The following is a 57671-nucleotide window of genomic DNA, read 5'->3' on the forward strand; positions in this document are numbered from 1 at the left end:
GCGCGCAGGAACAGCGCGGCGACCTCGGCGTCTTCGGCCCCCGGGTCCTCTGGCGCCACGAACAGGCCCTTGGCGACGCCGATCCGGCGGGTCGTCTCGACCCTGGGCCGCAAGGACGTCAGCCGCGCGGCGGGCCGGCCGTTGCGCGCGATGATCACCTCCTCGACCTCGCCCGTCTCGACCGCCTCGACCAGCTTGGACAGCTGGCTCTTGGCGTCGTGCATGTTGACCGTCGGCATCGCCACCTCACTTAGCTAATCATAGCTAACATATTTCCAGGGTGCGGGGAAGGAACTGGCGCGTCCTACCAGACGGACGTCGCGGGATCCTTCGCGGCTCTGCTATCCAGGGGCGGCAGGAGTGAGTCCGCGCCGGAGAGAGGTCGTCAGAACCACCGCTTGCGCGCTGATACCGGTAACACTAAGGTCGCCGGCAACTTTAAGGTTCGACAAGAACCAAAGGGCATCAACGGGCCGACCGGGCCCAACGGGGAGGACACCTGTGGCTTCAGTTTCCAACGCCGGCCCAAGCGCCGGCATGAGCGCCGATGGCGCGAAGGTCAACATGGCCTTCGTGGCGGCGATCGTCGCCGTCGCCACGATCGGCGGCTTCATGTTCGGCTACGACAGCGGTGTCATCAACGGCACCCAGGAAGGCCTGAACAAGACCTTCAACCTGACCGAATTCGGCACTGGCCTGAACGTGGCCGCCATCCTGATCGGCTGCGCTTTTGGCGCTTTCGCGGCGGGCCGCCTGGCCGACGTTTGGGGCCGCCGCACCGTGATGATCATCTCGGCCCTGCTGTTCGTTATCAGCGCCCTGGGCACCGGCGCGGCCCACACCTCGACCATCTTCGTCATCTTCCGCCTGATCGGCGGCCTGGGCGTCGGCGCGGCCAGCGTGCTCTGCCCCGTCTACATCTCGGAAGTCACGCCCGCGAACATCCGCGGCCGCCTGTCGTCCGTGCAGCAGATCATGATCATCACCGGCCTGACCGGCGCGTTCCTGGCCAACTACGTGCTGGCCCACACCGCCGGCAGCTCCACCGCCGAGTTCTGGCTGGGCCTGCCCGCCTGGCGCTGGATGTTCTGGATGCAGGTGATCCCGGCCGGCGTGTTCTTCTTCGCCCTGCTGACCATTCCGGAAAGCCCGCGCTACCTGGTCGCCAAGGGCAAGGACGCCCAGGCCGAAGCCATCCTGTCGCGCCTGTTCGGCGCCGGCACGGGCGCGGCCAAGGTCGCCGAGATCCGCGCCTCGCTGAACGCCGACCACAAGCCGAAGTTCTCCGACCTGCTGGACCCGGTGACCAAGAAGATCCGCCCGATCCTGTGGGCTGGCCTGATCCTGGCGATCTTCCAGCAGTTCGTCGGCATCAACATCGTCTTCTACTACGGCTCGGTGCTGTGGCAGTCGGTGGGCTTCACCGAGGACGACAGCCTGAAGATCAACATCCTGTCGGGCGCGCTGTCGATCGTGGCCTGTCTGGCCGCCATCGCCCTGATCGACCGCATCGGCCGCAAGCCGCTGCTGCTGATCGGCTCGGCCGGCATGGCCGTGACCCTGGGCGTCCTGACCTGGTGCTTCTCGACCGCCACCACGGTCAACGGCGCCCTACACCTGGACGGTAGCGTCGGCCCGATCGCCCTGGTCGCCGCCAATCTGTACGTGATCTTCTTCAACCTATCCTGGGGCCCGGTCATGTGGGTCATGCTGGGCGAGATGTTCCCCAACCAGATGCGCGGCTCGGCCCTGGCCGTCGCCGGCTTCGCCCAGTGGATCGCCAACTTCGCGATCTCGTTCAGCTTCCCCGCCATGGCCAAGATCAGCCTGTCGATGACCTATGGCTTCTACGCCGCCAGCGCCGTGGTCTCGTTCTTCCTGGTCCAGAAGCTGATCCACGAAACCCGTGGCAAGGAACTGGAAGCGATGGAGGGCTGATCATCCTCCCCCTAGCGGGGGAGGTGTCGGCTCGAAGAGACGACGGAGGGGGAAGAGGCAGGGTCAGCAGCACTTCCCCCTCCGGCCTTCGGCCACCTCCCCCGTTTGGGGGAGGATCAAGAGACCGCCCGGGGAGCCGCTTCCCGGGCGTTTTTTTGTGCGGATTTCCCGGTCGGCGACGTTGTTACCTCCCCAGTTCGGTCGCCTGGAAAAACGTCATAAAAATCAACCGGAACAGGAAATGACACCGGTGGACAGAGTCGCGCGCTTGCCGCTAAGTGGGCGCCAACGGACGTAAGCCTATGCGTCGGGAGGAACACCCATGGTCGATATCAATCGTCGCGGCGCGCTGGGCGCGCTGCTGACCGGCGCCGGCGTGGCGGCTGTTCCCGCCGCCAGCGAAGCGAGCGGCCAGATGGGCCTCCTGCCGGCCAAGGACACCAACGGCCCGACCTGGACCAAGGGCGTCGAGGGCCAGCGCAAGGCCGACCTGGGCGACGGCACGTTCCTCAATCCCATCCTGGCCGGCGATCACCCCGACCCGTCGATCCTGAAGGACGGCGCCGACTACTACATGACCCACAGCTCGTTCGACGCGTATCCGGGCCTGCTGATCTGGCACAGCAAGGACCTGGTGAACTGGACGCCGGTCACCACGACGCTGAAGACCAATGTCGGCTCGATCTGGGCCCCCGAACTCTGCAAGCACAAGGGCCGCTACTACATCTACCTGCCGGCCAAGCAGCCGAACAACAACACCAGCTACGTGATCTGGGCCGACAGGATCGAAGGTCCGTGGTCCGAGCCGATCGATCTCAAGCTTCCCCGCTACATCGACCCCGGCCACGTCGTCGACGAGACCGGCGAGCGCTGGCTGTTCCTGTCGGGCGGCGACCGCATCAAGCTGGCCCCCGACGGCCTGTCGACCGTCGGCCAGCCCGAGCACGTCTACAATCCCTGGCGCTATCCCGACACCTGGGACGTCGAGGGCTTCTCGCCCGAAGGCCCCAAGGTCATGCGCAAGGGCGAGTACTTCTACCTGGTCACCGCCGTCGGCGGCACGGCTGGCCCGCCGACCGGCCACATGGTCATCGTGGCCCGCGCCAAGTCACTGGCCGGCCCGTGGGAGGATCACCCCCGCAACCCGGTCGTCCGCACCGTCGACAACAGCGAGAAATGGTGGTCGCGCGGCCACGCCACCCTGGTCGAGGGCCCGACGCCGGGCGACTGGTGGACCGTCTATCACGGCTACGAGAACGGCTATTACACCCTGGGCCGCCAGACGCTGCTGGCCCCGGTGACCTGGACCGCCGACGGCTGGTTTGAGGTGGGCGGCGGCGATCTGTCGAAGCCGATCAAGAAGCCGAAAGGCGGCGAGCCCGGCCCGCACGGCATGGCCCTGTCGGACGACTTCACGAGCGACAAGTACGGCGTGCAGTGGAACTTCTTCGATCCCAAGCCGGGCGAGCATGAACGCCTGTCGCGGGCCAACGGCGTCCTGACCCTGAAGGGCGCGGGCGAGGCCCCGTCCAGCGGCGCGCCGCTGATCTTCGTCAACGGCGACCAGGCCTATGAGATCGAATGCGAGATCGAGGTCGATCCCGAGACCCGCGCCGGCCTGATCCTGTTCTACGACCGCCAGCTCTACGCGGGCCTGGGCTTCGACCAGAAGAACTTCGTCACCCACCAGTACGGCATCGAGCGCGGCCGCCCCGCCAATCCGCACGGGGCCAAGCTGCTGATGAAGCTGATCAACACCCGCCACATCGTCAGCTTCCACACCAGCGGAGACGGCGGGAAGACCTGGAAGCGGTTCGACCGCGGCATGGAAGTCTCGGGCTACCACCACAATGTCCGCGGCGGCTTCCTGATGCTGAAGCCGGGGATCTACGCGGCCGGCAAGGGCTCGGCGCGGTTCCGGAATTTCAAGTACCGGGCGCTGGCCTGACGCCCCAACCACCGATCTCCCCGGCGAAAGCCGGGGCCTAGATCGAACCCACGAGCGCTCGACAGGCGGACAGGACATTGGCGCGAACACCCCAGCCTCTCAGGATGAATCTGGGTCCCGGCTTTCGCCGGGAAGACGGGATATTTCAGATGCTTAAACTGATCTTCGCCACCGCCGCCCTCCTCCTCCCCCTCGCCGCCCACGCCCAGGAGCCGCTCTTCAAGGCCCCGAAGATCGTCCTCGTCGGCGACTCCACCACCGCGGTGAACAGCGGCTGGGGCGGCGCGTTCTGCGCCAAGCACGTCAGCTCCAACGTCGCCTGCGTGAACCTGGGGCGCGGCGGGCGCTCGACCCGGACCTATCGCGAGGAGGGCTCGTGGGCCCTGGCGCTGAAGGAGATGAGCTCGGGCGGCTTCGCCCAGACCTATGTCCTGATCCAGCTGGGCCACAACGACCAGCCGGGCCGACCCGAGCGCTCGACGGACCTGGCCACCGAGTTCCCGGTCAATATCCGGCGCTTCGTCGACGAGGCCCGGGCGGCCGGGGCTATTCCGGTGCTGGTCACCCCGCTGATCCGCCGCCAGTTCAAGGACGGCCGCGTCCATGACGACCTCGCCCCCTGGGCCGAGGCGATCCGTAAGGTGGCCGCCGAGACCGGGACGCCGCTGGTGGACCTGCACCAGCTGTCCAAGGACGCCGTCCAGGCGATGGGCCCGGTCGCGGCGATGCGGCTCGGCGAGCGCCCACCGCCCGCCGAGGTCGCGGCCGCCGCCGGGTCCGGCACCACCACCGGCGCGATGTTCTACGAGCCTGCCATCCCCGGCGCCGTGGTCCCGCCGCGCCCGCCGGCCGCTCCGCCTTCGCCTTCGCCGCCCAGCGCGATGGGTGAATTCAAGCCGGTGTTCGACTACACCCACATCGGCCCCGAAGGCGCGGACGTCTTCTCGGCCATGGTCGCCAAGGCCCTGGCCCAGGCGGTTCCGGAGCTGGGGCGGCAGCTGCTGCCCTAGGCCCTCCGGCTGGCCTCCAGGAACGCCTTCAGTCCTTTCAGCAGCTCCTCGCGTTCGGCGTCGTTGGCGGCGCCCTTCAGGGCCTCGCCCAACCTCAGCTGGAAGTCGGCGCGCTGGTTGTGCCAGTCCAGCGCCCCGGGCGCCTTGGCCGGCAGGCGCGGCCGCGCCTCGCCCGCCCGGATCGCCGCGCCGTCGCCCAGCACGAAGCTCTCGTCCAGCGCCGGAATGACCAGCCGCTCGGCGGCGAAGCCGGCCGCCGCCAGCCGGGTGCTCAGCCCCAGGGCCGCGTCCGGCTCGCCGTGAGCGATGAACACCGAACCCGACACCGGCCGTCGCGCCTTGGCCCAGTCCACCAGTTCCGAGGCGTCCGCGTGGCCGGAATAGGCCTCCAACTGGCGGATGCGGGCCCGCACCCGGATCTCGTCGCCGCGGATCGAGACGCGCGGCGCCCCGTCGGCCAGCAGACGACCCAGCGTGCCGGTCGCCTGATAGCCGCACAGCAGCACCGTCGCTTCCTGGCGCCACAGCAGGCGCTTGAGGTGCTTGCGCACCCGGCCCGCGTCGCACATGCCGCTGGCCGCCAGGATCACGTGCCAGCCGTTCAGCCGCTCCAGCCCGTCGCTTTCGGCCGGTGAGTCCAGGAATCGCAGGCGCTCGGAGGGCCGCAGCGACTCGAACGGGTTGGACTGGGTGCGCGGGTTCCAGCCGCGCGCCTGGAAGACCTTGGTCGCCTCGATGGCCAGCGGCGAGTCGAGGAAGATGTCGCCGGCCGGGACCTCGCCCGCCGCCATCAGATCCAGCAGGTCGACCAGCAGTTCCTGGCTGCGCTCGACGGCGAAGGCGGGGATCAGCAGCGGTCCGCCGGCGGCATGGGCGGCGCGGACCTCGTCGGCCAGCTGCAGCCGGCGCGCGGCGCTGTCGACGCCGACCCGCTCGCGGTCGCCATAGGTCGACTCGATGATCAGGTGGTCGACGCCGGCCGGCGCGTCGGGATCGTCGAGGAACGGACTGTTTCCGGGCCCCAGGTCACCGGAGAACAGCAGGCGCTGGGTCTGGCCCGGCGGGCCGACATCGACCGCGATCGAGGCCGAGCCCAGCATGTGGCCGGCCGGCCACCAAGTGGCGGTGATGTCCCGCGCGATCTGGACCGGCTCGCCCAGCTTGACCTTGCTAAACTGGGCGGCGACGCGCTTGCCGTCCTGCTCGGTGTAGATCGGCTCGACCGGCGGCAGGCCGCGGCGCTGGTTGCGGCGATTGAGGCTCTCGACCTCGTTCTCCTGGATGCCGCCCGCGTCGACCAGCATCACCGCGCCCAGGTCGCGCGTCGCCGCCGTGGCGTGGATCGGCCCCTCGAACCCAGCCAGCATCAGCTTGGGCAGCAGGCCCGAGTGGTCGATGTGGGCGTGGGTCAGCAGGACGGCGTCGACCCTGGCCGCGTCGAACGGGAAGGGCTGGTAGTTCAGGGCCTTCAGGGTCTTGGAGCCCTGGAACATGCCGCAGTCGATCAGCACCGTGGCATGCTCGGTGACGAGCCGGGCGCAGAAGCCGGTGACGCAGCCGGCGGCGCCGTGAAAGGTCAAGGTCGGGGTCATCCGCGGGTGGTCCTCGAACGGAAGGGAACACGATCCAACACTTGCGAAAGGCCGCGCCGCCCTGATCTAGGTCAAGCCCATGCGGCGATCGCCGCATAGTCTGCGTCTTCCGTGCAAATCGAGCGCCCCGCCGTGACCGAAGTCCCCCTGCCCACCCAGGCCCCCGACAACCGCGCCCAGCTGACCTCGCCGTCCTACCGGCTGGCGGCCCTCGACCAGGACTTCCTGCTGGGCGAGTCGATGCGCGGGGTGCGCTTCCTGCTGGAGTTCGCCAAGGCCGACGAGGTGCTGCGCCGCTGGGGCGTGCGCTCGACGGTCGTGGTGTTCGGCAGCGCCCGCGTGCGCGAGGACGGGCCGGGCGAACAGGCGCGATGGTACGAGCAGGCCCGCCGCTTCGGCGCGCTGGTCTCCGAGCGCGGCGGCGCCAAGCTGGAGAACGGCGACCACGTCCGCGACAACGTCATCGCCACCGGCGGCGGTCCTGGCGTGATGGAGGCGGCCAATCGCGGCGCCTATGAGGCCGGCGCGCCGACCATCGGCTTCAACATCACCTTGCCGCGCGAGCAGACGCCCAATCCGTACTGCACGCCGGACCTGACCTTCCGCTTCCACTACTTCGCCATGCGCAAGATGCACCTGGCGATGCGGGCCAACGCCCTGGTGGTGTTCCCCGGCGGCTTCGGCACCTTCGACGAGCTGTTCGAGATCCTGACCTTGCGCCAGACCGACAAAGCCCCGCCGATCCCGATCGTGCTGTTCGACGAGGCCTACTGGCGCTCGATCATCAATTTCGAGGCCTTGGTCGAGCACGGCATGATCGCCGCCGCCGACCTCGACCTGCTGCGCTTCGCCGACGACGCCGAGGACGTCTGGGCCGAGCTGGTGCGCGGCGGCCTGAAACTGCCGGAACCGCCCGTCGACAGCGAACGCGGCGCTGACTGATCGCCGGCGTCCGTCGCAACAATAGTCGCTGCAGCTCGTTCACACCCGGGGCGCCGGCCCAAGACGCGGCTTACCCGACCCGACACGCTCGCGCGGGGTTCTCAAGGGAAAACGAACATGAAGATCCTGATGGTCCTGACCTCGCACGACCGCCTGGGCGACACGGGGAAGAAGACCGGCTTCTGGCTCGAGGAATTCGCCGCGCCCTACTATGTCTTCCATGACGCCGGCGCGGAGATCACCCTGGCCTCGCCGGCCGGCGGCCAGCCGCCGCTGGACCCCAAGAGCGACCAGCCCGAGTTCCAGACCGGGCTGACCCAGCGCTTCAAGGGCGATCCGGCCGCCCAGGCCGACCTGGCTCAGACCAAGCCGCTGGCTTCGGTCGACGCCGCCGACTTCGACGGCCTCTTCTATCCCGGCGGCCACGGCCCGCTGTGGGACTTGGCCGAGTCCAAGGATTCCATCGCCCTGATCGAGGCCTTCGAACGGGCCGGCAAGCCCATCGCCTTCGTCTGCCACGCCCCCGGCGTCCTGCGCCACGTCACGACGGCCGAGGGTCAGCCCCTCGTCGCCGGGCGGCGCGTGACCGGCTTCACCAACGGCGAAGAGGACGCCGTCGAACTGACCGCGATCGTCCCCTTCCTGGTCGAGGACGAGTTGAAGGCCAAGGGCGGTCTTTACGAGAAGGGTCCTGACTGGGGACCGTTCGTGATCGCCGACGGCCGCCTGATCACCGGCCAGAACCCGGCCAGCTCGGAAGCCGCCGCCCAAGCGCTGGTCGAGGCGCTGAGCTGATCGCAGCGCGCGACGCGACTCCAGACCGGTGGGCGTCCACGCCCGCCGGTCTCGTCACTCGGCTGAATTCCCCACCGATCCGTCGACCACCGCCACCATGGTCGGGGTGATCAGCTGGGCCGCGTTCACGCGGTCGCCGCCGGGGGCCAGGATCTCCAGGTGCACGTGCTCGGTGATGCCGGGATAGTGGTCCTGCAGGCTCTCGACCACGCCGATCGTCTGGCCCAGGTGGACGCTGGCGCCGACCTCGACCTGGGGCGAGACGTAGAAGGCGCGGGCGGCGTAGCCCAGGGCCGGATTGGTGATCTCGACGAACTTCAGGCTGGTGTCGCCGGCATAAGCGTAGCCGATCTTGGTGACGTAGCCCGACATCGGCGCCCGCACGGCCTGGCCGGCGGCGGCCACGTAGTCGACGCCCTCGTGGGCGCGGCTGCCGCCGTCGCGGCGCGCGCCGAAGAAGCCGTCGCCGAATACGTCGTGGCCGCGCGGAACCGCGCCGGTCGGATTGGCGAAGTCGGGGGAGCCGTCGCCGTCGATATCGGCGCCCTTCCAGACCAGCGCCATGACCGGTTCGGGCTTGGGTTGGGGCGGGGCGATCCTGGCCAGCAGCCTGATGATCGGCGGCGGGCTGGCGTGGCGCGAGACGGGGCGCTCCATCGCCGCCACCACCATCGGCGCGAAGACGGCCGCCAGGCCCAGGGCGCACCGCAGGGCGGCGGAGCTGACGGTCTTCTCGCGCGATGGGTTCATGGGTGACTTTCTGTCGTGGAAGGGCGCTGGGAAGGGCGCTGGCCGCGTCTCGCGGCCTGGCAGATATGTTTGGTCAGCAGCCCCCGCGCCATGCGACCGGACGTCGCGACACACCCATGCTTAAGCTATGATTTTATTGGCCAATTTGGAACACAAAGCGGCCTCTAAGCCTGCCCCTCGACAGCCGCTTGCCTTCAGGTCAGCAGGTGCCGCACCGTCGAGCGCAGCACGCCGATCAGGGCCTCGCGGTCCAGATCCGGGTGGTTGACCCCACGCATCAGCAGGCCGTCGAAGATCAGGCCGATCACCTCGCAGCGGGCCTGGAACTCGGCATCAGTCCATTCGGGCTGGCGGTCACGCTCCATCATGGTCTTGGCCAGGGCCCGTTCCTGCTCGTCGGCGGCGCGGACGATGGCGGCGACTTTGGGATTGCGGGCCGCCTCGGCCACCACCTCCAGCGCCAGGGCCGCGCGACGCGGGTCGAAGCACTTCTCGATCGCCTCGGGCAGGTGCTCGTCGATGTTGTCCCGCAAGGTGCCCGGCTGGCTTTCCATCTCGTCGAACTTGTCGCGCATCTCGGCGAGGTCCTGAGCGACGATGGCGCCGATGATCGCTTCCTTGTTCTCGAAATAGCGGTAAATCTGCCCGACGCTGAGGCCCGCGGCCTTGGCGATGTCGGCCATGCTGGCGCCGTGGAAGCCGGACTGGCGCACGCGTTCGCACGCGGCGTCCAGGATCTGCTGACGGCGAGATTCCGGCGATGGGCGGCTCGAATGTATCTCGTCAGCCATTGATTTTACCGGTCGGCATTACATTTCCGTTAGGTCAGTCAAAGCTTCGGCAGGGGAGGTTGACTTGCTTCAAGTCCGCTCCTATGTCCAGCCCGCTTGAGAATGAACGTTCATTCTCAGATTGTTCATCACGTCGGTTTCGTCAAGAGCAATAGCTCGCGAAGCCGCCGCATCCGGGGTTAAACATGCACTTCCAACGCTCGGCCGCCATCGGGGCCGTGGGTCTCGCCGCCATCGCCCTCACCCTCTCCGCCTGCGGGCAGAAAGGCGGCGGCATGGGCATGGGCGGCCCGACCGAGATCGGCTACGTCGTCGCCCAGACCCAGCCCGTGGGCCTGACCACCGAACTGGCCGGCCGCACCTCGGCCTATCTGGTCTCGGAAGTGCGCCCGCAGGTCGGCGGCGTCATCAAGGCCCGCCTGTTCCAGGAAGGCTCGATCGTCCACGCCGGCCAGTCGCTGTACCAGATCGACCCGGCCACCTATCAGGCCAGCGTCAACAGCGCCGCCGCCGCCCTCGCCCAGGCCCAGGCCCAGGCGACCGCCGCCAAGCTGAAGGCCGACCGCTACAAGGGCCTGGTCGCGACCGGCGCCGTCTCCAAGCAGGATAACGACGACGCCCAGGCCGCCGCCGCCCAGACCGCCGCGGCCGTCGCCGTGCAGAAGGCCGCCCTGGACAGCGCCCGCATCAACCTGAACTGGACCAAGGTCGCCGCGCCGATCACCGGCCGCATCGGCAAGAGCTCGGTCACCCCCGGCGCCCTGGTCACCGCCAGCCAGGCCACCGCCCTGGCCACGGTGCAGGACCTGTCGAAGATCTATGTCGACCTGACCCAGACCTCGGCCGAGCTGCTCAAGCTCCAGCAGCAGTTCGCCTCGGGCAAGATCGGCCGTTCCGGCTCGGCCCAGGTAACCCTGAAGCTGGAAGACGGCTCGACCTATTCGGTCCCCGGCCGCCTGGAATTCTCGGACATCTCGGTGGATCCGGGCACCGGCTCGGTGACGCTGCGCGCGATCTTCGACAATCCGAACGGCACGCTGCTGCCGGGCATGTACGTCCGCGCCGTGCTGAGCCAGGGCGTCGCGTCCAGCGGCATCCTGATCCCGCAAAGCGCCGTCCAGCGCGATCCCAAGGGCGCCGCCATGGTCACGGTCATCAACGCCAAGGGCGCCGCCGAGCCCCGTCCCGTCACCCTGGGTCAGACCCAGGGCGACAAGTGGCTGGTCACCAGCGGCCTGGCCGCCGGCGACAAGGTCGTCACCGAAGGCCTGCTGAAGCTGCGCCCCGGCGCGCCGATCAAGCCCGTTCCGGCCGGCTCCGCCGCCCCCGCCGCTCAAGCCCAGCGCTAAGGCCAGCCTCAGATGCTTTCCCGATTTTTCATCGACAGGCCCATCTTCGCGTGGGTCATCGCCATCGTGATCATGCTGGCCGGGGCGCTCGCCATCCGGACCCTGCCGATCGCGCAATATCCTGAAATCGCCCTGCCCCAGGTGGCGATCTCCGCCAACTATCCGGGCGCCTCGGCCAAGACCGTCGAGGACAGCGTCACCCAGGTCATCGAACAGAAGATGAAGGGCCTGGACGGCCTGGACTACATGTCCTCGACCAGCGACAGCTCGGGCGCGGCTACGGTCACCCTGACCTTCAAGGCCGGCACCGACATCGACATCGCCCAGGTGCAGGTCCAGAACAAGCTGCAGACCGCCACCGCGCTGCTGCCGCAGGAAGTGCAGCAGCAGGGCCTGACGGTCGCCAAGTCGGCGCGTAACTTCATGATGGTCGTGGGTCTCTATTCCGAGGATCCGAAGACCACCAACACCGACCTGGCCGACTACCTGGCCTCGAACATCCAGGACACGCTGAGCCGCGTCGACGGCGTCGGCGACATCCAGCTGTTCGGCGCCCAGTACGCCATGCGCATCTGGCTGGACCCGCAGAAGCTGACCAGCTTCAGCCTGACGCCTGCCGATGTCTCGACCGCGATCAAGGCCCAGAACGCCCAGGTCTCGGCCGGCCAGCTGGGCGGCGCGCCGAACCTGCCGGGCACGGGCCTGAACGCCACGATCACGGCCCAGTCGCGCCTGCAGACGCCGGAGCAGTTCCGCCAGATCATCGTCAAGAACACCCCCGGCGGCGCCACCGTGCGCCTGGGCGACGTGGCCCGCGTGGAGCTGGGCGCCGAGAACTACATCTCGCTCGCCAAGTACAATGGCCACCCCGCCGCCGGCATGGCCATCAAGCTGGCCCCCGGGGCCAACGCGCTGGACACCGCCGCCGCCGTCAAGGCCAAGATGGCCCAGCTCGAGAAGTCGTTCCCGGCCAACTACAAGTACGTCGTCCCCTATGACTCGACGCCGTTCGTGAAGCTGTCGATCGAGGAAGTGGTCAAGACGCTGATCGAAGCCATCGTGCTGGTGTTCATCGTCATGTTCCTGTTCCTGCAGGACTGGCGCGCGACCCTGATCCCGACCATCGCCGTGCCGGTCGTGCTGTTGGGCACCTTCGGGGTGCTGGCGGCCTTCGGCTACTCGATCAACACCCTGACCATGTTCGGCCTGGTGCTGGCCATCGGCCTGCTGGTCGACGACGCCATCGTCGTGGTCGAGAACGTCGAGCGCGTGATGTCCGAAGAGGGCCTGTCCCCCGTCGAGGCCACTCGCAAGTCGATGAACGAGATCACCGGCGCCCTGATCGGCATCGCCCTGGTGCTGGCCGCGGTGTTCGTGCCGATGGCCTTCTTCGGCGGCTCGCAAGGCGTGATCTATCGCCAGTTCTCGATCACCATCGTCTCGGCCATGGGCCTGTCGGTGCTGGTCGCCCTGATCCTGACGCCGGCCCTGTGCGCTACCCTGCTCAAGCCCGTCGAGGCCGGCCACAAGGAGCATAAGACCGGCTTCTTCGGCTGGTTCAACCGCAGCTTCAACGACCTGTCGGGTCGCTATCAGGGCTCGGTCCGCGGCATCCTGGGCAAGAGCGGCCGCTGGATGGCCGTCTACGCCGCCATCATCGTGGCCATGGGCCTGCTGTTCGTCCGCCTGCCCAGCGCCTTCCTCCCCGAGGAAGACCAAGGCACGATGTTCACGCTGGTCCAACTGCCCGCCGGCGCCACCGAGGAAAAGACGCAAGAGGTCCTGACCAAGGTGCGCAAGCACTTCCTGGAAGATGAAAAGGACGCCGTGCAGGCGGTGTTCACCGTCTCGGGCTTCAGCTTCGCCGGCGCGGGCCAGAACGCGGGTCTCGCCTTCGTCCGCCTCAAGGACTTCGAGGAGCGCAAGCCGGCCAAGCTCAAGGCGGCGGCCATCGCCGGCCGCGCCATGGGCGCCTTCAGCCAGATCCGCGACGCCATGGTCTTCGCCGTGGTTCCCCCGGCCGTGTCCGAACTGGGCACCTCGTCGGGCTTCGACTTCCAACTGCAGGACATCGGCGGCGTCGGTCACGAGGCCCTGATGAACGCCCGCAACCAGATGCTGGGCATGGCGGCGCAGAATCCGGACCTGGCGGGCGTCCGCCCGAACGGTCAGGACGACACGCCGCAGCTGAAGATCGAGGTCGATCAGGCCAAGGCCGGCGCCATGGGCCTGACCACCGCCGACATCAACAGCGCGCTCAGCGCGGCCTGGGGCGGTTCCTATGTGAACGACTTCATCGACCGCGGTCGCGTGAAGAAGGTCTACATGCAGGCCGACGCGCCGTTCCGCATGACTCCCGAGGACCTGAACCGCTGGTACGTCCGCAACGACCAGGGCCAGATGGTGCCGTTCCCCGCCTTCGCCACGGCCAGCTGGACCTACGGCTCGCCGCGCCTGGAGCGCTACAACGGTATCTCGTCGGTCAACATCCAGGGCGCGCCCGCCCCGGGCAAGAGCTCGGGCCAGGCGATCGCCGCGATGGAAAAGCTGGCTACCCAGCTGCCCCCCGGCATCGGCTATGAATGGACCGGCCTGTCGGCTCAGGAACTGGAATCCGGCAACCAGGCTCCGGCCCTGTACGGCATCTCGATCCTGGTGGTGTTCCTGCTGCTGGCCGCCCTCTACGAGAGCTGGTCCATCCCGCTGGCCGTCATCATGGTGATCCCGCTCGGCATCGTCGGCGCTCTGCTGGCGACCTTCGTGCGCGGCCTCAGCAACGACATCTACTTCCAGGTCGGCCTGCTGACGACCATGGGCCTGGCGTCCAAGAACGCCATCCTGATCGTCGAGTTCGCCAAGGACCTGTACGAGAAGGGCATGGGCCTGATCGAGGCGACGCTGGAGGCGGTCCGCCTGCGCCTGCGCCCGATCATCATGACCTCGCTGGCCTTCGTCTTCGGCGTGCTGCCGCTGGCGATCTCCAACGGGGCCGGCTCGGGCGCGCAACACGCCATCGGCACCGGCGTCATCGGCGGCATGCTGTCGGCGACCCTGCTGGCGATCTTCTTCGTCCCGCTGTTCTTCGTGGTGGTCGAGAAGATCTTCAAACCCAAACACAAAGGCCACGACGAAGCGGTCGCCCAAGCCGGCGAAGCTCCGTCATCGGAGGCCCACTGACCATGTTCCGTAACCTCACCCTGATCCTGCTGGCCTCCACGGCGGTCAGCGCCTGCACCCTGGCCCCGGACTACAAGCGTCCGACCCTGCCAGTGGCCCAGACCTGGTCCACGCCGACGACCGAGCCCACGGGCAATGTCACGGCCGCCGATCTCGACTGGCGCCAGGTGCTGGTCGATCCGCGCCTGCAAGGCGTGGTCGACCTGGCCCTCAAGCAGAACCGCGACCTGCGCGTGGCGGTCCTGAACATCGAGAAGGCCCGCGCCCAGTACGGCATCCAGCGCGCCAACCTGTTCCCGGCCATCAACGGCACGCTCAGCGAGACCCGCAGCCACACCCCGGCGGCGACCTCGCAGACCGGCCAGGCCCTGGAAATCGAGGCCTACAACGCCACGATCGGCTTCACGTCGTACGAGCTGGACTTGTTCGGCCGCGTCCGCAGCCTGAACGCCCAGGCCCTGCAGGCCTTCCTCGGCCAGCAGGAGACCGCCCGCTCGGTGCGCGTCAGCCTGATCGCCGAGACGGCCAACGCCTGGCTGACCTTGGCCGCCGACCAGGAGCGCCTGGCCCTGGCCAAGAGCACCCTGGCCACCCGCGAGGACTCGCTGCGGCTGGTCCAGCAGCAGGTCGACGGCGGCGTGGGCTCGGTGCTCGACCTGCGCAACGCCCAGACCCTGGCCGAGACCGCGCGCTCGGACGTGGCGACCTACACGGCCCAGGCCGCGCAGGACCGCAACGCCCTGGTGCTGCTGACCGGCGGCGAGATCTCCGCCGACCTGCTGCCGTCCGGGAACCTGGCCTCGGCCAACATCCTGGCCGACCTGCCGGCGGGCCTGCCCTCGGAGGTTCTGACCCGTCGCCCCGACGTGCTGGCCGCCGAGCACAGCCTGCGAGGCGCCAACGCCAACATCGGCGCGGCTCGGGCGGCCTTCTTCCCGCGCATCGCCCTGACCGCCTCCACCGGCTCGGCCAGCGGCGAGCTGGACGGCCTGTTCAAGGGCGGCACCAAGGCCTGGAGCTTCACGCCCTCGATCAGCCTGCCGATCTTCGCCGGCGGGGCCAATGTCGCGGGGCTGAACAGCGCCAAGGCCAGCCGCGACATCGCCGTGGCCACCTACGAGAAGACGGTGCAGACGGCGTTCCGCGAGGTCTCCGACGCCCTGTCGACGCGCCAGACGGTCACCGACAGCGTCGCGGCCCAGGAGCGCCTGGTCGCGGCCGCCACCGACAGCCAGCGGCTCTCCCGGCAACGGGCCGACGCCGGCCTGGACAGCGCCCTGACCCTGCTCGACTCCCAGCGCACGCTTTACTCGGCCCAGCAGGGCCTGATCAGCGCGCGCCTGGCCCGGGCGACCAACCTCGTCACCCTCTACAAGACCCTCGGTGGCGGCGCCCCCGCCGCCTAGGGACTTTCAAACCCTTCCCCGGCCTCGGCCGGGGGAGTTCGTTGGCCATCATCCCCCATCCCGATGGTCGCGAACGGAACGGGCGCGCTCCTCCCCCCATCCCTGGAGCCGCCCGTTCCACCCGTTTTTTTGGGGCGGCGCTCGACCGCCCTACCGCTCCCGCCGCCATTCCGAGACCGGGACGTTGCCGTCCGGCGCGGTCGGGACGCGGTAGCTCAGCCTGTCGCCCTTCAGGTCGTAGGCGCGGCGTTGGGTGGTCCCTTCCCAATTCTTGAACGAAGCCCCCTCGATGCGGAACACCAGCTGGTGGGCGGCCGCGTCGATGGCGATGGTGCCGTAGTGGGTCGACGAGCCGAGGGCCGCGTCGGCGTACTCTTGGGGCGTCCCACGCTTCTTGTCGCCCGAGGCGAAGCCGGTCCGTTCGCTCTTGAAGATCTGCAGGCTGTAGCGGCCCGTGGCGTCGACGATCAGCCGGCCCTTGGGCGCGGCGCCGTAGTCGGGCTCGCGCACGCCCGCCGGCGTGATCCGGTCGGCCGCCGTCAGGGTCCACGTCCCCGCCAGCGGGAAGTCCGCCGCCCCCGCCGCGCCGCCACTGGCCAGCAGCAGGGCCAGCAGCAGGGCCAGCCCCGTCATCGCATTGCGCATTTCGCTCCCCATGTAACTTGTCAGATCGGTTACTGGCGCAAACTCGGCGAACACCGCTAACCTGTCAATCCGGTTTCCCGTGAGATTGCCTTGACGCCCTCCTCCCCGCCCTCGAAGCCCGAAGAGACCCGAGACGGCTTCCGCTTTCGGGGCGGCCGCCTGGCCCTGGACCTGCCAGCCACCCTGGCCGGACGGGTCAGCGGCCAGCATCGCGACGCCCTGGCCGCGCCGGGCGACCTGGACCGCTGGCTGGTCGCCGCCGGGCTTTCCACGGAAGGTCTGACCGACGGCGCATCGGGCGCTTCCGTCGAAGATCTTTTGGCCGCGCGCGCGCTTCGGGAAGCGTTGTACGCCCTAGCCCTGGCCCGCGCCGAAGGCCGGCCGCCGCCCGAGGCTCCGCGCGAGGCGCTCAACGCCTTCGCCGCCCAGCCCGCCGCCGCGCCCTGGCTGGACGCCTCGGGCAGGGCCCGGCTGACCGGCGACGCCAGGGCCCTGCTGACGAGCGTGGCGCGTGACGCGGTGCTGCTGCTGGGCGGTCCGGAGGGCGAGCGCATCCGCCAGTGCCAGGGCCCGACCTGCGCGATCCTGTTCCTGGACACTTCGCGCAAAGGCGACCGCCGCTGGTGCTCGATGAGCGCCTGCGGCAACCGGGCCAAGGTGGCGGCCTTCCGGGGGCGGGAGAAGAGCTAGAGCGGATCGGCGTTCAGGCCGGGAGACGCGGAATGGGCAGGAACGCGCCGGGTCGTTGAATGTCGATCGACCCTACAGCGGCAGCTGCACCGTGCTCTTGACCTCTTCCAGCACCGCGTAGGTCCGGGTCTCGCGGACGCCGGGCATCTTGACCAGGATGTCGCCCAGGAAGTTGCGATAGGCCTCCATGTCACGCACCCGGGCCTTGATCAGGTAGTCAAAGCCGCCGGCCACCATGTGGCACTCCAGGATCTCGGGCGCGCGCCGCACCGCCGCGGCGAAGTCCTCGAACGTCTCGCCCGTTGTACGCTCCAGCACCACCTCGACGAAGATCAGCAGGGCGCGGTCAACCTTGGCCGGATCCAGCAGGGCCGCGTAGCCGGTGATGTAGCCCCGCTCGCGCAGCCTCCGGACGCGGTCGAACGTAGCGGCCGGCGAGAGGTTGCAGCGCTTGGCGAGCTCGGCGTTGGTGATGCGGCCGTCGGCCTGCAGCACCTTCAAGAGCCGGCGATCGGTATCATCCAGAGCGGAAATGGCCATATCAATCCAATGCCGAAGAAGCTTCGAAAAGTAGCGCTCACAAACGGAGCACCTTCGGCAAGCTTAACGTTACACCTTCGATCGTTCCAGACCCGTCCGCGCCTATCCCCCTCCCCCAAAGGCGCCGGCGGACCGGTAATCGCCGGAAGTTTGGACACCTACGCGACGCTCGCACTCTCCCCCTGACCGGGCGTCGCGCTAGAGAGGAAGGGGCGCGCCGTCTCCCCCCAGAACGCGCCCCTTCCTCCCTCCCCCTTTCCAGAGCATGCTTTCCGAAACCCCCGGGTCGCGCCGCGCCGTCATGCTGGAGCGGATGATCGTTTCTCGCGTGTCGGCCGAAGGACAGACGGCCCCGCCGCTCAACAAACGAAGCACCTTTGGTCAAAGGCGAGTTAGACCGACGATATTCTAACACGGGAACGACCATGACCGACCTGGCCGACTGGGACAGCCTCGACGACGGCAAGTATCGCGACGAAGCCGCGGTGATCGCCGACCTTCTGGCCGCCAAGCCCCTGTCCAGCGAGGACCGCGCCGCCGTCCGCGCCGAGGCCGAGGCCCTGGTGCGCGGGGCCCGCCGCAGCGTCCGCAAGCAGGGCGTGGTCGAGAGCTTCCTGCAGGAGTTCAGCCTGGGCACCCGTGAGGGCCTGGCCCTGATGTGCCTGGCCGAGGCGCTGCTGCGCACCCCCGACGACGACACCCGCGACAAGCTGATCGCCGAGAAGATCGGTTCGGCGGATTGGGCGTCTCACCTGGGCGGCAGCGACAGCCTGTTCGTCAACGCCTCGACCTGGGGCCTGATGCTGACCGGCAAGATCGTCGAGCCCGACACCGAGGCCCAGAAGGACCTGCCCGGCTTCATCAAGAAGCTGGCCGGCCGCATCGGCGAACCGGTGATCCGCGCCGCCGTCGGCCAGGCGATCCGCATCATGGGCGAGCAGTTCGTCCTGGGACGGACAATCGAGGCCGCCATCAAGCGCGCGGCCAACGAGGACACCATGTGCTCGTTCGACATGCTGGGCGAAGGCGCCCGCACCGCCGCCGACGCCGAGCGCTACGAGAAGGCCTATGCCGACGCCATCGACACGGTCGGCAAGCTGTCGAAGGCCTCGGGTCCGGAAGCCGGCCACGGCGTCTCGGTCAAGCTCTCGGCCCTGTGCCCGCGCTACGAGGCCACGCACGAGAACCGCGTGTGGGAGGAGCTCTATCCCCGCACCCTGCGCCTGGCCAGGATCGCCGCCCGCCACAACCTCAACTTCACGATCGACGCCGAAGAGGCCGACCGCCTGGCCCTGTCGCTGAAGCTGCTGGACAAGCTGTGCCGCGAGCCGGAGCTCGGCGCGTGGACGGGCCTCGGTTTGGCCGTCCAGGCCTATCAGAAGCGCTGCGGCGAGGTCATCGCCCGCCTGCGCGCCCTGTCGGAAGAAACCGGTCGCCGCCTGATGGTCCGCCTCGTCAAGGGCGCCTACTGGGACAGCGAGATCAAGCGCGCCCAGGTCGCCGGCCGCCCGGACTATCCGGTCTATACGACCAAGCCGGCCACGGACCTGTCGTACCTGGTTTGCGCCAAGGCCCTGATCGCGGCGGCGCCGCACCTCTACGCCCAGTTCGCCACCCACAACGCCCACACCCTGGCGGCCGTGGTCCGCATGGCCAAGAACGCCGGGGTCAAGATCGAGCATCAGCGCCTGCACGGCATGGGCGAGGCGCTCTACAAGGCCGCCGACGACCTCTACGACGGCGTCACCCTGCGGGCCTATGCCCCGGTCGGCGGTCACGAGGACCTGCTGCCCTATCTGGTCCGCCGCCTGCTGGAGAACGGCGCCAACACCTCGTTCGTCCACGCGCTGCTGGACGAGCGGGTGCCGGTCGAGAAGGTCGTCACCGACCCGATCGACACGGTGGAGGCCCATCCCGACCGCCACGCCAAGATCCCGACGCCGATCGAGGTCTATGGCCCGCGCCGCCGCAACAGCGCCGGCCTGGACCTGTCGGTGAAGGCCGATCGCGCGCGCCTGGCCGCCGCCGTCGCGGCGATCGACGCCGAAACCCTCTCGGCCGGTCCGCTGGTCGGCGGCAAGCTCACGGCCGGCGGCCCGCCGCTGCCGGTGGTCGCCCCCGCCGACGAGACCAAGGTGGTCGGCGCGGTTTCCGAAGCCCAGATCCCGCAGATCGACGAGGCCTTCAAGCTGGCCCGCGCCGCGCAACCGGCCTGGGACCAGGCGGGCGGCCCGGCGCGCGCCCAGACCCTGCGCGCCATGGCCGACGCGCTCGAGAACAATATCGACCGCCTGATCGCCATCCTGGCGCGCGAAGCCGGCAAGACCCTTTCGGATGGCATCGCCGAGGTTCGCGAGGCCGTCGACTTCTGCCGCTACTACGCGGTGCTGGCCGAGGACCAGTTCGGTGCGGGCGAGGTGCTGAAGGGCCCGGTCGGCGAGACCAACACCCTGCGCCTGGCCGGGCGTGGCGTCTTCGTCTGCATCAGCCCGTGGAACTTCCCGCTGGCCATCTTCACCGGCCAGATCGCCGCCGCCCTGGCCGCCGGCAACGCCGTGCTGGCCAAGCCCGCCGAGCAGACGCCGCTGATCGCCTTCGAGGCCGTGAAGCTGTACCACGCCGCCGGCCTCGACCCGCGCCTGCTGGCCCTGCTGCCCGGTCGCGGCGAGACCGTCGGCGCGGCCCTGACCGGCCATGAGGGCCTGGACGGCGTCGCCTTCACCGGCGGCACCGACACCGCCTGGCGGATCAACCAGACGCTCGCGCAACGGCAGGGCCCGATCGTGCCGTTCATCGCCGAGACGGGCGGCCTCAACGGCATGTTCGTCGACACGACGGCCCAGCGCGAGCAGGTCATCGACGACGTCATCGTCAGCGCCTTCGGTTCGGCCGGCCAGCGCTGCTCGGCCCTGCGCCTGCTGTTCCTGCCCAACGACACCGCCGACCACATCATCGACGGCCTGAAGGGCGCCATGGACGTTTTGGTCCTGGGTGACCCCGCCCAAACCGTCACCGACGTCGGCCCGGTCATCGACGCCGAGGCCAAGGACGCGCTCGACAAGCACCAGGTCCGCCTGAGGGCCGAAGCCAAGGTGTTGCACGCCCTCGCCGCCCCGGCCGGCGGGACCTTCTTCGCCCCGGTCCTGGCCGAGATCCCGGCCGCCGACTTCCTGGAGCGCGAGGTGTTCGGCCCGATCCTGCACGTGGTCCGCTACAAGCCCGAAAACCTCGAGCAGGTGGCCGGCGCCCTGGCGGCCCGCCGCTACGGCCTGACCCTGGGCGTCCACTCGCGGATCGAGAGCTTCGCGGCCGACGTCCAGCGTCTGGTCCCGGCCGGCAACGCCTATGTCAATCGCTCGATGACCGGCGCCGTGGTCGGCGTCCAGCCGTTCGGCGGCGAGGGCCTGTCAGGCACCGGCCCCAAGGCCGGCGGTCCCCATGCCCTGCTCCGCTTCGCGGTCGAGCGAGCGGTCAGCGTCAACATCACCGCCCAGGGCGGCGACCCGGCGCTGCTGAACCTGTAGAAGACTTGACGCCGTCGGCCATCAGCGGGACGCTTCGCCATGGCCGACGGCTTCGACATTCACATCGATCCAGAACAAGCCAAGCGGCTGAAGATCGTGGCGGACCGTCTGGGCATGTCCGTGCCCGAATATACCCTGGCGCTGATCGACGCGGGCCTGACCGGCGCGCTCCCCAAAACCATCGATCCTGACCCCGCCATCGACGAGGCGATCGCCGACGCCGTTGAACGGGGTGACGAGCCGGCGATCTCCCTCGACGCGTTTCGCGCCCACATGCGGCGCGTGACCTCGGGCTTGGGTTGACCTTCACGGTCTCGGTTTCGGCTGCGTCAGCCATGCGCCATTTATTCCATCATCTTTATTTAATCGCCTTCCACCCTGACGTGCCCTCGGCTAGGCTCCCGGAAAACACGGATCTAGAAACACAGATCTTCCAGGGGAAACGCCGGACCATGTTCACCAGACGCTCCATCCTGGCCGGCTCGGCCGCCAGCCTGCTCGCCGCCCCCGCCCTCGGCGCCGCCCCGAAAAAGACAGCGCTGCCTAAAGGCTTCGTCGCCGTCGAGAACGGCCGCCTCGTCCTGGACGGCAAGCCCTATCGCTTCACCGGCGCGAACCTGTGGTACGGGGCCTGGCTGGGTTCGCCCGGCGCCAGCGGCGACCGCGCGCGGCTGAAACGCGAGCTGGATCGTTTGAAGGCGCTGGGCGTCACCAACCTGCGCGTCTTGGGCGCGGGCGAGCGCTCGCCCGCCAAGGTCGCCGCCAGCCCGACCTTCCAGGAGGCCCCCGGCGTCTACAGCCAGGACCTGCTGAAGGGCCTGGACGTGCTGCTGGCCGAGATGGCCGCGCGGGACATGAAGGCGGTGATCTACGTCAACAACTTCTGGGACTGGTCGGGCGGCATGCCGGCCTATCTGAACTGGGTCGGCAACGGCCCCTGGTTCCAGCAGGGCGACCCGGCCCACCCCTGGCCCGAATTCGCCGACTACTCGGCCCGCTTCTACGGCGACCAGAAGGCCAACGCCCTCTTCCGTCGCTACCTGACCGGCCTGGTCGGCCGCCAGAACACCGTCACCGGCAAGGCCTATCGCGACGACCCGACCATCATGGCCTGGCAGCTGGCCAACGAGCCGCGTCCGGCCGGCTCCCAGGCGTTCGGCGACAAGAACCTGCCCGCCTACTACCGCTGGATCGAGGAGGTCTCGACGATCATCAAGACCCTGGATCCCCGGCATCTGGTCAGCACCGGCAGCGAAGGCGACATGGGCTGCCTGCAGAGCGAGGCCTGCGTGGTCCAGGCTCACAAACCGGCCACCATCGACTACCTGACCCTGCACATCTGGCCCAACAACTGGGGCTGGATCGATCCCAAGACCCAGCCTGCCACCTACGACGCCGGCGAGGCCCGCTGCCGCGACTACGTCAGGCGCCACATCGCCCTGGCCAAGTCGCTGAACAAGCCGCTGGTCATCGAGGAGTTCGGCCTGATCCGCGAGGATCGCGCGTTCGCCCCCGGCGCGGACGCGACCCACAAGGACCGGTTCTACAAGACCATCTACGGTCTGGCCCTGGACGACATGAAGGCCGGTGGCCCGATCGCCGGCACCAACTTCTGGGCCTGGAACGGCGAGGGCCGCGCCCAGCATCCGGACGCCTGGTTCGTGCAGGGCGACAAGAGCTTCGTCGGCGACCCGCCCCAGGAGGAGCAGGGCCTGTACGGGGTCTTCGACACCGACACCTCGACCAAGGCGGTGATCGCCGAGCACGCCGCGGCGGTGCGGGCGCTCTAAGCGCCCGCCGACTTCCAGACGATCAGTAGCGATCCGCCCTGCAGGGCCGGGATCAGCTTTTGCACGTCGCCCGTCTCGATGGCCGGGCAGCCCAGGCTGCGGCCGATGCGGCCCGTGGCCTTGATGACCTCGGGCGCCACGTAGTCGGCGCCATGCATCACGATATGGCGGCGACGGGCGTTCGCGTTCGTCGCCTCCAGGCCATCCAGGTACAGCGTCTTGCCGTGCTCGCCGACATAGGTGACGTCGCAGTGATAGATCCCGAGCGACGAGCAGTTCGAGCCGTCCTCGTTCGAGAACACCTCGGCGTAACCATCGTCCGCTGGCCCTTCCGATCCGCGCCCGTGAGCGCACAGGTGGGCCGAGGCGACCCCGGCCACGCAGTCGAACAGGAACAGCCGCGGCTTGGCCGAGTGCAGGTCGAAATCGACCACCGCCCAGTAGCGGGGATCGCTGGTCGGGCGATGCTTGTCGCGATAGGCGATCAGGCGCGCCGCCGCCGCCTCGACGCCGAAGTCTGCCGCCAGCCGCCGCAGGATGTCGGTGCGCGAGCCGCCCATGACCGGCGGCGGATCGGCCGCCTCGACCTCGCCCAGGAACGGCACGGCGGCGTCGGCGACCGGCTTGGGCATGGCGGGCGTCTTGGGAACCTTGGGCGCGCCCTGGTCGTCGACCGGCGTCCCGTTGGCCAGGATCGGCAGGTGGGCCAGGTCCCAGTTCCCGCGCCCGATCTCGCGCAGCAGGTCGCGCGTGCGATAGGCCGACGGCCGCAGGTCCGGGTTGGCATGGGTCGCCAGCCACGTGTTCCGGACCTCGACATAGCTCTTGATCCACGCCTTCTCGTCGCCGCCCTTCTTCGGCGTCAGCTCGCGAAAGCGCGACCTCAGGAACGGCAGGATTCCGCCGCTGTGGATGAAGGAGTCATAGAGGACCAGCATCGACAGCGGCAGGACGAAGCCATTGTCGGTCGCCCACTTCAGGGCGGGCTGGAAATAGGCCAGGTCGAAGAACCGGTCCTGCGTGGCCCACATGACCGGGTCGCTCTCGCCCGCCCGCCGCAGCAGCGCCTTGAAGGCGGCGTTGTCGACCAGCGGCGTGGCGCCGATCAGCGTCACATAGGGCGCCAGCCCCGCCGCCTGGGCCCCGCCGGCCTTGACGTACATGTCCACCAGCCGGGCCAGATTGCCGTACTCGGTGGTCTGGGACCGTCCGTAGGTGATCTGGCGAATGCGGTGCGGCCCATCGTTATAGATGCTGATCGCGCCGTACTTGCCCTTGATCGACCCGGTCTCGAACACATTGACCACGCGCTCGCAGACGAGCCTCTGCCTGGCTGACAGGTCCATCGCTCCCCCTCCCCTGGCGAACCATCCCACAATACCACTATGGATTGCCTATATGACGAAAGCGCGCATAGCGACAGCGCTCGCGAACCGCAAATAGTGGATTGTCACCGGTGTCATCCGTGATACCGCTTCCGTTAAACCGCTCATGAGAAGCGCCGGAGGACACGCCTTGGACACCCCCTCTCAGACTCGCCGCGCCCTGGTCACCGGCGCCGCCGCCCTGGCCGCCTACGCCGCCCTGCCGCGCGCGGGCTTCGCGGCCGAGAAGCGCTCGCCGGTGGTGACGACGACCAACGGCAAGGTGCGCGGCTATGTCGACGGCGAGGTCAACGTCTTCAAGGGCCTGCGCTACGGCGCCGACACCGGGGGCGCGCGGCGCTTCCAGGCGCCCGTCAAGCCCGAGCCCTGGACCGACGTGAAAGACGCCCTGGCCTACGGCGCGGCCTCGATGCAGACAGGCAAGGGCGAGGACGGCGAGACGCTGTCCGAGGACTGCCTGTTCCTCAACGTCTGGACCCCCGCGAAGGTCAGCAAGAAGGACGGCCTCGCGGGCTCTTCCTTGAATGACGGCGGCAAGCGGCCGGTGATGTTCTACATCCACGGCGGCGCCTATAACGGCGGCTCGGGGTCCAGCCCCTGGTACGAGGGGACCAGGCTGGCCAAGCGCGGCGACGTCGTGGTGGTCACGGTCAACCACCGCCTGAACGCCTTCGGTTACCTCTATCTGGCGCGCCTGTTCAACGACCCCACCGTGGCCGACAGCGGCAACGCCGGCCAGCTGGACCTCGTTTTGGCCCTGCAATGGGTGCGGGACAACATCGCGGCCTTCGGCGGCGATCCGGGCCGGGTGATGCTGTTTGGACAGTCGGGCGGTGGGGCCAAGATCGCCACCCTGATGGCCATGCCGGCGGCCAAGGGCCTGTTCCATCGCGCCGCGACCATGAGCGGCCAGCAGGTCACCGCCGGCGGCCCCTTCAACGCCACCAAGCGCGCCAAGCTGTTCTTGGACAAGCTGGGCGCGAAGGACCTGGCCGCCCTGCGCGCCCTGCCCGCCGAGCAGATGCTGAACGGCCTGAAGGCCGTCGATCCGGTGGCCGGCTCGGGCGGGGTCTATATGGGCCCGGTGCTGGACGAGCGGAGCCTGGACCGCCACCCGTTCTTCCCCGACGCCTCGCCGGTGGGCCTGTCCGTTCCGATGATGTGCGGCAACACCCACGACGAGACCAAGGGCTTCATCGGCTGGGACGCCTCGACCTTCCCGAAGACCTGGGACGAGGTGATCGCCAGGCTGCCGGGCCAGTTCAACGCCCGCATCGACATCGATCCCGAGACGGTGGTGGCCTTCTATCGCCGGACCTATCCCAACTATTCGCCGGCCGACGTCTATTTCGCCGCCTCGACCGCCGGCCGCTCGTGGAAGGCCGCGATCATCCAGGACGAGGAACGGGCCCGCGCCGGCGCTCCGGCCTTCGCCTACCAGGTCAATTGGAAGTCGCCCGTGCAGGGCGGGATCTTCGGCGCGCCGCACACCATCGACATCGGCCTGGTGTTCGGCACGCTGGACGCCAAGGGCTCGATCGTCGGCACGGGACCGGAGTCGGTGGCGATGTCGAACACGATGAGCGACGCCTTCATCGCCTTCGCCCGCGCTGGCGACCCGAACGGCGGGAGCTTGCCCAAGTGGGAGCCCTACACCCTGCCCCGCCGCCAGACGATGGTGTTCGACACCACCTCACGGATGGAGGACGACCCGCGCGGGGCCGAGCGCGAATTCTTCAACCGCGTGCCGTTCACCCAGTTCGGGACTTGAGTTCGTAAGGCGGGAGCGGCGGCAGGTGCTCGACGAGGATCCGGGCGGTCATGTCGGACTCGGCCTGGATCGGCGGCGGCTCGCCGAACACCGCCTTCCAAAGATCGATCCATGCCTGACGCTCTTCGGAACTCAATTCGAGGACTCCTTCCGAGAGCCCAAATGGTCAGCGTGAACAAAGGGTTGCTGGTTAACGGCGCTTTAACCAGGAAATCGTGCTGAAGCTTCGATCGTCCCCGCGATGCGGGGGAGCTGTCGCGCAGCGACTGAGGGGCCAATGCGGCCGATGTCCAGCTAGCCCCCTCCGGCCCTCCGTGCCACCTCCCCCGCGATGCGGGGGAGGAGAGCACAGCTACTGAACCCCCAGCTCGAACGGCGTCGCCGGCAAGCCGGTCGCTCCGTACAGGTTGATGATCGGGCTGTCGGCCCAGGCGTAGCGGACCTTGGTCGCGCCGCCCGCGCCCACGAGGCGCACGCTCGCCCCCTCGAGGCTGGCGTCGACGAAGCGGCAGCCGGCCGCGTCGCAGGCCTCGAAGCCGATCGGGCGGGCCGCGCCGTAGACGACGGCGGGCTGGTCCAGGCTCACCACCACGTCGGCGCCGTCGCGACGGGCCGCCAGCGGGGCCGGGCCGGCGGCCAGCAGACCGGTCTCGCCATAGGCGATCTTGCGCGCCAGCAAGGCCAGGCGCTGGCCGACGCGGGCCTTGTCGGCCGGGTGGATGTCGTAGGGCGAGCCGATGTCGACCGCGCTGGCCATGCCGACCTTGGGATCGGCAGCCGTCACCCGGCGCTGGACGTCGCGCAGGGCGGCCCAGCCGGACTCCTGGACGCCCGGCTTCTGAGGTCCGAAGGCGGCCAGCTGGACCAGCAGGAACGGCTGAGCCCCGAAGGCTTTCCGCCAGTCGGCGATCATGGCCGGCATCAGGCGGGCGTAGTTGTCGGCCTCGGTGACATTGGCCTCGCCCTGGTACCAGGCGAAACCCTTGACCCCGTAGGGGACCAGCGGCGCGATCATGCCGTTGCGCAGGGTGGTCAGGCCGCTGGCCCCCAGCCACGGCGCGTTGGGCGGCAGCGAGGTCTGGGCCAAGGGCGCGGCGACCTTGTAGCGCCAGGTCCCACTCAGCGGCGCGACGGTCCCGTCGTCGAACCTCAGCCCCTTGTCGGCGGCCTTGCCCCAGGTTCCGCCGCCGCCGCCGGTGTCGATAGCCCGGACGGCGATGACGTTGCGGCCGGCTCTCAGCACGCCCGGCGCGAGGCGGTAGTTCCGGGGCGCGTTCCAGCTCTGGGTCGCCCCGACCTCGCGGCCGTTGAGGAAGGTGGTGTCCATGTCGTCGACCGGACCCAGGGCCAGGGTGGCGCCCTGCGTCGCCTTGGCCCTGGTCAGGGTGACCTCGGTGCGCAGCCAGATCACGCCGTCGAAGGTCTCGAGGCCGGGATTGGTCTCCCAGAACTGCTCCATCGGCATGGTCTTCCACGCCTTGTCGTCCAGGCCGGGCTTGTGGCCGTCGTTGGCCGCGCCCAGCTTGGCGGTCGCCCAGCCGTCCAGCATGGCGGCCCACTTGGCCTGGCCCAGGGCCGGGTCGCGGGCGTAGTCGTCGAGAACCGCCAAGCCCTCGTCATAGGACTTCAGCGCCGTCAGGCCCTCGCGGCTGATCCAGTCCTGGATCACCGAGCCGCCCCAGGTCGCGTCGATCAGGCCGATGGGGACGCCCTGGGATTTGCGCAGGTCCTTGCCCAGGAAGAAGCAGGCGGCGCTGAAATTGGCCGCCGTCTCGGGGGTGGCGGCGTTCCAGACGACGCCGGCCGGCAGGTCGTCCTTCGGCGCGGGACTGCTGATCTTGCCGGTCTGCAGCAGCCGGATGTCGGGGTCGCCCGCGCTGGCCACCTCGCCGTCGCCGGCCAGGGCGCGGCGCAGCGGATATTCCATGTTCGACTGGCCCGAGCACAGCCAGACGTCGCCCATGACCAGGTCCGAGACGGTCTGGGTTCCGGTGTCGGTCTTCACGAACAGGGTGAGAGGCGGCCCGCCGGCCGGACGCGCGGGCAGGACGGCGCTCCAGCGGCCCAGGGCGTCGGCGGTGACGAGCGCGCCGGTCTCGGCGAGCCCCACCACCACGGTGGACCTCGGCGCCGTCTTGCCCCAGACCCGGATGGGCTGGTCGCGCTGCAGCACCGCGTGGTCGCTGAACACCGAGGCCAGCGGCGCGGCGGCGGCCAAGAGGGGGGCAGAAAGGCCCATCGCGGTGGCCAGGATCAGGGCTTTCAGCCGCATGGGTCTTTCCTTCTTTCAGATGGTCCCAACCCTCGCTCCGTCTTCCCGGCGAAAGCCGGGACCCAGATTCATCCTGAGCGGTTGGGATGGTCGCGCCAACGGCCGGATCCAGTTCACAAGCGCCCTGGGTTCGATCTGGACCCCGGCTTTCGCCGGGGAGATCGGATGAGGGGCGCTACCGCGCCGTGGGCGGACAAACCGCCCCGGCCGGATCCGTCGTCAGCTTCACATTGGCGATCGACACCTTGAAGGCGCCGGCCGTGGCCAGCTCGAACGGCGCGACGACCTTGGTCACGTCGGTCCCGGCGGCCTGGAAGCATTTCAGCGGGATCTTGACACTGGCCCACTGGCCGGTCGGGGTTCCGGCCGGCGGGGTGACGTCCAGCCGGCCCGCGCCCATGGCCAGCACGACCGGCTGGGTCGCCGGGGCGTCCAGGCGATAGTCGAAGGCCAGGACCATCTCGGCGTTGGTCTGGAAGCTCAGGTCCAGCGGCTTGTCGCCGACGATGGCCAGCCGGGCCGGCGTGTCGCCCGCGAAGGTGATCTGGCGACCGGCCTCCTGGACGTTGCCGGCGTCGACCGGCGCCAGCCGCACCGCCGTCGACGGCGAGGCCCTGAACGCGAACGGCGCCGGGGTCTTGCCGCCGACGAAGTAGCTCACGGCGTTGTCGGCCACGGCCTTCACGCCCGAGACTTCCGAAAGCTTGCCGACCTTTCCGGGCCTGGCGTAGGTCAGGCCATAGCCATAGGCGAACAGCGGGTCATACCCCTTGTCGCCCTTGTTCAGGTGGAACTGGTCGGCGCGCTTGGGCCAGCTGAACGACAGCTTGCCGTGGAAGTCGTTGCGCGGCTTGCCGGCCTTGTCGCCCACCAGCACGTCGGCGACGCCGCCGCCTTCCGAGCCCGGCAGCCAGGCGGCCACGAAGGCGTCTGAAGCGTTGATCTCGGGATTGACCCACAGCGGCCGGCCGCTGAGGAACACGGCCACCACCGGCACGCCCTTGGCCTTCAGGCTCTTGAGCAGGGCCAGGTCGGTCTTGGCGCCCGGCTGATACTCCAGCGAGGTCTTGAGGTCGCCGACACCCTCCGCATACGGATTTTCACCGAAGACGACGATGGCCACGTCGGGCTTCTTGTCGAACGAGCCGTCCACCGACAGGGTCGCCGAGCCGCCGCCGGCCTCGACCGCGGTCTTGACGCCGGCATAGATCGACTCCGCATTCGGGAAGTCGGCGTTGGTGTTGCCCGTGCCCTGCCACGACAGGGTCCAGCCGCCCGACTGCTTGCCGATGTCGTCCGCGCCCGAGCCGGCGACCAGCACGGTCGCGCTGGCCTTCACCGGCAGGACGCCGTCGTTCTTGAGCAGGACCAGCGACTTGCGCACCGCCTCGCGGGCGATGGCGCGGTGCTCGGGCGAACCGATCACGCCCTCGCGGCCCTCATAGGGACGGGCGGCCTGGAACAGGCCCATCTTGGCCTTGACCCGCAGGATGCGGCGGACCGCGTCGTCCAGCCGGGCCATCGGGATCACGCCCGACTTCACCTCGGCCAGGGTGTTGGCGTACAGCGCCTTCCAGCTGTCGGGGGCCATGAACATGTCGAGGCCGGCGTTGATCGAGGCCGGGCAGTCGGTGGGCTTGCAGCCCTGCACCTGGCCGTGGCCGTTCCAGTCGCCGACGATGAAGCCGTCGAAGCCCATCTTGCCCTTCAGCACGTCGGTCAGCAGGCTCTTGTTGCCGTGCATCTTCTGGCCGTTCCAGCTGTTGAACGAGGCCATGATGGTCAGGGTCCCGGCGTTGATGGCCGGCACATAGCCCTGGGCGTGGACGCGGATCAGCTCGTCCTCGGAAACCTTGGTGTTCCCTTGGTCGACGCCGTTCTCGGTGCCGCCGTCGCCCAGGAAGTGCTTGGCGCTGGCCGCCACGTGGCCCTGCTGGATCACGCCGCCCCCTCCTCCCGTAAAGGGGCTGACCGCGCCCTGCAGACCCAGGATCATCTCGCCGGCATATTGGCGGATGATGGCGGGATCTTCCGAATAACCCTCGTAGGTGCGGCCCCAGCGGTCGTCGCGCGGCGCGGCCAGGGTCGGGCCGAACGCCCAGTCGAAGCCGGCGGCCGAGGTCTCGTAGGCGGTGGCCTTGCCGATGCGGCGGATCAGCTCGGGATCACGGGCCGCGCCCAGCGCGATATTGTGCGGGAAGAGCACGGCTCCGACGACATTGTTGTCGCCATGCACGGCGTCGATGCCAAACATCAACGGCACGTGCGTCCCGCCCGGACGCTGGGCCGCGGCCTCGCGGAACGCCTTGGCGGTGTCGACCCAGGGCTTCTGCGGCGAGCGGTCGGGCGCGCCCAGCGGCGGCGAGCTGCCCCCGCCCAGGATCGAGCCCAGCGGATAGGTCTTGAGGTCCTCGGGCTTGATCGAGCCGATATCGGCCTGAATGACCTGACCGACCTTCTCTTCCAGGGTCAGCTTGGCCATCAGGTCGGTGACGAAGGCCTCGGTGGCCTGGTCGACCAGGCCTTGGCTCTTGGCGGCCGGCCACTTGGCGGGATGGGCGGTGCTGGAATTGGCCTCTTGGGGCCCGGTCTGGGCCATCGCCGCGCCAGACAGAAAGGTCGACGCCGCCAGGGCGACGCACAGGGTCTTGGTCTTCATACTCCCCAACTCTTCTCGTTTGCCGCCAAGCACGGCGGGGACAACGCTGTCATACCCCTGGACGCTGGTCCATAGCCTGCTTATTTTGTATGACAAATACGCAGAATAAACGGGGTTGGGAACTCTTAATGACGGCTCGGGCTCACTTTTTGACAGCGCTAACAACCTACGCCGCTTGGGCGTGTATCAGGCCGACGCCCCAGCCCCAGGATCCCGTGCATAAGGTCCAGGAAGACAGCTTTGGGGAATTCATGAAAGCTGCTGAAGCCCGCCGATGACCTTCACCCGCAGAGATCTGATCGCCAGCGGCGCCGCCCTCGCCGCCACCCCTGCCCTCGCCGCCGCGAAAGGCCCGTTCCAGCCCAGCTGGGAGTCCCTGGCCGCCGGCTACCAGGTCCCGGACTGGTTCCGCGACGCCAAGCTCGGCATCTGGTCGCACTGGGGCCCGCAGTGCGTTCCCGAGTACGGCGACTGGTACGGCCGCCAGATGTATATCCAGGGCAACCCGGTCTACGAGCACCACGTGAAGACCTACGGCCATCCGGCCGACTTCGGCTTCATGCAGTTCATCCCGCGCTGGAAGGCCCAGAACTGGGATCCGGAAGGGCTGATGAAGAAGTATGTCGCCGCGGGCGCGAAATACTTCATGTCGATGGCCAACCACCACGACAATCTCGACATGTTCGACAGCCGCCACCATGGCTGGAACACCACGCGGATCGGCCCCAAGCGCGACATCGTCGGGACCTGGGCCAAGGTCGCCCGCGCCCACGGCCTGAAGTTCGCCGTCTCCAACCACAGCGCCCACGCCTGGCACTGGTGGCAGACGGCCTATGGCTACGACGCCGAAGGGCCGCGCAAGGGCCAGCGCTACGACGCCTTCAACCTGACCAAGGCCGCCGGCAAGGGCCAGTGGTGGCAGGGCCTGGATCCGCAGGACCTCTACACGGGCCGCAACATGGTCATTCCCGACGGCTTCGACAGCATCAAGGCCGCCAACGCCTGGCATGACCAGCACGACGGCGAATGGATCGAGGCCCCGCCGCCGAACAATCCGGCCTTCGTCCGCAACTGGCTGCTGCGCCAGAACGACTTGGCCGACCGCTACAAGCCCGACATGGTCTATTTCGACAACTACACCCTGCCGCTGGGCCAGACGGGCCTGGAGGCGGCCGCGCGCTACTACAACGACGCGGTCCAGCGCCTGGGGCGGACCGACGTTGTGGTGACGGGCAAGAAGCTCTCGCCCCTGCAGCGGCGCGGCATCGTCGAGGACGTCGAGCGCGGCTTCTCCGACCGCCTGCGGCCCGAGCCGTGGCAGACCGACACCTGCATCGGCGAATGGCACTACAGCCGCCCGCTCTATGAGCGCGACGGCTACAAGTCGGGCCGCGACGTCATCCAGCGCCTGCTCGACGTGGTCAGCAAGAACGGCTGCCTGATGGTGTCGATCCCGATGCGCGGCGACGGCACGATCGACGAGAAGGAAGAGAAGGTGCTGGCCGACATGGCCGGCTGGATCGCGGTCAATGGCGAGGCGATCTATGGCACGCGCCCCTGGCGGGTGTTCGGCGAGGGCCCGACCAAGCTGGTCGAGGGCATGATGAACGAGGGCGGGGCCAAGCCGTTCGAGGCGACCGACATCCGCTTCACGACCAAGGCCGGCGCGCTCTACGCCCTGCCGATGGCCTGGCCCGCGGGGGCGCTGAAGATCGAGAGCCTGGGGGCGCTCCCGGCGAGGTGCGGCGCGTGACCCTGCTGGGCGGCGGCGATCCCCTGCCCTTCCGCCGTGAGGCGGGCGGCCTGGTCGTCGACCTGCCCGAACGTCGGCCGGCCTTCACCCCCGCGCTGAAGATCGAGGGGCCGGGGCTGGTTTAGGGCTCAAGAAAAAGGGGCGAGCCGATGGCTCGCCCCAGGGTCTCCAGCGACCAAGACGACGGTCGCGAGGGGAAGGTTTAGCGGAACAGGCTCAGAATTGACGAGGTCGACTGGTTCGCGATCGACAGGGCCTGGATGCCCAACTGCTGTTTGGTCTGCAGCGACTGCAGCTTGGCGCTTTCCTTGGCCAGATCCGCGTCCACCAGGTTGCCGACGCCGGCGTCCAGGCTGTCCTGCAGCTTGCCGACGAAGGTCAGGTGGGTGTCCAGGCCGGTCGAGGCCGTACCCAGCGAGGCCAGCTTGTTGGTGGCCGTCTGGATGGCGTCCGACAGGTCCGAAAGCTTGGCCTTGGCGTCGGCGGCGTCGGTGAAGGTCGTGCCGACCAGGCCCAGGCCGTCCAGCGACAGGGTCTGGGCGTTGACGGTGAAGCCGTCGCCATCCGAGTTGGCCAGGAAGGTCATCTTGGTGGTCTTGCCGTCCGCGATGCTGACGCCGTTGAACTTGGAGTTCGTCGCGGCCTTGGTGATCTGGTCACGGAGCGACTCGTAGTCGGTCTTCAGCGCGTTGAACGAGGCGGTGTTCAGCGAGGTGTCGGAAGCGGCAAGGGCCTTTTCCTTCATCTTGCCCAGCAGGTCGGTGATGGTGTCGCCAGCGGCCAGGGCCACGTCGATCGTGGACTGACCGCGCTGCAGCGAGTCCTTCACGGCGTTCAACGACGAGGCGGTGGAGGATTGGGTCTTGGCCATCGCCCAGATCGCGCCGTTGTCCTTGGCGCTGGCGATCTTCTTGCCGGTGTTGATGCGCTGCTGAGTGACTTGCAGCTCGGCATTCGTGGTGTTCAGATTTTGCAGGGCGATCAGCGCCCCGGCGTTCGTATTGATGCTGTTCAAAGGCATACGAAACACTCCCATTCGAGGTGTTCCGGTGTCATTTTGACGACCGGCGGGCATTTTGCCCGTCGCGACAATATGACGCTGCGTCTTTCGATATCCTTGATACGCGACCTCGCGGGCGGGTTGAACCGACCTTTTTCCTTAATATTCCGCCTCCACGCGTTAGTACTTGTTATCAAAACACGGAAATTCGCCTCCGGAAGCCGAGTCCAGGCGCGAGGGTTTCACCGCTCGATTCCAGCCGCGTGCGCCCGAAGAGATCATGACAAAGAAAAAGGGCGAGTCCGAAGACTCGCCCCGATCGACGACCTAAATCGCCGAAGTCCGATTAGAGCGTGAACTCTTAGCGGAAAAGGCTGAGGATCGACGAGCTTGAGGAGTTCGCGATCGACAGGGCCTGGATGCCCAGCTGTTGCTTGGTCTGCAGCGACTGCAGCTTGGCGCTTTCCTTGGCCAGATCGGCGTCGACCAGGTTGCCCACACCGGCGTCCAGGCTGTCCTGCAGCTTGCCGACGAAGGTCAGGTGGGTGTCGAGGCCGGTCGAGGCCGTACCCAGCGAGGCCAGCTTGTTGGTGGCGGTCTGGATGGCGTCGGCCAGGTCGGTCAGCTTGGTCTTGGCGTCGGCGGCGCTGGTGAAGGTCGTGCCGGCCAGGCCCAGGCCGTCCAGCGTCAGGGTCTTGGCGTTGACGGTGAAGGCGTCGCCGTCCGAGTTGGCCAGGAAGGCCAGCTTGGTGGTCTTGCCGTCGGCGATGCTGACGCCATTGAACTTGGCGTTCGTGGCGGCCTTCTCGATCTGGTCGCGCAGCGACTCGTAGTCCGTCTTCAGCGCGTTGAACGAGGCGGTGTTCAGCGAGGTGTCGGAAGCGGCCAGGGCCTTTTCCTTCATCTTGCCCAGCAGGTCGGTGATGGTGTCACCAGCGGCCAGCGCGACGTCGATCGTGGACTGACCGCGTTGCAGCGAGTCCTTCACGGCGTTCATGCTGTTGGACGTGCCTTGCTGCGTCTTGGCCATGGCCCAGACGGCGCCGTTGTCCTTGGAGCTGGCGATCTTCTTGCCGGTGTTGATGCGCTGCTGGGTGACCTGCAGCTCAGAGTTCGTGCTGTTGAGGTTCTGCAGGGCGATCAGGGCCCCGCTGTTCGTGTTGATGCTGTTCAGCGCCATTACGAAACAACTCCTATTCGAGGTGTTCCGGCGTCGTTTTGACGACCGGTGGGCCTTTTGCCCGCCAGCATCATTGCAAACCTTGCTTACAGCTTCGTTTAAGAAACAGTATTGTTATAATTAAGATAGCAGTCTATTTTGTTAATCATGATATACAGAACCATTAATCACTTAGATTAAAATCATGTATACCTTGTATCAAAATGGCACAATTTGACCATTACTGAATACGACTTGATGCGATAGCGCCATCAAAGGCGCCCGCCTCGACATCGGCGGGATAGAGCCGGCGGGACCGGTAGGGCTTGGCGATCGCGCGCAGGGTCAGGACGAAGACCACCGACCGCCAGGCTTGCGACAGGAAATCCGTCGGCAAGAAACGAGAACGACGCATCGAGAGACTCCTTTCTTTCCTATGCAACGAAGAAAAGGCCGACCGGCTCCCTCACCCCCGAGAATGGACGGGAAGAAGCCGGCCGGCCTCTACAGCCGATCACGCTTGGCGGGAGGGGGCGCGACCGGTCGCCAACCGGCGTGGGATCAGCCGTGCAGCTTGATCGCGGTCTCGGCGATACGGCGGCCCTGATAGCGGGCGCCGGCCAGCTCGTTCTCGCTGGGCTGACGCGAGCCGTCGCCGCCGGCGATCGTCGTGGCGCCGTAGGGGCTGCCGCCGGTCACTTCGTCCAGCGTCATCTGGCCGGCATGGCCGTAGTCCAGGCCCACGATCGTCGTGCCGAAGTGCAGCAGGTTGGTGATGATCGAGAACAGGGTGGTTTCCTGGCCGCCGTGCTGGGTGGCGGTCGAGGTGAAGGCCCCGCCGACCTTGCCGTGCAGGGCGCCGCGCGCCCACAGGCCGCCGGCCTGGTCGAAGAAGGCCGCGACCTGCGAGGCCATGCGGCCAAAGCGAGTCGGAGCGCCGACGATGATGGCGTCGTAGTTGGCCAGATCTTCCACGGCCGCGACCGGGGCTTCCTGGTCAAGCTTGAAGTGGGCGCCCTTGGCGATGTCCAGCGGCACGGTCTCGGGCACGCGCTTGATGTCGACGGTCGCGCCGGCTTCGCGCGCGCCCTCGGCGACGGCCTTGGCCATCGTCTCCAGGTGACCGTAGGACGAATAGTAGAGAACCAGAACCTTGGCCATGACGGCGAATTCCTCGGATTTCTGTCGCGGGCGCGCCAGTGCGCCCGTCGTCCATGGTGTTTTGCCCCAGCACAGCCTTGCGAAACAGCCGAATAAAATCGTCTAATATGTTCTGATTTTTCGAACGATTGGAACCGCCATGACCCAGCCCGGCGCGCCCACCCTGGACCAGCTGACCGTGTTCCTGACCGTCGTCGAGGCTGGCGGCTTCGCGGCCGCGGCGCGGCGGCTGAACCGGGCCAATTCGGTGATCAGCTACGCCATCGCCAATCTGGAGGCGCAGCTGGGCCTGGCCCTGTTCGACCGCGAGGCCGCCAAGTCGCCGGTGCTGACCGAGGCGGGCAAGGTGATGCTGGCCCAGGCGCGGGTGATCGCCGGCGACGTCGCCAACCTGCGCGCCCAGGCCAAGGGCCTGCTGCAGGGCCTGGAGGCCGAGGTGCACCTGGTGCTGGACGTCATGCTGCCGACGGCGCGCGTCGTCGACGCGCTAAGGGCGTTTCAGGAAGCCTTTCCGACCGTGGCCCTGCGCCTGCACATCGAGGCCCTGGGGGCGGTGACCCAGATGGTGCTGGACCGCCGCGCCACCCTGGGCGTCGCCGGGCCGCTGGACGTGGTCAATGGCGGCGACCCGCTGGACTATATCGGCGTCGGCCACACCTTGCTGATCCCGGTCGCCGCGCCCGACCATCCGCTGGCCCAGGGCCGCAACCCGCCCGGCGCCGGGCGGTCCCATACCCAGCTGGTCCTGACAGATCGCTCTCGCCTGACCGAGGGCCGCGACTTCGCCGTCGCCAGCGTGCACACTTGGCGGCTAGCCGACCTGGGGGCCAAGCACATCCTGCTGAAGGAGGGTCTGGGCTGGGGCAACATGCCCGAGCCGATGGTCCGCGAGGACATCGCTGCCGGCCGGCTGAAGCGCCTGGACATGCCCGAGCTCGTCGAAGCCCACTACGCCCTGCACGCCATCCACCGCAGCGACACGCCGCCGGGCCCGGCGACGGCGTTCCTGATCGAGCGGTTTCGCGGGCAACCCAACTGACGGCGCGGCCGCCCTCGCCCTTCGACCAGCTCAGGGTGAGGACGACGTTTAAGCCCGTGCAGTAGGAAACCTCACCCTGAGCTTGTCGAAGGGCGAGGTTTCCACATCCACCGCTACTTCCGCGTCACCACCACGGCGTCACCGGCGTACTCCACCGTCGCGTCGGGCGCGGCGTCGAAGTCGGTGGGCTTGGCGCCCGCGCCGATGAAGCGGATCTTGAAGGTCCGCTTGTCGACCATGCCGTCGAACTTGCCCGAGCGGGCGCCGATCACGACGCGGCCCGAGGCGTTGTCGTAGCTGATCGGGATGCGGCTGTAGGCCCCGCGCTGATAGGCCAGGGTCAGGCCATCGTCCTCGTAGAGCTCGTACTTGCCGTCCTTGCCCGTGTAGATCACCAGCGTGATCGGCAGGTCGGGCTTCTCTCCGACATACTGCTGGACCTCGGTGGTCGGCACGATCGCGCCGGCCTTGACGAACAGCGGCATGCGGTTCAGCGGCGCGTCGGCCTTGATGGTCTGGCCGCCGGGGTGGGCCTTGCCCGTCTGGAAGTCGTACCAGGTGGTCCCGGCCGGCAGGTAGACCTCGCGCGAGCGGGCCTTGAAGCTGGTCACCGGGGCGACCAGGAACGCCGAGCCGTACAGGTACTCGTCGTTGACGTCGCGGGCCTTCAGGTCGTTGGGATAGTCCATGACCAGGCCGCGCATGATGCTGCCGTCGCGGTGATAGGTCTCGCCCGCCAGGGTCAGGGTGTAGGGCATCAGGCGGTAGCGCAGCTGGTCGTACCAGACGAGGCTGTTGTAGACCTCGGTGCCTTCGTCGGCGAGGTTCCAGATCTCGCGGAAGGGCTCCTCGCCGTGGCTGCGGAACAGGGGCGAGAAGGCGCCGAACTGATACCAGCGCAGGTTCAGCTCCTGCCATTCGGGCCAGTGCTTGGGGTCGCGCTTTTCATAGCGCTGCTCGACCGAGAAGCCGCCGATGTCGGTGGTCCAGTTGGGAATGCCCGACATCGACAGGTTCACGCCGGCCGAGATCTGGTCCTTGAAGTCGTCCCAGCGGGCGACGACGTCGCCGCTCCACAGGGCCACGCCCTGGCGCTGGATGCCGCCGAAGCCCGAGCGCGAGAAGATGTACGAGCGCTTGTTCGGGTCACGCGCGTGCTCGCCGTCGAACACCGCCTGGGTGTGGATCAGCGGATAGGAGTTGAAGAACTCCGCGCCCGGCCCCTTGGCGGTCGGCCCCATGCGCAGGGTGCGCTCGGGGATGTCGAGGTTGGAGTGCATGTCCGGCTCGTCGCTGTCCATCCACCAGGCGTCGATGCCGATGCCGCCCAGGTTCTCCTTGACCTGGCGCCAGTAGATGTCGCGCGCTTCCTGGGTATAGGGATCGTAGAACGAGTTCAGATAGCCGGGGCCGACCCAGTCCAGCGCGCCCTGCTCGACGTTGCGGTGGTACATGTACCCCTTGGCGTCCAGCTCCTTGTAGTTCTTGGTCGTCGGATAGAACTTCGGCCAGATCGAGATCATGAAGTGGGCGTTCTCGTCGTGAACGTCCTTCAGCATCTTGGCCGGGTCGGGGAAGCGGGTCTCGTCGAACTTGTGGCTGCCCCAGCTGTCGTCCTTCCAGTAGCGCCAGTCGAGCACGATGTTGTCGAGCGGGACCTGGCGCTTGCGGTACTCCTTGACCACCCCGACCAGCTCGTCCTGGGTGTTGTAGCGCTGGCGGCTCTGCCAGAAGCCGTACGACCAGCGCGGCAGGGCCTGCGACTTGCCGGTCAGCTCGCGATAGCCGCTGACCACCTGGTCCAGGTTGTCGCCGGCGACGAAATAGTAGTCGATCGTGTGGGCCACTTCCGAGGTCAGGGTCAGCGACTTCTGCTGCGCCGCCGGGATCGGATCGTTGTGCAGCAGAGCGACGTAGCCCTGGTTGGGATCCCACTCGACGCGAACCTTGTGCTTGCTGCCAGCCTTCATCGGGACGGTGAAATTGTGGAACCACGGGTTCCAGTTCTGTCGCCAGCGGTCGATCTTCAGCTGGCCGTCGACATAGATCTTGGCGTAGCTGGACGAGTACAGCTTGAACTTCTGCACGCCGCTGGTCTTGGGCTCGACATAGCCTTCCCAGACCACGGTCGCGCCCTCCACCGGCTTCTTGTCCGCCGTCTGCAGCTCGGCCGGCCACTTGGGGGCGTCGTCCAGGAACTGGTAGTCGATGTCCGCCTCGGTGCGGGTCAGCTTCAGCGCGCCGTTGACGTAGTACTTGGCCGTGAAGCCGCCGGGCTTGCCGTTAGCGTCGGTGACCTTCAGGTCGCGCGAGGCCAGGGCGTAGGGCGTCGGGTCGCCGAAGCGGGTGATGCCGTTGTTGTCCCACAGGACGCCGTAGTTGCGGGTCGACAGCACGAACGGGATGGCGATGTCGCGATTGTACTGGGCCAGCTCGACGTCCTGGCCGTTATAGTTCATCTGGCCGTTCTGGTGCTGGCCCAGGCCGTAGAAGCCTTCGTCCGTGTTCGGATTGAACCGTTGCGAGATGGCGTAGAAGTTCTTGCCGTCGATGGTGTGCGGCTTGAACGCCTGGCGGCCCTGCTCGGCCAGGACGGTCTTGCCGGCCGCGTCCTTGAACGAGACGGCGCCGGTGGCCAGCGCCACTTCCGCCGTGGCCTTGCCGGCCTTCAGCACCACCTTGCCGCCCGCTTCCGTGACCGTGAAGCCGCTGGTCTTGGGTTGAGCGATGACCATCAGGCTCTGCAGCGCGTCGATGGTCTCGGTCGGCGAGGCGGTGACGCGGATGGCGCGGTCGCTCATCACCTGCAGGCGGACCTTCTTGGCCGGGCCCGAGGCGGGGGTGACGATGACGCCGTCGGCGGTCTTCTCGAAGCCGCCGTCGAGGGCGAAGGCGGAGGTGGAGGCCATCAGCGCGAGGCTGAAGGCGGCCGAACCCAAGGAGGAAAGCGTGAGTATGCGCATGGCTGGTCCCGTCAGTAGGTGGCGAGCTTGACCCGCAGGATCTGCGAGCCGCCGGTGAAGTTGAGGCCGTAGTCGGTCTGGTCGCCGTTCCACAGGCGGTCGAAGACCCATTGGCCGTTCTCGAAGTGACCCTCTTCCACGCGGGCCAGGATCATGGGCTTGTTGTCGTTTGCGGCGCGGCCGAATTCGATGCGGACGTTGCGGCCGGTGACCAGGAATTCGTCGGGCGACAGCTGGGCGACGACGCCGCCGCCGTCGGGACCTTGCGGGCCGGGCGGACGATCCTTGAGCCAGGCCCAGTCCGAGGCCCCGAACTGCCACTTGCCGTAGCGCAGGGTGACGGTCCAGGCGCCCAGGGTCGTCGACTGCGGCGCGCGGTCGTCGGGCTCGGCGCCACCGAACACCTTGCCCTCGTAAGACAGCTTCGCCCATTCGCGGGCCATGGGACCCAGCAGACGGTAGTTGGCGGCGAAGGCCTCGACCGTCGCCTCGTCCAGCTTGGCCGCGCCCAGCGGGAAGTTGGCGTAGCCGGTATAGTCCATGCCGAACGGCGAGAAGCCGATGCCCTGGCGGCCCAGGGTGTCGAAGACGTAGCGGGCATAGACCGGATCATTGCCGGTCTCGGCCACAAACAGGGCGTTGCCGGGCCGCTTGTAGTGGGCCAGGGCCGCCGAATACTTGACCGACTCCTTCATGTAGATATCGGGCGCGATCAGGTCGATCGAGGGGGCCGCGGCCTTCCAGACGTCCAGGACGTTGTCGGTCGGGCCGCCGGCCGAATAGCTCTTGGGCTCGCCCGGCTTGATCGGATCGCGCAGGGCGGCGTTGACGTACATCGGCAGCGGATAGACCGCCTTGCCCGCCGCCGCGACCTGGTCGACGAAGCGGCCGATATGCCAGGCGTGGAAATATTCGTCGGCGTCCTTGCCGAAGGCTTGCGACCACGTGCCCGGCTTGACGCCCACGGCCTTGACCAGGGCGGCCGGCGCGGGGCCATCGAAGACTTTCTGGGCGGCGGGGCCGAAGTCGCGGACCGTGCCATAGGTGCCGGTCTCGTTCTCGACCTGGACCATGATCACCGTCCGGTCGGCCGCGTCCTTGGCCTTCAGGTGGGTCATCAGGGCGACGAAGGCTTTGCGGTCGGCGTCCAGGGTCGACTGGGCCAGCGGCGACATCGAGTACGAGCGCTCACCCGTCTCCTTCTTCAGGCGCGGGAAGCGCTTGTCGTCCAGCTTGACCCACTCGGGCGCGTAGGACGGCGAGCTGTTCTTCCAGGTGCCGAACCACAGCAGCACCAGGCGGACATTGTGCTCGCGGGCCTGGGCCAGCAGCAGGTCCAGATACGAGAAGTCGAACTTGCCCTCGACCGGCTCGATCTGTTCCCAGGCGATCGGGACCTGGACGGTGTTGGCGCCCATCTTGGCGATCGCCGGCCAGACCTTGGGCATCTGCGAGGGCCAGGCGGACGAGTTGTTGACCTGAGCGCTCAGGATCAGGAACGGCGCGCCATCGACCATCAGGGCGTAGCGGCCGTCCTTCTGGACCAGCCGCGGGGTCTCGCGATCGGCCGCGACCGCGCCCGAGGCCAAGGCGAGCGCCAGGGCCGAGACCATTCCCACAGCGAAGCGTGAAATCCCCATCCGCCTCCTCCCAAAACACGCGCGCCAATCGATGTTAGCGCTATCAATTCTATTGTCGGACGATTGCCGGGCCGAAGGGCGATGACAAGTCCGGTTCGACGGTTTCCCCGGTCAAAAAAATCCGCGCACCGCCGCAGGTGACGATGCGCGGGGAAAGACGCCGCGCGGCCTCGGGGAGAGGCTGCCGCGCGAGGCGCGCCGAGAGCCATGAATGCCCCGCCGCGCCGCCTAAGCTAGCCAGACTATAGTCGTATAATTCAGACCAACAAGCGGTTTTGATAGCGTTGTCATTGGCAATCGCCAGCCCCGCGCCCTGAACACGCCCAGCCCCGGCGCGACCGGAGATCGATCCGTGAACTCGGCTTGAACCCCCGCTTTCGCGGCGACGGGTGGATAGAGGGCAGACCCAGTGAAACATGGACCTACACCCCCATCGCATCCGCCTTACACGCCGCCGCGATGAAGGCGTCGTGGGTGGGCAACCTCGAGACGAGGCCGGCATTGTCCTGTCCCACCCGACGCACCGCCACCACGACCTCGTCATAGGCGGGTGCGTCGGCCAAGCGGTCGTAGTCGCGCGGCTGGATCCCCTGCCCCAGGAACACCGCCAGCCAGCTGGGCTCGGCGAACAGTTGCTCGTCATAGCGGGCGATCTTGGCCCGGCTGCGGAACAGCTCGATCTTGTGGGCCAGGCTGTCGGGAACCGTCATAGCCCCGCAATGGCGCCACAGCGGCGCATCGTCCCGTTCGGTGGCCTTGTAGTGCAGGATGATGAAGTCGCGGATCTGCTCGTATTCGATCTGGGTCAGGCGGTTGAACTCGGTCTCGGCGGCCGGGTCGTGGCCGCCCAGTGGCAACAGCGACAGCAGGCGCAGGGCGCCGGTCTGGATCAGGTGGATGCTGGTGCTCTCCAGCGGCTCCATGAAGCCGCCCGCCAGGCCCAGGGCGACGACGTTCTTGCTCCAGCTTTTCTTGCGGCGGCCGGCGGTGAAGCGCAGCGGGCGCGGGTCGGCCAGGGCCTTGCCGTCCAGATTGGCCAGCAGCGCGGCGGCGGCCTCGTCGTCGCTGATGTGGCTGCTGCAATAGACATAGCCGTTGCCGGTGCGGTGCTGCAGCGGGATCCGCCACTGCCAGCCGGCCTCGCGCGCGGTCGCTCGGGTGTAGGGCGTCAGCGGATGGACGTTCTCGCACGGGACGGCCAGGGCGCGGTCGCAGGGCAGCCAGTGCGACCAGTCCTCATAGCCGGCCTCCAGCGCCTGCTCGATCAGCAGCCCGCGGAAGCCCGAGCAGTCGACGAAGAAGTCGCCCTCGACCCGGCGTCCGTCGGTCAGGGTCAGGCCGGTGACGAAGCCGCTCTCGGGGTCCTGCTCGACCTTGGCGATCTTGCCCTCGGTGCGCTTGACGCCGCGCGTCTCGGCGTAGTCGCGCAGGTAGCGGGCGTAGAGGCCCGCGTCGAAATGGTAGGCATAGCCCAGGCCCGGCACGCCGGGCGGCAGCGTCTTGGGCGGGATGGCGAACTTGCCGGCCTTGGCCGCCACGGCCGACAGGGCGTAGCTGTCCAGGACGCCGCCCTCTCCGTTGGCCCGCAGGCGCAGCCAGTAGTTATGGAAACCGACGCCATCGATCGGCTGGCCATAGACGCCGAAAGGATGGAAGTACTCGGCTCCGAGACGGCCCCAATCGCGAAACTGGATGCCCAGCTTGAACGTCGCCTGGGTCTTCTTGATGAAGTCGATCTCGTCGATGTCCAGAAGGCCGTTCAGGAACTGGATCGGCGGGATGGTGGCCTCGCCGACGCCGACCGTGCCGATCTCCTCGGACTCGATCAGCTCGACCTCGCCGATCCTGCCCTTCAGGGCCTGGATCAAGGTCGCCGCGGCGATCCAGCCGGCCGTGCCGCCGCCGACCACCACGAACTTGCGATAGGGACGACGGGTCATGGGCGTCCGGTTCTCGAAATAGGAGCGTCATCCCGGAAGCCTCGAAGAGACCATCCGGGATGACACGTTAGAAGTGCGCGAGGTGGGACGCTAGAACGTCCCGCGCAGCACGACCGAGTAGCGGCGGTCGGCCACCACCCAGTTGTGCCCGGTCAGCCCCTCTTCGGGACGGCCCGGATAGCTGACCAGGATCTTGGTCTTGGTGTTGGTCAGGTTCACGGCCTGGAAGCCGATCTTCAGCTTGTCGCTGACCGTATAGAACACCGACCCGTCCAGCTGGCCGTAATCGTCGCTCCAGGCGGGGATGTTGATGTTCGCCGCCGTGGTGGTCAGGAGGTAGCGCTCACGCCAGTTGTAGGCCAGGCGGGCCGAGACCTTGCCCAGGTCGTACAGCGCCGCGACGTTGTAGCTCTTCTTCGACAGGCCCTCGAGCGGCATGGCCTCGCCGACCGCGCCGGTGACGTTGCCGACCTGGGTGTTGTCGTAGGGATTGACCGCCGCGTTGCGGGCGCCCTTGCTGTCCACATAGGTGAAGTTGGCCTGGACCCCGAAGCCCTTCAGCAGGCCCGGCAGGAAGTCGTAGTACTGCTGGTAGGCGACCTCGAAGCCTTTGATCGTGCCGTGGCCGGCGTTGTACGGCTGGATCACCTGGACCGTGCGCGTCACCCCGTTGTTCGTGAACTGCATGTTCTGCGAACCGTTGGTGATGAAGTTGTAGATGTCCTTGTAGAACACCGTCGCCGTCAGGCTGCCGGTCGGCGCGAAGTACCACTCGTAGGCCAGGTCGTACTGGGTCGAGCGGATCGGCTTCAGGTCCGGATTACCCGCATTGGCCGTGTACTGATAGACGCAGTTGGCCCGCGTGGAGCCGGGAATGGTGTTCGAACAGACGCCGCCCGTCAGGAAGCCGTTGGTGGCGCTGATCGTGTAGTTCGGCTGCAGTTGCTGGAAGTCGGGGCGCACGACGGCCTTGGCCGCCGCGACGCGCAGGAACATGTCCGGCGTGATCTTCAGCCGCGCGTTGAAGCTGGGCAGGATATTCACATAGTCGCGGCCGCCGACATAGGCGCTCTTGGCGCCATTGGCGAACTGCCCGTCAGCGGCGGGGATCTGGGTGCCCTCGGAGACGGCCTCGGCGTTGGTGTTGAAGACCTGCAGACCTTGGCTCTGCGTCTCGGTCTTGACCACGCGGACACCGATGTTGCCGTCAAGCTCGCGCTCCTCGCCGCCGACCGAGACGTCGTGGCCGAAGCGCAGCATGGCGTAGCCCGCCAGGGTCTTTTCCTTCTGGTGGTTGGTGCTGCCCTTGCCGCCGGTCTGGCTTTGGTCCTCGAAATCGCCATTGAACGGACGCCAGCCGCCGCCGTTCGCCGCCGCGATCTGGCCCAGGATCGTCGAGGTCTTGCCGTACTGGTTCACGAACGACGCCGTCGGCATCACGAACGCCGCCGGGACCTGCGCCTTGCCCCGGAAGTAGTCCTCGAACGGGAACAGCTCATAATAGCCCTGGTAGCCGTTCAGCGTACTGATCGGGGCGACCGAAGGCCCGCCCCAACTGGGCGCCACCGTATCCCAGCGATAGGCCGTCTCGCGCGTCGTCGCCTGGCGATAGGTGTCGCGGACGCCGAAGCGGAACGACTTCAGCCAGCCGTCGCCATCGAACGTGTAGGCGCCGTCGAAGCGCATCGCCAGTTCGCTGCCTTCGTTGCGGTCATGGTGGTCCATGGCCGCCTGCAGGTAGTAGTTGGCCGGGTTGGTCAGGAACGCCTTGTCGTTGTTGACCGTGATCGACGGCAGGCCGCCGGTGACGTCCAGCGTGGCGGGCAGGGTCGAGCCGTTCAGCGCGTTGAAGGCCGTGAAATCGACCGTCTTGGTCTTGGCGTAGATGTACTGGACATCGCCGCTGAAGGACCACTTGTCGTTCGGATTGTACTTCAGGTTCAGCGAGTAGTCCGAGGTCACCGAGCTACGCTCGGCGTAGCGGGTATCGATCAGCGACGACCCCAGGCTGGTCCCGCCGGCCGTGTCGGCCAGCGTGCCCTTCAGGAAGCGGCCCGCGGAATCGTAGGTGAAGCTGGTGCCGGCGGCGGGGCCGTCGGCCGTGCCGGGGTTGAAGCCGTTGGCGCGCTCGGTCGACGCCTGCAGCGCCGAGGACCGCAGGAACTGCAGCGTGGCTTCCCACTGGTCGTTCGGGCGCCATTGGACGGCGGCGTCGATGCCCTTGCGCTCGCGGTCGAACTCCAGGCTGCGATAGCCGTAGCCGCCGGGGACGTAGACCGTCTTGCCGGGGACCAGATCGGTGCGGACGTTGTAGGGGTCGACCGAGATCGTGTCGGTGCGGCTCTTCAGCTTGGAGTCCGACAGGTCGATCAGGAAGCCGATCTCGCCGATCCCGGTGTCCCAGCGGTCGCTGTACAGCACCGAGCCGGACGGCTTCCACTTCTTGGCCAGGTCGCCATAGCTGGCGTCCAGCGAGTAGGCGATGATGCGCTTGGCGCTGTCGAACGGCAGGCGGGTGCGCAGGTTGACGGTGCCGCCGACGCCGCCCTCGATGATGTCGGCCGACGGGTTCTTGTAGACGTCCACCCCAGCCATCAGCTCGGGCGGAATATCCTCGAAGCTCAGCGTGCGGCCGGCCTTGGCCGAGAAGCTGTCGCGGCCGTTCAGTTCGCCGCGCACCCAGCTGAGGCCGCGCACCTGCACGCCCGAGCCCTCGACCGAGATGCGGTCGGCGTCGCGGCCGTCCGAGGTGCGGCCGATGGTGACGCCGGCCACCCGCTGCAGGGCTTCGGTGACCGAGCGGTCCGGCAGGGCGCCGATGTCGGTCGAGGTGATCGAGTCGACCAGTTGCTCGGCGTTCTGCTTGATCTTCTGCGCCGACTGGATCGCGGCGCGTTGGCCGGTGACCACGACCTCCTCGACGACGTCGTCGCTCTTGGTCTGCGCCGCTTGGGCGGGCGCGGCTTGCGCCAGCGCCACGGCGGGCGTGATCCCACAGAGAACCAGCGCCGAAGCGCCAGCGAGCATGAGTTTGCGATGAGATGAATCGTGGCGCTGCATGGCCGTTCCTTCCCCCTGTTTCGAGCCGTCCCGGTCCGTTCTAGGGCGTCCGGTGACGTGCGGCCTTCAGGCGCCGCGTGCTCCACATCGTTAGCTATAATCGTATAATTCCGACCTTCAAGCCGAAATTGATAGCGCTATCATTTCTGGGATGACAGCGTTGTTTCGGCCACACCCGCGCCATTGACACCGCGATCAATCGCAAGAAATCCGGAAGCGCTTCCAAAACCATCGCGTTCATCGATCAGATTGCGTAGATCATTATTATACTATAAATGACCCGCCTGAATGATGGATCAGGCCCTCGGGGCCGGCGTTAGGGACGACTATGAGCGACGATAACGCGGGCAAGCGCCTGCGCAGCGGCGGCACTTACGGCAAGCTCGATCGGGACGGGTTCATCCACCGATCGTGGATGAAGAGCCAGGGCCTGCCCGACGACGCCTTCGACGGCCGGCCGGTGATCGGCATCTGCAACACCTGGTCCGAGATCACCCCCTGCAACGCTCACCTGCGCGAGATCGCCGAGCACGTGAAGCGTGGCGTCTGGGAGGCCGGCGGCCTGCCGCTGGAATTCCCGGCCATGTCGCTGGGCGAGACCCAGATGCGGCCGACGGCCATGCTGTTCCGCAACCTGCTGGCCATGGAGGTCGAGGAGTCGATCCGGGGCAATCCGATAGACGGCGTCGTGCTGCTGGGCGGTTGTGACAAGACCACGCCGGGCCAGCTGATGGGCGCGGCCAGCGTCGACCTGCCCACCATCGTCGTCTCGTCCGGCCCGATGCTGAACGGCAAGTTCCGCGGCAAGGACATCGGCTCGGGCACCGACGTCTGGAAGTTCTCCGAGGCCGTCCGCGCCGGCGAGATGAGCCTGGCCGACTTCATGTCGGCCGAGAGCGGCATGAGCCGCTCGCCCGGCACCTGCATGACGATGGGCACGGCCTCGACCATGGCCGCGATCATCGAAGCGATGGGCCTGTCCCTGCCCTACAACGCCAGCATCCCCGCCGTGGACGCGCGCCGCCGGGCGATGTCGCACGAGACCGGCCGGACCATCGTCAAGATGGTCAAGGAAGACCGCCGTCTGTCGCAGGTCGCCACCCGGGCGTCGTTCGAGAACGCCTTGCGCGTCCACGCCGCGATCGGCGGCTCGACCAACGCCGTCGTCCACCTGCTGGCCCTGGCCGGCCGCCTGGGCGTCAAGCTCGAGCTCGAGGACTTCGACCGCCTGTCGCGCGACGTGCCGCTGCTGGTCGACCTGCAACCGTCGGGTCGTTTCCTGATGGAAGACCTGCACTACGCGGGCGGCCTGCCGGCGGTGATGAAGCAGCTGGAAGGCCTGCTGGATCCCGAGGCCCCGACCGTCGCCGGCCACCGCATCGGGGCCCAGTATGAGGCGGCCGAGGTGTTCAACGCCGAGGTCATCCGCACGATGGCCGATCCGGTGAAGCCCGACAGCGGCATCTGGGTGCTGCGCGGCAACCTGGCCCCCGGCGGCGCGGTTATGAAGCCCAGCGCGGCCAGCCCCGAACTGCTCAGCCATCGCGGCAAGGCCGTGGTGTTCGAGACGATCGAGGACTTCCGCGCCCGCATCGACGATCCGGACCTGGACGTCGACGAGACCTCGATCCTGGTCTTGAAGGGCTGTGGCCCGAAGGGCTATCCGGGCATGCCCGAGGTTGGCAACATGCCGCTGCCTCGCAAGCTGCTGGAAAAGGGCGTCAAGGACATGCTGCGGATCAGCGACGCCCGGATGAGCGGCACCGCCTATGGCGCGGTGATCCTGCACGTCTCGCCCGAGGCCGAGGCCGGCGGCCCGCTGGCCGTGGTGCGCCATGGCGACGAGATCGTGTTCGACGGCCCCTCGCGATCCTTGAGCCTGTCGATCAGCGCCGAGGAGCTGGAAGGCCGCCTGGCCGCCTGGCGCGCCAATCCTCCGGCCCCGAAATATACGCGCGGCTACGCCAAGCTCTATGTCGACCACGTCTTGCAGGCCGACCAGGGCGCCGATCTCGACTTCCTGGTCGGATCCTCGGGCTCGGTCGTTACCCGCGAGAGCCACTGATGGACCAGGACGTGGTCATCGTCGGCGACTGGGGCACCTCGCGCCTGCGTCTCTGGCTGCGCCAGGGCAAGAGCGTGATCCACCGCCGCGACGGTCCCGGGGTCTCGGCCCTGACCGACACGCCGGAGAAGACCTTCTTGGACCTGGTCGGCGACTGGCGCGAGGCTAAACCGGTCGGCGCCCTGCTGTGCGGCATGGTCGGCTCGACCATCGGCTGGCGCCTGGCGCCCTACGCCTCCTGCCCGGCCGGTCCGGCCGACGTCGCGGACAAGGCCTTGCGCCTGGAGGCCGACGGCCTGCCGGTGACGATCGTCCCCGGCCTCTCGTGCCTGAACCCGCTGGGCGGGCCCGACGTGATGCGGGGCGAGGAGACGCAGGTCTTCGGCGCCCTAGCCCTGGACGGCGCCCTGCGCACCGGCCGCCACCTGCTGGTTCTGCCCGGCACCCACAACAAGTGGACCGTGGTCGAGGACGGCAAGATCATGGGCTTCGTCACCGCCCCGGTCGGCGAGACCTTCGCCCTGTTGAAAGCCCACTCGACCCTGGCCGCCGGCGGCGGATCCCAGGCCGACGGCTCGCCCGAAGGCTTTTCCCTGGGCCTCCAGAGGATCGCCGAGCATGGCGCCGCGCGCCTGCCGCACCTGATGTTCGAGACCCGGTCGCGCCAGTTGCTGGACGGCCTCTCGCCCGCCGACGCCATGGGCTACCTGTCGGGCCTGCTGATCGCCGCCGACGTCGCCGCCGCCCGCGACTGGTTCGGGCCGATGGACGCCGTGACCGTGATCGGCGCGGGCGCCCTCAGCGACCTCTACGTCCAGGCCCTGGCCAAGTCCGGGGTAACGGCGGCCGTCGTCGACGGCGACGCGGCCGTCCTTGCCGGCCTATCGGCGATCTCCAGATCTCAAGAGAAGTGAAGCTTATGACCCACGCCGCCCCGCCTCCCATCGTGGCCATCCTGCGCGGCGTGAAGCCGACCGAGATCGTCGACATCGCCGCGGCCCTGGTCGCCGCCGGGATCAAGGGCATCGAGGTGCCGCTGAACTCGCCCGATCCGCTGGAGAGCATCGGCAAGCTGTGCGACGCCTTCGGCGACCAGGCCCTGTGCGGGGCCGGCACGGTGCTGTCGCCCCAGGCCGTCGACGACGTCGCCTGGGTCGGCGGCAAGCTGATCGTCACGCCCAACACCGACGCCGAGGTCATCGCCCGCGCGGTCGCCCTGGGCCTGACCGCCATGCCGGGCTTCGCCACGCCCTCCGAGGCCTTCACCGCCGTCAAGGCGGGCACCAAGGCCCTGAAGCTCTATCCGGCCAGCAGCTTCGGCCCCAGCCACGTCAAGGCGGTCAAGGACGTGCTGCCCAAGGACATCCTGGTCTACGCCGTCGGCGGCGTGGGCGCGGCCAATCTGGAGCCCTGGCGTGCGGTCGGCATCGCCGGCATCGGCGTCGGCGGCGAGCTCTATCGTCCGGGCTACACGGCCGAGGAGGTCGGCGAACGCGCCGCCGCCCTGGTCGCGGCCTGGAACCCAAAATAACCGTCAGCAGAACGGGGAGGAAGACGTGAACCTAGCAGCCATCGATATCGCGGTGCTGGCGGTCTACGCCGTCGCCATCTTCGGCCTGGCCCAGTGGGTCAGCCGCGACAAGAGCGGTCACCAGAAGGACTCGACCGACTACTTCCTGGCCGGCAAGGCCCTGCCCTGGTGGGCGATCGGCGCCTCGCTGATCGCCGCCAACATTTCGGCCGAGCAGATCATCGGCATGAGCGGCTCGGGCTACGCCATCGGCCTGGCCATCGCCTCCTACGAGTGGATGGCGGCCCTGACCCTGCTGATCGTCGGGAAGTTCTTCCTGCCGGTGTTCCTGAAGAACGGCGTCTATACGATGCCGCAGTTCCTGGAGCAGCGGTACGGCCCCAGCGTGCGGACCCTGATGGCTGTGTTCTGGCTGGGCCTCTACGTCTTCGTGAACCTGACCTCGATCCTGTGGCTGGGCTCGATCGCCATTCACACCGTCACGGGCCTGGACCAGATGTGGGCCCTGGCCGCCATCGGCGCCTTCGCCCTGGCTTATCAGATCTGGGGCGGCCTCAAGGCCGTGGCCCTGACCGACATTGTCCAGGTGGCCCTCTTGGTCACCGGCGGCCTGATCATCGCTTGGCTGTCGCTGGGCAAGATCGGCGGCGGCGACGTGGTCGCCGGCTTCCACCACCTGACCACCCAGTTCCCCGAGAAGTTCGACATGATCCTCTCGAAGGACAACCCGCACTACAAGGACCTGCCCGGGATCGCGGTGCTGGTCGGCGGCCTGTGGATCATGAACATCAGCTACTGGGGCTTCAACCAGTACATCATCCAGCGCGCCCTGGGCGCCAAGGACCTGAAGGAAGCCCAGAAGGGCATCGCCATGGCGGCCTATCTGAAGCTGCTGATGCCGGTCATCGTGGTGCTGCCGGGCATCGCCGCCCTCGTCCTGGCCCCGCAGGGCATCAAGCCCGACCAGGCCTATCCGGAGATGATGAAGCTGCTGCCGCCCGGCCTGCTGGGCCTGGTGTTCTCGGCCCTGGTGGCGGCGATCGTCGCCTCGTTGGCGGCCAAGATCAATTCGATCGCCACCATCTTCACCCTGGACGTCTACGCCAAGGCCCGCCCGGACCGGAGCGAAAGTCACCTGGTCGCCGTCGGCCGCATCACCGCCGTCGTCGCCGTGATCATCGGCATCCTGACCGCCAAGCCGCTGCTGGGCGGCGCCGAGCAGGCCTTCCAGTTCATCCAGGAGTTCACCGGCTTCTTCACGCCGGGGATCGTGGTGATCTTCATCCTGGGCATGTTCTGGAAGAAGGCGACCACCGCCGGCGCCCTGACCGCCGCCATCGGCTCGGCGGTGCTGTCGGCGGTGTTCTGGTACCTGCAGGAGCAGGCGATCTACACCATGCCGTTCATGAACCGCGTCGGCGTCGTCTTCCTGCTGTCGCTGGCCGGGGCCGTGCTGGTCTCGCTGGTCGCCCCGCAGAAGAAGGTCGTCAGCGTCGTGACGCTGGAAGGGATCAGCTACAAGACCTCGACCGGCTTCAACATCGCCGGCGTCGGGGTGATCCTGATCCTGATCGCGCTCTACGCGACCTGGTGGTGATGACAAGATGGGCGGCCGCGCGCGACGCTGGCCGCCTATTTTTGCGTTTTGGTCAGACCTCCGGCCTGAACGCTCTTGCCGAACGCCTCGGGCGCGGCTGTATTCAGCTCAACCGCTCCGTTCGCGAGTGGAACAAATTAAGGTAGCCAGCGGCGAATCCCTTTTGTTCGCCGCCGCAGGAAAGAAGATCCGCCGATGCGCACCCAGCCCGGCCTGAGTTTGACCTACGGTCTGGTCGAGCAACTTGGTCAGGCCATTGTCACGGGCGAATACGCCGAGGTCGGTTTTCCGACCGAGGGCGAGCTGTCCAAACAGTTCGGCGCCAGCCGCACGGTGACGCGCGAGGCGGTCAAGATGCTGACCGCCAAGGGCCTGCTCAGCGCTCGTCCCCGCCACGGCACCGTGGTCGAGCCGGAAGCCGAGTGGAACATGCTCGATCCGGACGTGCTGCGCTGGCTGCTGGAGCGCAAGTTCAGCCTGCGCCTGCTGGCCGATTTCACCGAGATGCGGCTGGGCATCGAGCCCGCCGCCGCCGCCCTGGCGGCCCGCAACGCCGACGAGGCGGGGCTGGAGGAGATCCGCAAGGGGCTGCGCCGGATGAAGGCCGCCGCCCAGGGCGAGGACGATCCCCTCACCGCTGACATCGCCTTCCACATCGCCATCCTCAGCGCGACCAAGAACCCGTTCTATCGCGAGCTGCACGAGCTGGTGAACACGGCCCTGCGCATCTCGATCCGCTTCACCAACCGCATCAAGGGCCGCACCGCCTCGATCCCCTCGCACGAGGACGTGGCCGAGGCGATCATCGCCCGCGACGCCGACAAGGCTTCGGCCGCGATGCGCGAGATCATCGTCGACGTGCTGGAGCTGATCCGCGCCGCCTCGCCGGCCACCGAGAGCGAGGCCGCGCGCCGCGAGGCGTGACGGCCGACGCTTGCGCTTCGGCGAATATCCGACAACGTTGTCAAGGTGGTGACGCGCCTCTTCGAAGCCGCGCGCCGCCGAGGAGGAAACGCCATGGTCCCGATCCGGAAAGTCCTGGCGCTGGGCGCGCTGGCCGGTGTGCTGGTCGCCCTGCCCGCCGCCGCCCGCGAGCTGTCGCCCAAGGCCCAGGTCGCGGCCATGAAGCACGGCGTCAACGTGCTGGGCTATGATCCCCTGTGGGAGGATCCGGCCAAGGCCCACTTCCAGCTGGACCGCCATTTCCAGGTCATCAAGGCCGGCGGCTTCGACACCGTGCGGGTCAACCTGCACGCCTTCGCCCACATGGACGCCGACAACCGCCTGGACCCCAAGTGGCTGGCGACGCTGGACAAGGTTGTCGAGCAGGCCCTGGCCGCCAAGCTGACCGTCATCCTGGACGAGCACGACTTCAACGCCTGCCAGGACGACGTCGCCGCCTGCAAGCCGCGCCTGACCGCCTTCTGGGCCCAGATCGCCGAACGCTACAAGGCTGCCCCCGACAAGGTGGTGTTCGAGCTGCTGAATGAGCCCAACCGGGCGCTGGACGACGTCTGGAACGCCTGGATCCCCGACCTGCTGGCCGCCATCCGCCCCAGCAACCCGACCCGCAACGTCATCGTCGGCCCGACGCGCTGGAACAATCTGGAGCGCCTGCCGGACCTGAAGCTGCCCGAGGCCGACCGTCACCTGATCGTGACGTTCCACTACTACGATCCGTTCCCGTTCACCCACCAGGGCGCCTCGTGGGCCGATCCGGTTCCGCCGGTCGGAACGACCTGGGGGACGCCGGACGAGCATGCCCGGATCGACAAGGATTTCGACACCGTCGCCGCCTGGGCCAAGGCCGAACGCCGGCCGGTGCTGTTGGGCGAGTTCGGGGCCTACGACAAAGGTCCAATCGACTCCCGCGTCGCCTACACGCAGGCTGTGGCCCGATCGGCCGAGCGCCATGGCTTCGGCTGGGCCTATTGGCAGTTCGAGAGCAACTTCAACGTCTATGATGTCGACGCCGACCAGTGGATCGCCCCGATCCACGACGCCCTGATCCCTCCGAAATAGGACAGTTTCCGTGCAGATCCCCTATGTCGCCGCCGCTGACCGCTATGCGTCGATGCCCTACCGCCGCACGGGCCGCAGCGGCCTCGACCTGCCGGCGATCTCGCTGGGCCTCTGGCAGAACTTCGGCGGCGCCGACGTGTTCGAGACCGGTCGCGCCATCCTGCGCCGGGCCTTCGACCTGGGCGTCACCCACTTCGACCTGGCCAACAACTACGGCCCGCCCTACGGCTCGGCGGAGGAGAACTTCGGCAAGGTCCTGAACAGCGATTTCGCCGCCCATCGCGACGAGCTGGTGATCTCGACCAAGGCCGGCTGGGACATGTGGCCGGGCCCCTACGGCGGCGTCGGAGGGTCGCGCAAATACCTGATCGCCAGCTGCGACCAGAGCCTCAAGCGCATGGGCGTCGACTATGTCGACATCTTCTACTCGCACCGCGTCGACCCCACGACGCCGCTGGAGGAGACCATGGGCGCCTTCGCCCACCTGCACCGCCAGGGCAAGGCGCTGTACGTCGGGATCTCGTCCTACTCGCCCGAGCTGACCCGCCAGGCCCACGCCATTCTCAAGAGCGAGGGCGTGCCGCTGCTGATCCACCAGCCGTCCTACTCGATGGTCAACCGCTGGATCGAGGACGAACTGCTGGACACCCTGGACTCGCTGGGCGTCGGCTGCATCGCCTTCTCGCCGCTGGCCCAGGGCCTGCTGGCCAAGAAGTACCTGAACGGCGCGCCGGCGGACTCGCGCGCGGCCCGGGGCGGCTCGTTCGGCGGACACCTGCTCTCCGAGGACAACCTCGCCCGCATCCGCGCCCTGAACGCGATCGCCGAGCGGCGCGGCCAGACCCTGGCCCAGCTGGCCCTGGCCTGGGTGCTGCGCGACCCGCGCATCACCTCGGCCCTGATCGGCGCCCGCACGGTGGCCCAGCTGGAGGACTCCCTGGCCGCCCTGCAGGGTCTTTCGTTCACCTCTGACGAGCTGGCCGAGATCGATCGGCACGCCTCGGAAGGCGGCGTGGACCTGTGGAAGGTGTCGTCTGACCTCGCAACAAGCGACTTGCCGTCGCGTTCATAGCCAAGGTTTAATGTTTCGGCGGCTTGTGGAACACAGGCGTTCGCATAAAGTTCCGGCGCTATGGCCAAGGGCGACCCCTCCCTTTCCGACCAGGTCGAAGGCCTCGACCGCCTCACCGAGCGTGAGCGCGAATGCCTTCGTCTGGTCGACCGCCACATGAGCTCCAAGGAGATCGCCCGCGAACTGGGCCTCTCCAAGCACACCGTCGACTGGCATCTGGACAAGGCGCGGCGGCGGCTGGGCGCGGCCGACCGCTACGACGCCGCGCGCCGGGTCTTCGACCGGGCCCGCCAGGCGTCACCGCGGGAGACGGCCGATCAGGGGGGCCTCCCCCCCCTCACGCCCCCTGTCACCCCCCCTCCGATCGCGTCGGGGTCCGATCCGTCCCGGCTAGGCGAACGTCCTTCCTCACGGTCAGCTGACCGCATCGAGGAAGGAGTTCCCAGTGAACGATTTGTCCCCCCATCAGAACGAACTGACGCCTCACCAGAAGGACGCGATCGGCCGAGCCGCCCATCTGCGCCGGGAGGTTTCCAGCTTTCAGGACATGTGGCCCCGGCTGAATTCGGCCGAGTTGCTGCCCCCGATCACCTGGAGCGAGCTCGAGCGCCAGCTGATGAACCTGGCGCTCACCCCGACCGCCGCCGCGATGGTCCCGGACCTGGTGGCGGCCACGCGCAAACAGGCTTCGTTCAAGCCCAACGAACTGGTGATGCGGGAGATCCTGTGCATCGCCTCCGCGGTGATGGACGAGACCTTCCTGTCGGACTCCTCGTCTTCGGACTTGGAGGAGGACGACCCAATCATCTGAGCCTGCCTCTGCGGCTCGCCTTCATCGCGGCCGTCATGATCGTGACCGCTCTCGCGTTCGGCTCGATCCTGACGGGGCTCCACGCCCTCGAAGGTCTGTTTCCGTAAGATCGCGCCTCCCAGGAGTCGGAGGCGTCCGTCCCTATCGAACCCACACCTTAGCAAACGCGCCAGCATGGCTTGGCGCGAGGAGACTTCTCATGTTCAAGCAACGCCGGATGGCTGCCGAGACTGTGGCCGAAGCTCTGTTCGCCGCCGAAAAGGCCATCGACGCCGCCATCGCCAGCACGGCCGCCCTGGCCGGGCTGATGCCGACCACCCGCCAGGCGGCCAAGCTGTCGGCCCTGATCGGCCAGGACGCCATCATGTCGGCCATCAACACCATGCAGGCCCTGGGCGTCGCCCGCGAGGGCATCGTCACCACGCACAAGCACCTGACGGTCGCTCAGCACGACATCGGCCTTTCGTCCATGTCGCTGGCCGAAGACGAGTTCGGCAAGGGGCCGGGCATGGCCAACGCCAGCGGCCGCCTGACCATCGCCGCCTAGAGCTTCAAGGCGCGACACAAGATCCTCGCCGGTCCCGATCGGCGGGGATCATTGCAATCTGGAGGAAAGCCGCCACCCTAGCGTGATGACGCCGCTCAACTCCCTCCCCCAATGGTCAAGCCTCGCCGCGTTGCTGATCACGGCCGGCTTGGCGCTGTGGCGTGGCGGCTGGCCCGAACGCCTGGCCGGCGTCGCCATGATCCTGGCCTGGTTCGCCACCTACTTCCTCTACAACTACCACCAGAAGTTCGGCCCTCAGACCGCGATGTTCCTGGTGGATCTGGCCCTGATGCTGGTCTTGCTGTTCATCGCCCTGCGGTCGAATCGCTGGTGGCCGATGTGGGCCTGCGGCTTCCACGGCCTGAGCCTGACCCTGGTGCTGGCCACCCTGGCCGACCCCAAGATCCCCAATCGCGCCAGCCTGATCGCCGGCGGCGGCGTCTTCAGCTACCTGGCCATGGCCGCGCTGTTCTTCGGCGCCCTGCCCCGCCGCCCCGCCGCCCCCGCTCGGGACCCGAGCGCCCTGACGCCGCGTCACCGCTGACAGCCCTTCGAACGCCTGTTTCTCTCCTCGCAACATAGGGAGAGAACTCATGGGTGAAGCCTATATCGTGGCCGCCGCGCGCACGGCCGGCGGACGCAAGGGCGGCAAGGTTTCGGGCTGGCATCCGGCCGACCTGGCGGCGGCGGTGCTGGACGCCCTGGTCGCGCGCAGCGGCGCCGACCCGGCCCTGATCGAGGACGTGATCATGGGCTGCGTGGGCCAGGTGGGCGAGCAGGCCATCAACATCGCGCGCAACGCAGTCCTGGCCTCCAGCCTGCCCGAGAGCGTGCCGGCGACCTCGGTCGACCGCCAGTGCGGCTCGTCGCAACAGGCCATCCACTTCGCCGCCGCCACCGTGATGTCCGGCGCCATGGACGTGGTCATCGCCGCCGGCGTCGAGAGCATGAGCCGGGTGCCGATGGGGCTGTCCTCGGCCCTGCCCTACAAGAACGGCTTCGGGACCTACAAGAGCCCGCGGATGGAGGACCGGTATCCCGGGATCAACTTCAGCCAGTTCGCCGGCGCCGAGATGATCGCCAGGAAGTACGACCTGTCGCGGGCCGAGCTGGACGCCTACGCCCTGTCCAGCCATCAGCGGGCGGCGGCCGCGACCAAGGCCGGCAAGTTCGCCGCCGAGATCGTGCCGATCGAGGTCACCCTGCCCGACGGTTCGGTCGAGCGGCACACGGCCGACGAGGGCATCCGCGCCGACGCCAGCCTGGAGTCGATCGGGTCGGTGAAGCTGCTGACCGAGGACGGCCGGCTAACCGCCGCCACCTCCAGCCAGATCTGC

The 57671-nt window shown here is 68.0% G+C and carries 43 protein-coding genes and 3 pseudogenes (2 of these 46 running past the window's edge); 27 read left to right on the forward strand and 19 right to left on the reverse strand.

The window, feature by feature from the left end; genetic code table 11:
- Positions 1–239 carry the 5' portion of a type II toxin-antitoxin system Phd/YefM family antitoxin gene (locus tag MZV50_RS21470; RefSeq protein WP_252631354.1) on the reverse strand. The gene continues 10 nt to the left of window position 1, outside the view, so 239 of the gene's 249 nt are visible here — the first part of the coding sequence; the start codon lies at positions 237–239; its stop codon lies off the left edge, out of view.
- A gap of 262 nt (positions 240–501) precedes the next feature.
- Between MZV50_RS21470 and MZV50_RS21475 the strand changes: the two genes are divergently transcribed.
- Entirely contained in the window at positions 502–1938 is a 1437-nt protein-coding gene (locus MZV50_RS21475; RefSeq protein WP_252631356.1) for a sugar porter family MFS transporter, read from the forward strand.
- Between the two features lie 14 nt (positions 1939–1952).
- On the opposite strand, the pseudogene MZV50_RS26785 reads toward MZV50_RS21475, so the two are convergent.
- Positions 1953–2054 (reverse strand): annotated as a pseudogene (locus tag MZV50_RS26785) (NlpC/P60 family protein); the annotation flags it as partial.
- A 206-nt stretch (positions 2055–2260) separates the two neighbouring features.
- Between MZV50_RS26785 and MZV50_RS21480 the strand changes: the two are divergent.
- Positions 2261–3886, forward strand: a complete 1626-nt coding sequence (locus MZV50_RS21480) for a family 43 glycosylhydrolase (RefSeq protein WP_252631358.1) — start codon at positions 2261–2263, stop codon at positions 3884–3886.
- 149 nt (positions 3887–4035) lie between these two features.
- Positions 4036–4896: a rhamnogalacturonan acetylesterase gene (locus tag MZV50_RS21485; RefSeq protein ID WP_252631359.1), complete on the forward strand. Its 861-nt coding sequence runs from the start codon at positions 4036–4038 to the stop codon at positions 4894–4896.
- Here the strand turns inward: MZV50_RS21485 and MZV50_RS21490 are convergent.
- Positions 4893–6488 carry an MBL fold metallo-hydrolase RNA specificity domain-containing protein gene (locus tag MZV50_RS21490; protein WP_252631360.1) on the reverse strand — a complete coding sequence of 532 codons (1596 nt, stop codon included), beginning with the start codon at positions 6486–6488 and terminating at the stop codon, positions 4893–4895. The genes MZV50_RS21485 and MZV50_RS21490 overlap by 4 nt on opposite strands.
- Positions 6489–6635: 147 nt before the next feature.
- Here MZV50_RS21490 and MZV50_RS21495 point away from each other — a divergent pair, with 147 nt between their 5' ends.
- Together MZV50_RS21495 and MZV50_RS21500 are read left to right on the forward strand one after the other, a co-directional pair.
- Complete coding sequence (locus MZV50_RS21495) at positions 6636–7430, forward strand: LOG family protein (protein ID WP_252635290.1); 795 nt, start codon at positions 6636–6638, stop codon at positions 7428–7430.
- Between the two features lie 117 nt (positions 7431–7547).
- Positions 7548–8225 (forward strand): type 1 glutamine amidotransferase domain-containing protein, encoded by a 678-nt coding sequence (locus MZV50_RS21500; protein WP_252631361.1) that lies wholly within the window; start codon positions 7548–7550, stop codon positions 8223–8225.
- 54 nt (positions 8226–8279) lie between these two features.
- Here the strand turns inward: MZV50_RS21500 and MZV50_RS21505 are convergent, their stop codons facing one another.
- Both MZV50_RS21505 and MZV50_RS21510 read right to left on the reverse strand, forming a co-directional pair.
- Positions 8280–8975, reverse strand: coding sequence for a M23 family metallopeptidase (locus MZV50_RS21505; protein ID WP_252631362.1), 696 nt, complete (start codon positions 8973–8975; stop codon positions 8280–8282).
- Positions 8976–9169: 194 nt separating this feature from the next.
- A complete protein-coding gene (locus MZV50_RS21510) occupies positions 9170–9766 on the reverse strand; it encodes a TetR/AcrR family transcriptional regulator (RefSeq protein ID WP_252631363.1) in 597 nt (198 codons plus the stop codon).
- Between the two features lie 185 nt (positions 9767–9951).
- On the opposite strand from MZV50_RS21510, the gene MZV50_RS21515 reads away from it, so the two are divergent.
- The 3 genes from MZV50_RS21515 to MZV50_RS21525 are packed head-to-tail and all read left to right on the forward strand — an operon-like array spanning position 9952 to position 15698.
- Positions 9952–11115, forward strand: coding sequence for an efflux RND transporter periplasmic adaptor subunit (locus MZV50_RS21515; RefSeq protein WP_252631364.1), 1164 nt, complete (start codon positions 9952–9954; stop codon positions 11113–11115).
- Between the two features lie 12 nt (positions 11116–11127).
- Positions 11128–14292, forward strand: coding sequence for an efflux RND transporter permease subunit (locus MZV50_RS21520; protein WP_252631365.1), 3165 nt, complete (start codon positions 11128–11130; stop codon positions 14290–14292).
- A gap of 2 nt (positions 14293–14294) precedes the next feature.
- Positions 14295–15698: an efflux transporter outer membrane subunit gene (locus MZV50_RS21525; protein ID WP_252631366.1), complete on the forward strand. Its 1404-nt coding sequence runs from the start codon at positions 14295–14297 to the stop codon at positions 15696–15698.
- A gap of 150 nt (positions 15699–15848) precedes the next feature.
- On the opposite strand, the gene MZV50_RS21530 is transcribed toward MZV50_RS21525, so the two are convergent.
- Complete coding sequence (locus MZV50_RS21530) at positions 15849–16343, reverse strand: lipocalin-like domain-containing protein (protein WP_252631367.1); 495 nt, start codon at positions 16341–16343, stop codon at positions 15849–15851.
- A 90-nt stretch (positions 16344–16433) separates the two neighbouring features.
- Between MZV50_RS21530 and MZV50_RS21535 the strand changes: the two genes are divergently transcribed.
- Positions 16434–17033 (forward strand): CGNR zinc finger domain-containing protein, encoded by a 600-nt coding sequence (locus MZV50_RS21535; protein ID WP_252631369.1) that lies wholly within the window; start codon positions 16434–16436, stop codon positions 17031–17033.
- A 72-nt stretch (positions 17034–17105) separates the two neighbouring features.
- Here the strand turns inward: MZV50_RS21535 and MZV50_RS21540 are convergent, their stop codons facing one another.
- On the reverse strand, positions 17106–17573 hold the full coding sequence (locus MZV50_RS21540) for an Lrp/AsnC ligand binding domain-containing protein (protein ID WP_172270800.1): 468 nt from the start codon (positions 17571–17573) through the stop codon (positions 17106–17108).
- Positions 17574–18007: 434 nt separating this feature from the next.
- Between MZV50_RS21540 and putA the strand changes: the two genes are divergently transcribed.
- The 3 genes from putA (at position 18008) to MZV50_RS21555 (ending at position 22887) form a co-directional block, all read left to right on the forward strand.
- The gene (gene putA / locus MZV50_RS21545; protein ID WP_252635291.1) at positions 18008–21097 is read left to right on the forward strand and encodes a bifunctional proline dehydrogenase/L-glutamate gamma-semialdehyde dehydrogenase PutA; all 3090 of its coding nucleotides are present in this window, start codon (positions 18008–18010) and stop codon (positions 21095–21097) included.
- A gap of 39 nt (positions 21098–21136) precedes the next feature.
- Entirely contained in the window at positions 21137–21400 is a 264-nt protein-coding gene (locus MZV50_RS21550) for an antitoxin (protein WP_252631371.1), read from the forward strand.
- A 149-nt stretch (positions 21401–21549) separates the two neighbouring features.
- Positions 21550–22887, forward strand: coding sequence for a glycoside hydrolase 5 family protein (locus MZV50_RS21555; protein ID WP_252631373.1), 1338 nt, complete (start codon positions 21550–21552; stop codon positions 22885–22887).
- Here MZV50_RS21555 and MZV50_RS21560 read toward each other — a convergent pair.
- Positions 22884–24233, reverse strand: coding sequence for a murein L,D-transpeptidase catalytic domain-containing protein (locus MZV50_RS21560; RefSeq protein WP_252631374.1), 1350 nt, complete (start codon positions 24231–24233; stop codon positions 22884–22886). The genes MZV50_RS21555 and MZV50_RS21560 overlap by 4 nt on opposite strands.
- Before the next feature lie 169 nt (positions 24234–24402).
- Here MZV50_RS21560 and MZV50_RS21565 point away from each other — a divergent pair, with 169 nt between their 5' ends.
- Positions 24403–26043, forward strand: coding sequence for a carboxylesterase/lipase family protein (locus MZV50_RS21565; protein WP_252631375.1), 1641 nt, complete (start codon positions 24403–24405; stop codon positions 26041–26043).
- Here MZV50_RS21565 and MZV50_RS21570 read toward each other — a convergent pair.
- From MZV50_RS21570 to MZV50_RS21580, 3 genes are all read right to left on the reverse strand, one after another.
- Complete coding sequence (locus MZV50_RS21570; protein WP_252631376.1) at positions 26024–26179, reverse strand: hypothetical protein; 156 nt, start codon at positions 26177–26179, stop codon at positions 26024–26026. The two genes, MZV50_RS21565 and MZV50_RS21570, sit on opposite strands and share 20 nt — an antisense overlap.
- Positions 26180–26395: 216 nt before the next feature.
- A complete protein-coding gene (locus tag MZV50_RS21575) occupies positions 26396–28315 on the reverse strand; it encodes a sialate O-acetylesterase (RefSeq protein ID WP_252631377.1) in 1920 nt (639 codons plus the stop codon).
- A gap of 175 nt (positions 28316–28490) precedes the next feature.
- On the reverse strand, positions 28491–30983 hold the full coding sequence (locus MZV50_RS21580) for a glycoside hydrolase family 3 protein (protein ID WP_252631378.1): 2493 nt from the start codon (positions 30981–30983) through the stop codon (positions 28491–28493).
- 265 nt (positions 30984–31248) lie between these two features.
- Here MZV50_RS21580 and MZV50_RS21585 point away from each other — a divergent pair.
- Positions 31249–32852: pseudogene (locus MZV50_RS21585) on the forward strand (alpha-L-fucosidase).
- A 77-nt stretch (positions 32853–32929) separates the two neighbouring features.
- On the opposite strand, the gene MZV50_RS21590 reads toward MZV50_RS21585, so the two are convergent.
- The 4 genes from MZV50_RS21590 to wrbA all read right to left on the reverse strand — a co-directional run bounded on the left by MZV50_RS21590 (position 32930) and on the right by wrbA (position 36047).
- Complete coding sequence (locus tag MZV50_RS21590; protein ID WP_252631379.1) at positions 32930–33748, reverse strand: flagellin; 819 nt, start codon at positions 33746–33748, stop codon at positions 32930–32932.
- 340 nt (positions 33749–34088) lie between these two features.
- A complete protein-coding gene (locus tag MZV50_RS21595; protein WP_252631380.1) occupies positions 34089–34907 on the reverse strand; it encodes a flagellin in 819 nt (272 codons plus the stop codon).
- A gap of 220 nt (positions 34908–35127) precedes the next feature.
- Positions 35128–35301, reverse strand: coding sequence for a hypothetical protein (locus tag MZV50_RS21600; RefSeq protein WP_252631382.1), 174 nt, complete (start codon positions 35299–35301; stop codon positions 35128–35130).
- 146 nt (positions 35302–35447) lie between these two features.
- Positions 35448–36047, reverse strand: coding sequence for an NAD(P)H:quinone oxidoreductase (gene wrbA, locus MZV50_RS21605; RefSeq protein ID WP_252631383.1), 600 nt, complete (start codon positions 36045–36047; stop codon positions 35448–35450).
- Between the two features lie 139 nt (positions 36048–36186).
- Between wrbA and MZV50_RS21610 the strand changes: the two genes are divergently transcribed.
- Entirely contained in the window at positions 36187–37086 is a 900-nt protein-coding gene (locus MZV50_RS21610; protein ID WP_252631385.1) for a LysR family transcriptional regulator, read from the forward strand.
- 113 nt (positions 37087–37199) lie between these two features.
- Here MZV50_RS21610 and MZV50_RS21615 read toward each other — a convergent pair whose 3' ends face one another.
- The 4 genes from MZV50_RS21615 to MZV50_RS21630 all read right to left on the reverse strand — a co-directional run bounded on the left by MZV50_RS21615 (position 37200) and on the right by MZV50_RS21630 (position 46656).
- Entirely contained in the window at positions 37200–40160 is a 2961-nt protein-coding gene (locus MZV50_RS21615) for a glycoside hydrolase family 31 protein (protein ID WP_252631387.1), read from the reverse strand.
- Positions 40061–41689 (reverse strand): GH35 family beta-galactosidase, encoded by a 1629-nt coding sequence (locus tag MZV50_RS21620; RefSeq protein ID WP_252631389.1) that lies wholly within the window; start codon positions 41687–41689, stop codon positions 40061–40063. The genes MZV50_RS21615 and MZV50_RS21620 overlap by 100 nt, the downstream gene beginning before the upstream one ends.
- Positions 41690–42111: 422 nt before the next feature.
- Positions 42112–43629: a tryptophan halogenase family protein gene (locus tag MZV50_RS21625; protein WP_252631390.1), complete on the reverse strand. Its 1518-nt coding sequence runs from the start codon at positions 43627–43629 to the stop codon at positions 42112–42114.
- A 90-nt stretch (positions 43630–43719) separates the two neighbouring features.
- Entirely contained in the window at positions 43720–46656 is a 2937-nt protein-coding gene (locus MZV50_RS21630) for a TonB-dependent receptor (protein WP_252631391.1), read from the reverse strand.
- A gap of 361 nt (positions 46657–47017) precedes the next feature.
- Between MZV50_RS21630 and MZV50_RS21635 the strand changes: the two genes are divergently transcribed.
- The 12 genes and pseudogenes from MZV50_RS21635 to MZV50_RS21690 form a co-directional block, all read left to right on the forward strand.
- Positions 47018–48754: an IlvD/Edd family dehydratase gene (locus MZV50_RS21635; RefSeq protein ID WP_252631392.1), complete on the forward strand. Its 1737-nt coding sequence runs from the start codon at positions 47018–47020 to the stop codon at positions 48752–48754.
- Positions 48754–49668 carry a 2-dehydro-3-deoxygalactonokinase gene (locus tag MZV50_RS21640; protein WP_252631394.1) on the forward strand — a complete coding sequence of 305 codons (915 nt, stop codon included), beginning with the start codon at positions 48754–48756 and terminating at the stop codon, positions 49666–49668. Before MZV50_RS21635 ends, MZV50_RS21640 begins: the two co-directional genes overlap by 1 nt.
- A 5-nt stretch (positions 49669–49673) precedes the next feature.
- A complete protein-coding gene (locus MZV50_RS21645) occupies positions 49674–50285 on the forward strand; it encodes a 2-dehydro-3-deoxy-6-phosphogalactonate aldolase (protein WP_252631395.1) in 612 nt (203 codons plus the stop codon).
- Between the two features lie 25 nt (positions 50286–50310).
- Positions 50311–51882, forward strand: a complete 1572-nt coding sequence (locus tag MZV50_RS21650) for a sodium/sugar symporter (protein ID WP_252631396.1) — start codon at positions 50311–50313, stop codon at positions 51880–51882.
- A gap of 195 nt (positions 51883–52077) precedes the next feature.
- The gene (locus tag MZV50_RS21655) at positions 52078–52806 is read left to right on the forward strand and encodes a FadR/GntR family transcriptional regulator (RefSeq protein WP_252631398.1); all 729 of its coding nucleotides are present in this window, start codon (positions 52078–52080) and stop codon (positions 52804–52806) included.
- Positions 52807–52899: 93 nt separating this feature from the next.
- The gene (locus tag MZV50_RS21660) at positions 52900–53904 is read left to right on the forward strand and encodes a glycoside hydrolase family 5 protein (RefSeq protein WP_252631400.1); all 1005 of its coding nucleotides are present in this window, start codon (positions 52900–52902) and stop codon (positions 53902–53904) included.
- 52 nt (positions 53905–53956) lie between these two features.
- Complete coding sequence (gene mgrA, locus MZV50_RS21665) at positions 53957–54976, forward strand: L-glyceraldehyde 3-phosphate reductase (protein WP_436792233.1); 1020 nt, start codon at positions 53957–53959, stop codon at positions 54974–54976.
- A 156-nt stretch (positions 54977–55132) separates the two neighbouring features.
- Positions 55133–55186, forward strand: a pseudogene (locus tag MZV50_RS21670) (hypothetical protein); the annotation flags it as partial.
- Positions 55187–55421: 235 nt separating this feature from the next.
- Positions 55422–55787: a hypothetical protein gene (locus MZV50_RS21675; protein ID WP_252631401.1), complete on the forward strand. Its 366-nt coding sequence runs from the start codon at positions 55422–55424 to the stop codon at positions 55785–55787.
- Positions 55788–55986: 199 nt separating this feature from the next.
- Positions 55987–56334, forward strand: a complete 348-nt coding sequence (locus MZV50_RS21680; RefSeq protein ID WP_252631402.1) for a hypothetical protein — start codon at positions 55987–55989, stop codon at positions 56332–56334.
- An 85-nt stretch (positions 56335–56419) separates the two neighbouring features.
- Positions 56420–56878, forward strand: a complete 459-nt coding sequence (locus MZV50_RS21685) for a hypothetical protein (RefSeq protein WP_252635293.1) — start codon at positions 56420–56422, stop codon at positions 56876–56878.
- A gap of 49 nt (positions 56879–56927) precedes the next feature.
- Positions 56928–57671, forward strand: the 5' portion of a protein-coding gene (locus tag MZV50_RS21690) for an acetyl-CoA C-acetyltransferase (protein ID WP_252631404.1). The gene runs 429 nt beyond the window's last position; the window shows 744 of its 1173 coding nt (coding positions 1–744); it begins with the start codon at positions 56928–56930; its stop codon lies off the right edge, out of view.

The organism is Caulobacter segnis (genome assembly GCF_023935105.1).
Lineage (GTDB): Bacteria > Pseudomonadota > Alphaproteobacteria > Caulobacterales > Caulobacteraceae > Caulobacter > Caulobacter segnis_B.

What these genes read in the sequence shown, in the direction of transcription:
- MZV50_RS21480 (WP_252631358.1), top strand. Translation starts at nt 2,261, where the DNA reads ATGGTCGATATCAATCGTCGCGGCGCGCTGGGCGCGCTGCTGACCGGC.
- MZV50_RS21485 (WP_252631359.1), top strand. Translation starts at nt 4,036, where the DNA reads ATGCTTAAACTGATCTTCGCCACCGCCGCCCTCCTCCTCCCCCTCGCC.
- MZV50_RS21490 (WP_252631360.1), bottom strand. Translation starts at nt 6,488, where the DNA reads ATGACCCCGACCTTGACCTTTCACGGCGCCGCCGGCTGCGTCACCGGC.
- MZV50_RS21500 (WP_252631361.1), top strand. Translation starts at nt 7,548, where the DNA reads ATGAAGATCCTGATGGTCCTGACCTCGCACGACCGCCTGGGCGACACG.
- MZV50_RS21505 (WP_252631362.1), bottom strand. Translation starts at nt 8,975, where the DNA reads ATGAACCCATCGCGCGAGAAGACCGTCAGCTCCGCCGCCCTGCGGTGC.
- MZV50_RS21510 (WP_252631363.1), bottom strand. Translation starts at nt 9,766, where the DNA reads ATGGCTGACGAGATACATTCGAGCCGCCCATCGCCGGAATCTCGCCGT.
- MZV50_RS21515 (WP_252631364.1), top strand. Translation starts at nt 9,952, where the DNA reads ATGCACTTCCAACGCTCGGCCGCCATCGGGGCCGTGGGTCTCGCCGCC.
- MZV50_RS21520 (WP_252631365.1), top strand. Translation starts at nt 11,128, where the DNA reads ATGCTTTCCCGATTTTTCATCGACAGGCCCATCTTCGCGTGGGTCATC.
- MZV50_RS21525 (WP_252631366.1), top strand. Translation starts at nt 14,295, where the DNA reads ATGTTCCGTAACCTCACCCTGATCCTGCTGGCCTCCACGGCGGTCAGC.
- MZV50_RS21530 (WP_252631367.1), bottom strand. Translation starts at nt 16,343, where the DNA reads ATGCGCAATGCGATGACGGGGCTGGCCCTGCTGCTGGCCCTGCTGCTG.
- MZV50_RS21540 (WP_172270800.1), bottom strand. Translation starts at nt 17,573, where the DNA reads ATGGCCATTTCCGCTCTGGATGATACCGATCGCCGGCTCTTGAAGGTG.
- MZV50_RS21550 (WP_252631371.1), top strand. Translation starts at nt 21,137, where the DNA reads ATGGCCGACGGCTTCGACATTCACATCGATCCAGAACAAGCCAAGCGG.
- MZV50_RS21555 (WP_252631373.1), top strand. Translation starts at nt 21,550, where the DNA reads ATGTTCACCAGACGCTCCATCCTGGCCGGCTCGGCCGCCAGCCTGCTC.
- MZV50_RS21560 (WP_252631374.1), bottom strand. Translation starts at nt 24,233, where the DNA reads ATGGACCTGTCAGCCAGGCAGAGGCTCGTCTGCGAGCGCGTGGTCAAT.
- MZV50_RS21575 (WP_252631377.1), bottom strand. Translation starts at nt 28,315, where the DNA reads ATGCGGCTGAAAGCCCTGATCCTGGCCACCGCGATGGGCCTTTCTGCC.
- MZV50_RS21590 (WP_252631379.1), bottom strand. Translation starts at nt 33,748, where the DNA reads ATGCCTTTGAACAGCATCAATACGAACGCCGGGGCGCTGATCGCCCTG.
- MZV50_RS21595 (WP_252631380.1), bottom strand. Translation starts at nt 34,907, where the DNA reads ATGGCGCTGAACAGCATCAACACGAACAGCGGGGCCCTGATCGCCCTG.
- MZV50_RS21600 (WP_252631382.1), bottom strand. Translation starts at nt 35,301, where the DNA reads ATGCGTCGTTCTCGTTTCTTGCCGACGGATTTCCTGTCGCAAGCCTGG.
- wrbA (WP_252631383.1), bottom strand. Translation starts at nt 36,047, where the DNA reads ATGGCCAAGGTTCTGGTTCTCTACTATTCGTCCTACGGTCACCTGGAG.
- MZV50_RS21610 (WP_252631385.1), top strand. Translation starts at nt 36,187, where the DNA reads ATGACCCAGCCCGGCGCGCCCACCCTGGACCAGCTGACCGTGTTCCTG.
- MZV50_RS21615 (WP_252631387.1), bottom strand. Translation starts at nt 40,160, where the DNA reads ATGGGTCTTCGACCGCCTGTGGAACGGCGACCAGACCGACTACGGCCT.
- MZV50_RS21620 (WP_252631389.1), bottom strand. Translation starts at nt 41,689, where the DNA reads ATGGGGATTTCACGCTTCGCTGTGGGAATGGTCTCGGCCCTGGCGCTC.
- MZV50_RS21625 (WP_252631390.1), bottom strand. Translation starts at nt 43,629, where the DNA reads ATGACCCGTCGTCCCTATCGCAAGTTCGTGGTGGTCGGCGGCGGCACG.
- MZV50_RS21630 (WP_252631391.1), bottom strand. Translation starts at nt 46,656, where the DNA reads ATGCTCGCTGGCGCTTCGGCGCTGGTTCTCTGTGGGATCACGCCCGCC.
- MZV50_RS21635 (WP_252631392.1), top strand. Translation starts at nt 47,018, where the DNA reads ATGAGCGACGATAACGCGGGCAAGCGCCTGCGCAGCGGCGGCACTTAC.
- MZV50_RS21640 (WP_252631394.1), top strand. Translation starts at nt 48,754, where the DNA reads ATGGACCAGGACGTGGTCATCGTCGGCGACTGGGGCACCTCGCGCCTG.
- MZV50_RS21645 (WP_252631395.1), top strand. Translation starts at nt 49,674, where the DNA reads ATGACCCACGCCGCCCCGCCTCCCATCGTGGCCATCCTGCGCGGCGTG.
- MZV50_RS21655 (WP_252631398.1), top strand. Translation starts at nt 52,078, where the DNA reads ATGCGCACCCAGCCCGGCCTGAGTTTGACCTACGGTCTGGTCGAGCAA.
- MZV50_RS21660 (WP_252631400.1), top strand. Translation starts at nt 52,900, where the DNA reads ATGGTCCCGATCCGGAAAGTCCTGGCGCTGGGCGCGCTGGCCGGTGTG.
- mgrA (WP_436792233.1), top strand. Translation starts at nt 53,957, where the DNA reads ATGCCCTACCGCCGCACGGGCCGCAGCGGCCTCGACCTGCCGGCGATC.
- MZV50_RS21680 (WP_252631402.1), top strand. Translation starts at nt 55,987, where the DNA reads ATGTTCAAGCAACGCCGGATGGCTGCCGAGACTGTGGCCGAAGCTCTG.
- MZV50_RS21685 (WP_252635293.1), top strand. Translation starts at nt 56,420, where the DNA reads ATGACGCCGCTCAACTCCCTCCCCCAATGGTCAAGCCTCGCCGCGTTG.